Here is a 57,671-nt window from a genome sequence, read left to right on the forward strand (position 1 = left end):
CCGTTGAAAATGGCACACAACTGTTAGATTTCTGCAATCAGTTACAGATGCCAATATCAGGAGTTGTTTTAGAAAATGAAAAATCAATCAGACCCATTGAAACTATTGATTTTGAATTACAACGCATCTGGAACACTATGTTAGAATGCATGTATTTAGGATGTCATACTGAAGGAAGTTTACCTGGAGGGCTCAATGTAAGAAGACGTGCTTTTGACATGCATAAAAATTTAATTGGCGATACATCCTATTTAGATCCTACCGAGTGGATTCAATCTATAAGAAATACCGAAGTAAAGTTTAGACAAATTATAAAATGGGTTAGTTGTTTTGCACTTGCCGTTAACGAAGTCAACGCAGCATTAGGACGTGTGGTGACAGCACCTACTAATGGAAGTGCTGGTGTTATTCCAGCAGTTTTAATGTATTATTTAGTTATTGAAAATCATGATGGAAATTTTGACGATATCAAACGCTTCTTATTAGTTGCTGGGGAAATAGGAAGTATCTTTAAAAAAGGAGCGACTATTTCTGCCGCAATGGGTGGCTGTCAAGCGGAAATTGGTGTATCATCAGCGATGGCAGCTGCTGCACTTTGTGAACTACAAGGAGGTACTCCTGAACAAGTCTTGATTGCAGCTGAAATAGCCATGGAACATCATTTAGGGATGACCTGCGACCCTATTGGAGGTTTGGTTCAAATTCCGTGTATTGAGCGCAATGCTATGGGAGCTATAAAAGCAATTAATGCCTCGGAATTGGCATTAGACACTGATCCTAAAAACGTAAAAGTCCCTTTGGATAAGGTTGTTCAAACCATGTGGGAAACGGCCAAAGACATGAATACCAAGTATAAGGAAACTAGTGAAGGCGGTTTAGCTGTAGGTGTACATTTAAGTGATTGCTAATTTATAAATAATAAACGTACCCAAGAGAAAATAACACACTACCTACGCGACTCTTTCCAAATGTTTCGTCCTTTTGCAAGGGTATAAATCCATAAGTACCCCTAACCTCAAATAATATTTCAGATTTATTGGTAACTTGTTTGGTAACACCCAAACCTAATACACCTCCAAAATTCACATCATTTAAACTATCTTTTACATCAGTTTTTGCATCAAACGATGTCTCTGGAAATAATGCTATTTCTCTATCTTCATCAAAATAAATTTGACTGCTCCCACTAGTAACTTGTGTAGCTTTCATTAAAAATCCAATGTAGGGTCCAGCATTAGCAAAAAAACGCCAATCATTACCATATGTATATGTATATTTAAGTAGTAGCGGAATTTCAAAATATTGCAATTCATTACGATTTTTAAAATCAGCATAAAATACGGTACCTGGAGGAATTTGCTCTGCTATATCAGGTGGTAGATTACTCTCTAATGCTGAAGGTGGAATGGGTTGATATTCATTTCTTTCGCCTCCTTTTTTAGCATAATTAAATTCAATTTGTGCCGAAATCGCTTTAGTGATTTCATAATTGAAGAAAATACCACCTTCAAAAGAAGCAAATGACTTAAAATTTTCAGTATAAATATTATCAGATTTGTCAGATAAAGAAGGTAAGCTTAATCCCCCTTTTACACCTATTCTCATTTGACTTTGTAGAGTGTCTGACTGAATTACATCTTGAGCAAATAACGCTAATGAAAAACAAACACAGGATGCCGTTATAATTCTTTTAATCATATTTTAGATAGTTAGTTAGATAACCAAATATCAAATTATTTTAAGCATTAAACAAATAAAATCAATCTTGACAACCTGTTCGCCTTCTCGTATCTATTAAATAGATTATTTTCCAGATTCCATTATCATGAAATAATTGAAATGAATTGACACCACAATGACTAAACTCTCCATTAAACCAAAATTCATAAGGTGTCCAAACATTCGCCATGTTACCGTCTACCTGAACTTTATATTCCAATATCTTTTCTTCCCATTTTTGATCTTCAGTTCTATTTGCTACTGCGCTAATTAATTTTCCAGGTTCATCTGTCACCAAAACATCTTTACCTTCTTTTGTTTTAAAAACTGTTTGCATTAAAACCTTGTCCATCATTACAGACTTCATAAGTGTTGTGTCGCCTTTATGAAAGCCTTCAAAAAAAGTTTTAATTGTTTGCTCTGCTTGTTGTTCAGCAGACTCTTGACCAAAAATAGTTGTGGATAATAACACGGTTAGATAGAATAAAAATCGTTGCATAATTAGTTTAGTTTTAAACGAATATAATATTAGATGGTCTTATTTTCAATCCTATAAAGAAAAGTTTAACACTATATATCTAATTTAGTATTTTTACAAACTAGAAATTTTAAAACAACACTATGTCAGTTGCTAAAAAGGGATACAAAAGAATTACAGTAAAAACATTGGTAGATATGAAAGCTAATGGCGAAAAAATATCCATGCTTACCGCTTATGATTATACAATGGCAAAAATTGTTGATGGTGCTGGTATTGATGTTATTCTTGTTGGTGATTCGGCTAGTAACGTTATGGCTGGTCATGAAACCACATTGCCAATTACTCTAGATCATATGATTTATCATGCTTCTTCTGTAGTCAGAGCCATAGATCGTTCATTAGTCGTGGTTGATTTACCTTTTGGAAGCTATCAAAGTGATCCTAAAGAAGCATTGCGTTCTGCTATAAGAATTATGAAAGAAAGTGGTGGTCATGCTGTAAAACTTGAAGGTGGTAAGGAAGTTAAAGAATCAATTAAAAGAATACTCAATGCAGGTATTCCTGTAATGGGGCATTTGGGGCTTACACCACAATCAATCTATAAATTTGGAACCTATACGGTAAGAGCCAAAGAGGAACAAGAAGCAGAAAAACTAAAAGAGGACGCCTTGATGCTTGAAAAAGCTGGTTGTTTTGCTATAGTTTTAGAGAAAATCCCTGCAAAATTGGCTAAAGAAGTCGCTGAAAGTGTAAGTATTCCTGTAATTGGAATTGGTGCAGGAAATGGTGTTGATGGTCAGGTATTAGTACTTCATGACATGATTGGGATGACCCATGAATTTAATCCGCGTTTTTTACGAAGATATATGAATTTGTATGAAGATATGACGCAAGCTATTTCTCAATATGTTGACGATGTGAAATCACTTGATTTCCCGAGTGATAAAGAACAGTATTAGTGGTTAGAAATAAAATATCTTGAGTTCAAAAATCGTATCTAATAAAAATAATCTGCAAGTTCTTTACGAAGACAATCACATTATTATTGTCAATAAACGTGCTGGTGATATAGTTCAAGGCGATAAAACTGGTGACAAACCTTTAAGTGAGGTAGTAAAAAGTTTCATAAAAGAGAAATACAACAAACCTGGTAACGTTTATTTAGGTGTTGTACATCGGTTAGATAGGCCAACTACAGGCATCGTCTTGTTTGCAAAAACTAGCAAGGCGTTACCAAGATTAAATAAATTATTTGCAGAAAAAAAAGCAAATAAAACCTATTGGGCTCTTGTTAAAAATATTCCTGATAAAACAGAAAGCACGTTGATTCATTGGTTAAAAAAGAATCCTAAAAACAATAAATCTTCAGCTTTTATAAAAGAAACCGAAGGCTCAAAAAAAGCTATTCTTCACTATAAAACGATTAAACAATTGGATAATTATTTTTTATTAGAGATTGCGCTTGAAACAGGAAGACATCATCAAATCAGAGCGCAACTATCAAGTATTGGTTGTCCTATAAAAGGCGATTTAAAATATGGTTTTGACAGAAGCAATAAAGATGGTAGTATTAGCCTACACGCTAGACGTTTAGATTTTACACATCCAGTCTCTAAAGAACCTATTTCCATTACTGCACCTCTCCCTGATGATCCTGTATGGAATGCTTGTCTATAACACCAAGGTTTTAGGTTTTCTGTAAGGATAAATAACTTCCAACTCCGTGCCTTTACCTATTTCTGATTCTAATTTATAAGTAGCATTTATTAAATTGGCTCGATTTCGCATATTCATCAGTCCAGCACCTTTTTCTATTTGCTCAATATCAAAACCTTTACCATTATCTTTAGCATGCAGAATAAGTTTATCATCCATATATTCAATAGTTACCGAAAAGTTTTTTGCTGAAGCATATTTAACGGTATTTGAAATAAATTCCTGAAAAATCCTAAATAAAATAATGCTGTCTTTTTGATTTTCAAATAATGCTTTATCTCCTTTATCTGTTAATGTAGCATTCAATATTTTTAACCTATTTAATCTGTCGATTTCGTTTTGTATAGATTCATGAAAACCTTTATTAGCTATAACATCACTATTTAACGATTTTGATAGCGCACGAACTTCTCTCAAACTATCTTTTACAACATCCCTGGTTTCTGAAAATTGCTCTTTTATCGTTTCGTCAACAGCCGTTGTCATAATACTTAATTGCATATTAGCAACTGACAATAGTTGGCCGATATTGTCATGTAATTCTTGACCAATGTTCTTTAGAGTTTGTTCTTGAATTTCAATTTGTGTATTTGAAATTTCCTCTTCAAAAACCTGTTGTTGCTTTATTTTATCTAAAAGAAGTTTGTTTTTTCTTTTTTGAAACACTACAAAAAAAACAATAACTATTGTAGTAATTATTACTAATGTAAATATCATGTAGATTAACAAGTAACGTTCAGATTTGGTTGTAACTTGTAAACTACTAATTAAAACTATTAAGTAATTTAAACTATTCATATTCAGGTTTTGATACTACTAACGCAATTGCAAAGCCAAGATACATAAAGATATTTGCTGCTAATTTTATTGTCCATTTAATTGCTACGTAATCCCAATCTTGTTTAGTATTATAAACTTCAAAAAAGCCCAAGGGTGTTGTTACCAACCACCAAATAAATATAATAGCCGAAACATAAAAATAAATTGAACTATAAAAGTCAAACAATTTTTCAGAGTTTAAAAGTTCGTACAGATAAAATATGGAGCTTAACAAAATGATACTCAAGCTTAAAATATTAATATAAGTTTCTCTTTTTATAAAAAAGCTATCAAACCTAAATATTATGGTTAAAATAATGACTAATATGTATAAGTATCTGGCATAAAATATTATTCTTTTAAAAAAAATAGATTTATATCTCTTACTTAAAAACCATGAGTAAAACAAGGTTGCAGCACTGGTCCAGCTAATAGTGAACCACCAGTAATTCTTTTCTAGAATAGTACCTTCAATTAAATAAAACAATTCAAGGTCTTTTAGATATCTTGGATAACTACCAACGATTTCAAGGAAAACAATCCAAACTAAAAACCATATGAAATATTTAACAGGCGTATTTTTATATTTACTATATAATAACACCCCTGTTAAAGCAGCAATAAGCTCAAATGATTTCGTTAATATAGAATAATAATTTTCTAAAAATTCCTTCACAAATCACATTATTGTGGATAATTTGCAGAAGGAGGATCACCTAATCCACCATCATTCATACCATCACCTCCTGGTATGTCACCACCACCTACACGTTTAAAGTTAAAGAATGAGCTACTACCTTCAGAAAAAGACTCACTACCTGTTGGTACCATAAATACAGTTGTATAACCTGCACCTAATTTAGGATCGTCCGGATAGGCTGCCATATAAATACGAATACCGTCCATATTATAACCTAAAGCCGTAGATTGGCTATCAGCATATTTTATATAATTCTCAACATCAGTTAACGAAAACCAAACCGATCGGTTATCTCCGCCTTTTCGAGTAACTATGGAATCACTAACTAATTTGTATCTAGAATTATAAGTAGTGTCTAAAATTTTTGCTTGTTCAGGTGATATTAGACCTTTAGGTTTTATAATAGGAGCTTCAACCATATCTTCTGTTGCCCCACAATTTGGACAAAAATAATAAGTTGCAAATGCTCCCAGCAAAGCTCCCAAAATAAGAATTGATAATTTTTTCATGTGTACTTGGTTTAGTTAATATTTGTTTTAAAGTTAGTAAAAAAATCAGCCTAGCCAACCTTCTCTATCTAAACTTCTGTATTGTATAGCTTCACTAATGTGGGAGCCATTAATGTTTTCCGATACTTCTAAATCAGCAATAGTTCGTGCTACTTTTAAAATTCTATCATAGGCTCTCGCTGATAAATTTAATCGTTCCATAGCCGTTTTTAAAAGCTGTAATGATGCATCGTCTAACTGACAATGCGTTCGTATTTGCTTTGTATTCATTTGTGCATTATAATGTACTTTATCAGAATCCTCAAACCGTTTAGTCTGAATTTCACGGGCAGCTGTAACCCGTTTTCTGATATCAACAGATGATTCAGCTTTTCTATCATCAGAAAGTTTTTCAAAAGGTACAGGTGTAACTTCAATATGAATATCAATTCTATCTAATAACGGCCCAGATATCTTACTTAAATAACGCTGCATTTCTGCTGGTGATGATGTTACTGGCGCATTTGGATCATTAAAATAACCTCCTGGACTTGGATTCATACTGGCAACCAGCATAAACGACGATGGATATGTAACTGTGAACTTTGCCCTAGAAATTGTTACCTCTCTATCTTCTAATGGTTGACGCATAACTTCCAAAACTTCCCTTTTAAATTCAGGCAATTCATCTAAAAACAAAACACCATTATGCGACAATGAAATTTCTCCTGGTTGCGGATAACTACCTCCTCCAACAAGTGCAACATTAGAAATGGTGTGATGTGGACTTCTAAAAGGGCGTTGTGACATAAGTCCTGTGTTTTCTTTGACACGACCAACAACTGAATGAATCTTGGTGGTTTCCAAGGCTTCACTTAAAGTCATAGGTGGTAAAATACTCGGTAAGCGTTTAGCTAGCATAGTTTTTCCTGCTCCAGGTGGTCCAATAAGTATAATGTTATGACCTCCTGCCGCAGCAATTTCCATGCAGCGTTTAATTCCTTCTTGTCCTTTGACATCAGAAAAATCAAACTCGGGGAAATTAAGCTGCTTTTCAAATTCTTCTCGCGTATTGATGATGGTTTGTTCCAATGGTATTCCTTCATCAAAGTATTCAATAACTTGCTTGATATTATCTACACCGTAAACTTGCAAATCATTCACAATAGCAGCCTCTTTTGCATTTTGCTTGGGTAGAATAAACCCTTTAAAACCCTCTTCTCTTGCTTTTATGGCTATAGGCAAAGCCCCTTTTATAGGCTGTAAGGTACCGTCTAATGACAACTCACCCATTATGATATAGTTGTCTAAACTATCTGCCTGAATTTGACTGGATGCAGCTAAAATACCAACTGCCAATGTTAAATCATAAGCACTGCCTTCCTTTCTTAAATCGGCAGGAGACATATTTATGATTAGTTTTTTACCTGGTATTTTATAGCCATTATTTTGAAGTGCTGCAGCAATGCGAAAATTACTTTCTTTAATAGCGTTGTCTGGTAACCCAACCAAGTGATAACCAATACCCTTATCTACATTAACTTCAACGGTTACAGTTGAAGCCTCTACACCAAAGACAGCACTGGCAAAAACTTTTTTAAGCATCTAGAAATTTGTTTAGATTAAATGTAAGAAAAAATTTCAACTATTTTCAAGAACAAACTCCAAAGCTCGTTTCTCATTATAATAAGATTTTCCATACAAATGAAAACCCACATGGCCACCATACTTGGGCATTTCTAAAAACAATTGAGCATTTTGTTTGGCTTCTTTTACTGGGTAACATTCTGGAGACAAAAACGAATCGTTTAACGCATTTAAAATTAAAGTTGGGGTTTTAATAGTTGGCAAGAATTGGAGACTACTGCATTGACTGTAATAATCTAGAGCATCCTTAAAACCATGTGCTTTTGAGGTATATACATCATCAAAATCTTTTAAAGTTTTAATACTTTTTATAGCTTCTACAGATAATTTATCGGCATGAAGTTTTTGCTTTCTACGCAATCTTCTTACCAAGTAATTTTTAAAATTTTGATGATAAGCAAAATTTTTAACTTTATGTAATTCTTGGCATGAACCATATAAATCACAAGGAACAGAAACAGCAATACCTGCTTTTATTTCATTTGGTATATTATGTCGTTCCCCTAAATATTTTAGTAACATATTGCCTCCTAAACTAAAACCGTTAATACTGATTTCAGAGTATGTTGTTGTCTTTAAAATATGATTAATAACAGCCTCTAAATCTTCTGTAGCTCCGGAATGGTAAGATCGATATTGAAAATTATCCTCGCCACTACAACCTCTAAAATTGACACAAACAGCATCAAATTTATTGTTATTAAAAAGTTTTGCTACACCTGTTATGTAAGGTCTTTGGCCATTCCCTTCTAAACCATGGAGAATGATAATAAGTTTGTCAGATTTTTGTTCTGTATAACTCCAGTCTAAATCTAAAAAATCATCGTCAGGAAGTATTATCCGTTCTCGTGTCTGTTCAATACCATTCACACGACGAATTAGGCCTGAATATATGGTTGACACATGCCCATTTCTAAAAAAATAAGGTGCTTTGTAGGTTGATTCTATAATTGGCATATCACTTTACTTCCAATGTTGTGAATTTAAAAGTTCTACCATCAAACAACCCTTTATCACTTAACTTCAATGAAGGAATAACCAATAATGCCATAAAACTCAAAGTCATGTAAGGAGCATGTAAAGTACTACCAAGTTGTTTAGCCACTTTATCCAATTTTGCATATTGCTTACCAATAGTTTCAGCATCTTGGTCACTCATAATACCTGCAACGGGAAGTGGTACTATGTGTTCATCAGATTCAGAAACCGCACAGATACCACCTTTATTTTCAATAATGAGATTCACTGCCTTACAAATCATTTCATCAGAAATACCAACTGCTATAATATTGTGAGAATCATGCCCTACGGAACTGGCAATAGCACCTTCTTTTAATCCGAAATTCTTAATAAATGCCAATGCTGGTTTGTTATTGTTATAACGGTTGATAACGGACATTTTTAAAATATCTTTTTCAACATTGGAAACCAAATTGCCGTTTTCAATTGTAGCAGTTTCTATCAGTTCGTTCGTAACCAACTGACCTTCCAGAGCTTCAATGACTCGAATTTTTTTAACAGATGATCCAATTTTAAAATTCGTTTCATCTTTCTTTTCTGTGTTGAAATTGTTAAGAATCTGAAATGGTGCAGAAGGTATTTTAGATTCTCCTTTATCAAACACCAATTCACCATTAATATAAGTTTGTAATGTTTTAAATTGTTTTAAATCTTCAACAACAATACAGTCTGCATAATCTCCTACTTTTAATAAACCCACATCAAGATTGTAATGTTTTACTGGGTTTGCACAAGCAGCTTGCAACACCTTAAAAACATTAATTCCTTTTGCTACTGCTCTTGCACACAATTGGTTAATATGTCCTTCTAGTAAATCGTCTGGATGTTTATCATCACTGCAAAACATCATGTTTTCAAAATGTTCAGGCAATAAATCAATAAGTGCTTCAAAATTTTTGGCAGCACTACCTTCTCGAATCAAGATTTTCATGCCTTTTTGAAGCTTTTCTAAACCCTCTTCATAGGTAAAACACTCATGATCGGTTGAAATACCTGCAGCAATATATTTCGTTATGTCTTCTCCTCTAACACCCGGCGCATGCCCATCAACAGGTTTGTTGTAGTGTTTAGCCCAAGCTATTTTTTTTAAAACTTCGTCGTCGTTAAATAATACGCCTGGGTAATTCATCATTTCGGCTAAATACTTAATGTCAGGATTAGCCATGAGTTGTTTGATATCATCCGAATCAACCACTGCTCCCGCAGATTCAAAACTAGTCGCTGGTACACAGGAAGGTGCTCCGAAATTGAATTTTAATGGTGTTTGCTTACCATTTTCAATCATAAAATTCACCCCTTCAACACCCAACACATTAGCAATTTCATGTGGATCAGAAACTGTCGCAACCGTACCATGCTTTACGGCTATTCTAGCAAATTCACTCGGTACCAACATGGAGCTTTCAATGTGAATATGAGCATCTACAAATCCAGGAAGAATATAATGCTTGATATTGTGATGCTTTTCTTCTATTTTAGAAATTACACCATTAGAAAAAGTAATTTCTCCAGAGAAAATTCTTCTTCTTGGTATATCAACTATTTGACCTTGTAATTTCAAATTTTATTCCTCAAATCGTTCTAGTCCTTTTACTAACCACTCATAATACTCATCGGCATTTGGTGTATATGCTGTTGTGTGATTTAAAAGTTGCATATCGTGATTGAGCAAAACATAATATGGTTGTGAGTTATTCTTAAAGTTTAGAGTTTGCAAAGTTGCCCATTTATCGCCTATAGTTTTAATACTCTTAAGGCTACCATTAGCTTTTTTAAACTGAAACTGCTCATCTTTTGGAAGTTCTTCCCTATCATCAACATAAAGCGAAATAATTATATAATCTTCGTTTAGAACATCATAAACTTTATCTTGACTCCAAACTTGTTCTTCCATTTTACGACAATTAACACAAGCCCAACCTGTAAAATCTAACATGATAGGTTTGTTTTCAGCCTTGGCTGCTTCCAATCCTGATTCCAAATCTTTGTAACAGTTTAACGCCAAAGGACATTCGGAATCTTTTTCATACAAGCTGTAAAACATTGGAGGCGGAAAACCACTTAATAACTCCAAATTCGCATATTTGGTATTGGTTAAACCCGGTAATAAATAGATAACAAAGGCAAATACTAGAATGATAAAACTCCATTTGCTAAAACTAATTTTTTGAAATGGACCATCATGTGGAAATTTAATTTTACCTAATAAATACAGTAATAATCCAATTCCAATTATTATCCAAAGTCCAATAAATACTTCACGTTTCAATAATCCCCAATGTTCAACTAAATCTGCATTTGATAGGAATTTTAAAGCTAGAGCTAATTCAATAAAACCTAAAACAACTTTTACTGTATTTAACCAGCCACCAGATTTTGGTAAGGAATTTAGCCATTTTGGGAACATAGCAAACAATGTAAAGGGTAAGGCTAGTGCTAACCCAAAACCACTCATACCCAAAGTTAATTGTGTTGCACCACCATCACTAGACAATGAGCTTCCTAAAAGTGTTCCTAATATAGGTCCCGTACATGAAAACGACACAATTGCCAAGGTTAAAGCCATAAAAAACACACCTATCCAACCACCAATTTTGTTGGCTTTAGAATCTAAAGCGTTACTCCATGATGCAGGCAAAGTCAATTCGTAATACCCGAAAAATGAAAACGCGAAGGCGATAAAGATGACGAAGAAAATAATGTTCAACGTGACATTAGTGGAAACATTATTTAGGATTTCAGGATCTAAAGAATCTAAAACATGAAATGGCAAACTCAATAAAAAGTAAATTAGAAAAATAAAGAACCCATATAGCATGGCATTCGCCAATCCCTTTTTACCATCTCCTGAACTTTTAGTAAAAAAGGAAACAGTCAAGGGAATCATAGGAAACACACATGGTGTTAACAAAGCAATCAATCCACCTAAAAAGCCCAGTAAGAAAATCGTGAAATTACTTTTCTCTTTAACCTCTTCTGCTTCAAAATTATCCCAACCTGTTACATTTAAGTTTAATGCTCTGGATAAGGCCTTACTTTTATCATCAACTTCAACAGGAACAATTAAATCACTAGTGTTACCATCTAAAGGCGTGTAAAACGTAACTCTATTTGGAGGTAAACATCTAGTTTCATCACAAACCATGAAATAAACTTCAGCAGGTATAGTTTTTAAATTACTATCTGTTAATTTGATTTTTTGTACAAATCTAGCTTTATTAGAAAAATACTTAATATTCATATCAAAAACAGGATCAAAAACAGCCTTTGTGTCAGGCTCTGATGTTTTTCCAATGAGCTCATACCCTACTTTTTTATTAAAGGTAAACTCTGTGGCAATTGGACCATCATCACGTTCTAAATATTGTGAATACAAGTGCCATCCTTGTTCAATGGTTGCGATATACTCAACTTCATATTCATCATCTGTGAGCTTTTTAACATTAGACATCCATTTAACAGGTTCAAAAATTTCAGAATTTGAATTACGCTTTGGTAATTCAATATTAAAAATCTGACTATCAAAAATGCAACGCTCATCATCACATGCTTGAAAATCAACCTCACTTTTAATAACCGAAACTTCTGGATTTAATAATTCTATTTTTTGAGTAAATGTGGCACTACCATCAAAAAAGGTCAAGTCCATTTCAAAAACTTTATCAAACTTTGTAATGCTTTCACTCTCTTGTGTTTTACCAATAAGTTTAAAATCTTGTATTTGTGCGACAGAATCATATACAAACTCGGTTGGAATAGCACCTCCTTCAGGCAGATTCTGGGAATATAAATGCCAATGGTCATCAATAATAGCTTGATAGATAATATTGTATTCTGTATCAGAAATTTTCTCGGCTTCTGCAGTCCACTTTACCGGTTGTAATTGAGCTGAAATTGTGTTAAAAAATAATAAAGCGATACACAGTGTAAATAAATGCTTCATGAGGTTAGTTCTAATTTTAGTATCGTAGTTGTTTTGTCAGTTACTTTAAATCTATTGTCCATCCGGCTATTTAGAATCCAAATGATTTTATCATCATCAGACACCAATAATAGTGCCTGTTCTTTTTCAGGTAATGACCATTTTTCGTCCTTAAAAAATTTACTTAATTTCTTTTTTCCTGTCATTCCAAAGGGATAAAAATAGTCGCCTTTTTCCCATTTTCTTACGGTTAAGGGATATTTTAACAAATCTTTATCAACATATATCGACGAACGGTCTATTGTTGAGAAATTGGTTACAGTTTTAAATATCATATTGCCTATTGGCAATACTATTTCATAATCATGCTCTGTAACTTTAATGTTTTCGTGATCAGATTCATTATATAAACTTGTAATTATTAAATAATTTCTGTTTTTTATTAATCGATGTGTTTTGGATAATACAACTTTTCCAGATTGACTCGATAAAAGCTTATATACGTCATCCCATTCAGTAAAGCCAAAATCCTTTAACAACTCATATAAATATGCTTTAGGGCTCGAAAGTTTAAGTATTTTTTTTATGTCCACTAAAATATTGTCACCTTCAATTGCAACAACCTTTTTTTGAATACGTGTTATAGCATCCGCAATGATATTTTGTGAATCCTGTAAATGATTTTGAGTTTTGTCAAAACTCTGCAATAATTGCGGATTGAGTTCCTTTAATATTGGAATGACATCATGTCGCAGTTTGTTTCTAAAATATTTAGTTGATGCATTACTACTGTCCTCTCGCCAAACAAGATTATTACTTTCGGCATATTCTAGAATCATTTCACGCGAAAAAGGTAATAATGGACGTACAATATGATCATTTGTTTCAGGAATGCCTGTTAAGCCTTCCAAACCTGTTCCTCGTGTAAGGTTTATCAAAAAGGTTTCCAAGTTATCATCGGCGTGATGGGCTGTTAAAACGTAATCAAAATGCAGTTGGGTTGCCAATTCCAAAAACCATTGATAACGTAACTCACGAGCCGCCATTTGAATAGATAACTTGTTTTCATTAGCATAATTTTCAGTATCAAAGCTTTCAACAAAAACTTCTAAATTTAAATCTTCAGCCAAATTCAACACAAAATCTTCATCGGCATCACTTTCTTTGCCTCTTAAATTAAAATTACAATGAGCCAGACTGATTTGAAGTTTCAATTGATGACAAAGTTGTGTAAGTACCACACTATCCAATCCGCCAGAAATAGCAATCAACAATTTGCTTTTTTTTAGAAAAGGAAGGTTTTTATTAATATGATCTTGAAACTGTTTTAACATGCTTAAATTTTGTATAAGATGACGATGTTTTTAATCTATACTATCTATGTCCATTCTTATTTAATTGAATTAATGTGTCAAGATATTCTTTTTTTACGTCTGAACTTTTTTTTATTAATACTCCTTTGTATGTGTAACTACTTTTCAAATAATATGGCTCTGATGTTAAAGCATATTCATCTTTACTTGTTTTTTTTAATTTAACTAAAAAAGATACAGTATCAATCCCTTTAGGGTCTTTTTCCAAACCAATTATAATAAAAGAAGAATCTGATTTCCAATGCAAATTTGCAAAGAGCAAGGAACCATCGGAATACTCTTCTATTTGATATTTATTTAGTCTATATATTTTCCCAATGGGTACTCCGTCTTCCTGTAACTCGAAAGTTCCTACTTTTAATTTATTGTTTTGTGAGCAACCAGTTATTAATAGCAGTATTATTAAATATTTTATCATTCTCTATATTGGTTGTTATACGTTTTAAAACTACAATAATAGGTTATTTCAATTTTTAATATATACTATTTTAAAAAACATAAAACAAACTTACAATTTAAACCTCTTTATTTTAATTTGTGAATACCGTTACTTCAGCCTAGTGCCTCATACCTTTTTGAACTAATTTTCTAAAACGTCACGCATTGCTCTTGCTTTTACCAAGCACTCTTCATACTCCTTAAGCGGATCACTTTTGGCGGTTATTGCACTCCCAACAGAATAACTGACGTACTGATTAGTTTCATTGTACAAAATACTTCTAATTACCACATTAAAATCAAAATCACCAGTAGGCGAAAAGTAACCAACAGCTCCAGAATAAACACCTCGTTTAGTTTCCTCAAGATCTTCTATAATTTGCATAGCCGAAACTTTTGGTGCACCAGTCATGCTTCCCATAGGGAAAGTTGATTGAATCACATCAACAGGATTTGTACCTTCTTCAACCATTGAAGTTACAGTTGAAATCATTTGATGCACTTGCGGAAAGGTATATACTTTACACAATTCTGTAACCTTTACACTGCCTTTAACAGCCGTTTTAGACAAATCATTTCGAACCAAATCTACAATCATAATATTTTCAGAACGTTCTTTATGGTCAATTGATAGATTATCACGCAGTCGATTATCCTCTTCAATATTTTTAGATCGTTTGGCTGTTCCTTTTATAGGCTGGGAAATAACTTTGCTTCCTACTTTTTTCAAATAGCGTTCGGGAGAGGCAGACAATAAATACTTATCATGTAGTTTAATAAAAGTGGCGAAAGGTGGTTTTGAAATGGCATTCAGATTTAGATAGGCCAATAACGGATTGATTGATGAGGATTCAGCGTAAAATTCTTGACAAAAATTAGCTTCATAAATATCACCTCGATGAATATGAGCTAGCATTTCAGCTAACTTTTTAAAATAATCATCCTTATGAATTCGTAATTTTATTTTTATTGGTTCAATCTCATAATTTTCAACATTTAAAGGTGTTTTTTTAATAGCATTTATATCATCATCCAATTCATCATCTACGCAATTTAAATAATGAATTTCCAATACATTACCATTAATAAAAAAGAGCTTTTTAGGTTGAAAAAAATACAAGTCAGGAAACTGCAAGCCGTCAAAATTATTAGATTCTAACGCTTCAATATCATTTTTTAAATCATAAGAAAGATAACCAAAAATCCAATCTTTTGTTGTGCTTTGGTAGTCTTTTAACTTTGAAAATCCATCATGAAAATCTGTTTGAATACTGGTAAAAGCATCAACGGCAAGAACAGCATCAAAACTTGAATAATCCTCGGAATAATTATTGGAATCCATCCATGTAACTTCAGAAAACTGCTGACTCCAATTCAACAATTTTTGTTTATATTGTTCTACATTTTTAAGCTGTAGTTTTCTGAAAGTTCGCAAATTATTTTGTTTTATAATTTTCAAATTTATTAAGAAACTATGTAACTTGAATACTTTTATATAATTATCTACATCAAATTACTCATCCATTTATGCCTTACAAATACTCCAGTAAAACAAAGAGCAGCCTGCTAGTATGCCTTTTACTTTTTTTTATTGCTTTTGGTTTTTCACAAGATCGATCCAGTTATAATTTACTTTGGAAAATAGAAGGTAAAAATCTAACAAAACCTTCTTACCTATTTGGTACAATGCATGTTGATGATATTAGGGCGTTTAAATTTAGTGATGCCGTAATGCCAGCTATTGAAGAAACAGAAATGTTTGCCTTGGAAGTAAATCCAGACTCGCTTGTAATTGCTATGACGAACAAGGTAATAGATAGAGACCCAAAAGATGTTTTTAAAGACGTATTATCTGACGAAGAATATCAACTTTTAGTTGACCGTTTTGAAGAAATAAACACCTACTCGTTTGAAGATTCAGAATTAAGAGATCCCAATACCATTTTAGCATTATTGATGCCAGAGACAGAAAAAGATGATGACCAATCCACTTTTGTTGATTTATATCTATACAATCAGGCTAGAACTATGCAAAAATCAATAACTGGTCTTGAGGATATGTACGAGCAACTTAACTATTTTGAAAATTTACCGCCAGAATATCAACGCTTATATATTTTAGATCAATTGGAAGATGACGTTGAAACTCTAAATAACGACCTGGAAAAATTGACTAAAATTTATTACACAGGTAATATTCAAGCTATTGATTCAATGATTCAAACCTACCATGGATATGATTTAGAATTAATATCGCGTAATCAAGTTATGGTTAATAGTATTATGAAAATCACCCAAGATAATAGTCTGTTTTCTGCAGTTGGAGCGGCTCATTTGCCTGGAGAGAATGGTATCATAGCACTGTTGCAAAAAGAAGGTTATGATGTGACACCAGTTGAAGCAACTTTTAAAGGTATTGCTGATACATATGTTGTAGACGAATCAAAAATGCTGTGGTACATTTTCAAAGATGAGGAATTAGGATACAGTATAGAAGTGCCAAACAAGCCCAATTATAGTGAAGACTTCCCTGGTTTTACAATTCATATGTATCAGGGTCTTAATGATAACAACCTGTATTTATTTAGCGGAATTAATGTTTCTTTCTATGATGACGACATGGATTTCAAAGCTTTAATTGAAAACTTCGTTAACACACTTACTGAAAGCTATGAAGGGGAATTAAGAAGCCTAACTGAAGTAGATATTTCAGATGGCATTAAATACATTGCAAAAATTGACATGCCAGATAATAACCTTATGCAATTACACGTATTAGTTAAAGATAAGATGTTGTATTACCAAGGTGTTCAATCGGAGGATGATGATATTGAAAATAACAAATCTGTGATTAGATTTTTCAACTCATTAAAAACCAGCAAACCAAAAGCCATAGAGAATAAAGCTTGGATACATCATCATGATAATGTTGGCGCTTTTTCAATTGAATTACCTGACGAACCAAAGAACGTGTCACGAGAGCAGCCAAATCCATATGAAACTGATAGTGAACCATATATTCTTAATATGTTTATGGTAACTGATTATGCCAATGACAACAATTATATAGTACGTTACAATGATCATCCTACAGGATATTATATGGAAGATATCCAAGTTGGTTTTGATGAAATCAAAAAAAGCTTTGAAACTAAAGCCATCATTCTTAACAACGAGAAAACTATTTACCTTAACGGTTATGAAGGTAGAGAGTATGAATTGCTGTTACAAGAAAAATATCATACCATCTGTAGAGTATATTATAGAGGTAATCGCATGTATTTACTTATGCTTCAAAAGTTGAACGAAACTGAAAAGGCTGATCCCGAAAGCCCCTTTTTAGCTAGTTTTAAGTTTGAAGATTATGAAAACCCCAGCACTTTAACCGCATTAAAACCGAAAGACAGCAATTTTGAAGTACAGTTTTTTGAAAAAAATAGACTGATTATTGATACCGTTGACTATGATGATTCTCATATAAAAAACTCTCACGATTATTATACAAAAAATCCAAAATCTGGAGGTGTCTATCAATTTGGATATAGTGATTTACAGGATTATTTTAAAATAAAATCATATGCCGAATTCTACGAATTAAACAAGAATCATCTCCTAGGATGGAATGACAGCCTTGTTAAGCAAGACACTGTAAAAGTTGCAAATGGCACTGGCCTTGATTTTTACATTTTGAATAAAAATAACAACCTAAAAACCAGATACCGAATTTGGCTACAAGACAAGCAATTCTTTATGGTTTCTGCTTTTGTTGCCGAAGAAGAACTAAATAATGATGTTACCAATCGTATTTTTAATTCTTTTGAAGTCAAGAAACAAAACCCTAAACCCTTTGATGTATTTTCATCAAAATCAGAACAGATTTTCAAGGATTTAAAATCTAAAGACAGTATTATTTACAAAAGAGCTTTTGGAGCACTAACTTATTACGATTTTGAAGAATCTGATATCGAAAGCATTCATAAAGCCTTGTCCACATCATATTCTGATAGCTTAAAAAATAATCAAATAAAAAAGAGTTTAGTTACTATATTATCTAATTTAAATAATGAAAGCACCTTGAAGGTACTGCAAAATGAATATGAGAAATCAACTACATCTGATGCATTAAAAACCTCAATTCTTGTAGCCATTCCTGATTTAGCAAATACAGAGGCTATTGCAGTTTACACTGATTTATTATTCAAAAAACCTCCTAAAGATAGTGATAGCTACAATTGGGGCACGTTATCACCTTTTAAGGATTCACTGGCTTACGCCAACTCGCATTATAGCAAACTATTATCACTTCTAGACCATACTAAATTCCGTCGTGACATTCTTAATATTTCCACTGGAATACTCAAGGATTCTACTCTAAACAATCAAGTTGTGAAAGACAGATTTGATTCAATAACCAAATGGACTATGACCGATTTGGCTACTTATATCAAAAATAGCGAAACCGAAGATTATGATTACACCTACAATTCACTTATGTATGCTTACACTGGTTTATTTCATGAAACACAGGATGATAAGCAAGTAATCAAAGATTTTACCCAAGAAATCATTTCAAAAGATTCGAATGAATGGATGATTTCTGAAGCTATTGAAATTCGTATTAAACATAATTTTCATTTAGAAGACACTTTAATCAACAACTATTTAAAGAATAAAAATCATAGGCTTGATATTATTAGAGCTTTTCACGACGCTAATAAGCTGCATGAAATACCTGAAAATTATTTAGATGAAGCATCACTTTCAGAAATTATTTTATACAATTATACCAGTGACGATTACGACGTTGATAACATCACCAATCTTGGTATTGTGACGCACGAAAATAAGGATTATTATATTTTCTCATTCAACCATATCGTTGAAGAAGGAGAATCATCAGAAAATTATATCGGCATTGTAGGACCTATGTCGCCTATTTCGCAAGATTCGCCATTGAATTTTCCAGATGCCTATAGCAATTGGGACTCAATTGAGGATGATTGGCAGTCCCAAGGCCTTAAATTAATTCCAGATTTAATTGAATATGGTTATTAATTCGCATTAATAAACATATTTTTGCATCATGGAACAGCCAACAACTTTTCAAGATTTAAAGCTCAACACACCTCTATACAATGCGTTAGATGATTTAGGTTTTGTACAGCCTACACCTATACAAGAACAAGCATTTAATATTGTTGCTTCTGGTAAAGATGTTGTTGGTATTGCTCAAACAGGAACAGGTAAAACCTTTGCCTATATGCTACCTGTGCTACGAAATTTAAAATTCTCAAAGCAAGACAACCCACGTGTTTTAGTATTAGTTCCTACAAGAGAATTGGTAGTTCAAGTTGTGGAGGAAATTGAAAAATTGGCTAAATATATTAACGTACGTGTGCTTGGAGTTTATGGTGGCGTTAATATTAATACCCAAAAACAAGCAGTTGCACAAGGTTTAGATATTGTTGTCGCTACACCAGGACGCTTATATGATCTAGCTGTTAGCCGTGTATTGCAATTAAAATCCATTCAAAAGCTCATAATAGATGAAGTTGATGTCATGCTTGATTTAGGTTTTAGACACCAATTAATTAATATTTTTGATATACTACCTGAACGCAGACAAAACATTATGTTTTCGGCTACTATGACAGAAGATGTGGATGACTTAATTAATGATTTTTTTATCGCGCCTCAACGGGTTTCAATTGCGGTTTCTGGAACACCATTGGAGAATATAGCACAAACAAAATATGCCGTACCTAATTTTTACACAAAGTTAAATTTACTTAAACATCTACTTCAAGAGTCTGAAACCTATAACAGGGTTTTGGTTTTTGTAGCATACAAAAAAATGGCAGATCGCCTTTTTGATGCTTTGGAAGAATACTTTCCCAATGAAACCTGTGTAATACATTCTAACAAAACTCAAAACTACCGCTTGAGAAGTATTGAACAATTTCAAGAAGGTGAACACCGTATTTTGGTAGCGACGGATGTTATGGCACGCGGATTGGACATTAATGATATTTCACATGTTATCAATTTTGATACGCCTAATTTTCCTGAAAACTACATGCATCGCATTGGTAGGACAGGTCGTGCCGAACGTGAAGGTAATGCCTTGTTGTTTTACACTGACAATGAAATGGAGTCCATGCAAAAAATCGAAGAATTAATGCAAATGACTATCCCAAAATTACCAATTCCTGATGACGTTATTATCTCAACAGAACTTCTTGAAGAAGAACGACCACAAATAAAAGAGCGCAACAATCCCTTGAAACGTAAAGATGACGATGAAGTTGGACCTGCTTTTCATGAGAAAAAAGAGAAAAACCAGAAGGAAAATTTAGGTGGTTCTTATAAATTTAAGATTGCCAAAAAGTATAAAAAGCCTAAAACTAGAGGCGATAAAAACTACAATAAGCGTAATAAACGGAAATAGTGCTTATTCAGCTATTTTCTGTAGCATACCCTTAAAAATCAATCCATGAAAAGGCCATACGCTATACCAATACAAACGTCCATAAATTCCTAAAGGTCTAAAAGTAGCTGTTTGTATTATTTTATTGTCTTTAACCTTAAATTCCAACCAAGCCTCACCAGGTAATTTCATTTCAGCTAAAAGCAATAAGCGTCCCTCTTCCTTATTTGCATACAATACGCGCCAAAAATCAAGAGCATCACCCACATGCAATGTGTTGATATTAGTGCGACCACGCCTTAACCCAACTCCACCTACCATTTTGTCTAAATATCCCCTAATTTGCCACAACCAATTTCCAAAGTACCATCCTGTTTGTCCTCCTATACTCCATATTTTATTAATTGTTGCTTCACGATTATTGAAGTCCATTTCACGTTTATCAATAAAACAACCATAGGTTGGCACTTGAATGAAATGTGAAATCTTATTATTCATGCCACTACTTACATATGCATCTTTCCAACTAGAAACAATTTCATTGTTTTCAATTTTACTAAAGGCACGTTTCAGACACTCTGTATATCCAAGCGGCATTAAATTCAGTAGTTTGTTTAAATCATCATTTCTACAAATAACTTCAACTTTCATGCTGTCAACCAAAGCAACAGCCAACCTATATGACGTAGATGTTACAAAATACAACCAATATGATGATAATCTCGGTGTCATCACTGGTACAGTATAAATAAAACGCTTTAAACCTCTAACCCTTCCAAACTCTAAAAGCATTTCCTTATAGGTTAAAATATCTGGGCCTCCAATGTCATAATTGTTATTATAAGTAGCTTTATGAAACAGTGTTTTAGATAGAAATTGAATGACATCAGAGATTCCAATGGGTTGGCAACGTGTATTCAACCATTTAGGCGTTATCATAATGGGTAGTTTTTCTACCAAATCCCTAATTATTTCAAATGAAGCACTCCCTGATCCAATAATGATTCCTGCTCGTAGTGCAGTGAAATTAAATTTACCACTGCTTAATATATCCTCTACTTTTTTTCGTGAGGTTAAATGTTTTGACAGTTCATCTTCATTGATGATTCCCGTTAAATAAATAACGTGATCAATGTTTGTTTTTGAAACCGCCTGCATAAAATTATTCGCTGAATCGGCTTCCAGTTTTTCATAATCAGCCGAAGATGACATAGAATGCACTAAATAGAATGCACCATCAATATCATTTGGAACATTGGCTAATGTCTCTTTTTTTAGCAAATCCAATTGAATAACGGATATTTGCTTTCTTAAATATTCTGGTGGACTAAACCTACTTTCATCACGCACACAACAAACTACTTCATAACCTAAATCACAAAGCACAGGTAATAAGCGTTTTCCAATGTATCCCGTTGCGCCAGTAAGAAGTACTTTCATTATTAAATTTTAAGAAGTGTAAAGATACGGCTTAAAAAAAAGACTTAAATAACTGCTTAAGAAAGAAAAAATCCCTCGCCTAGCGGCAAGGGATTCGCAAATAACCTCGTTTGTCTTCAAAACCTTCCTAACAATAACTTATTACCATACATAAGTTCGCTCTGAATGTCAACTTGATTATTCGCAGCTGCACTATTAATCAGTGTCTAATATCTTTAAATTTTATTAGACACCAAAATTTAAAAGCGCCTAAATAAAAAAGATTTAAACAATTCCATTAACATCATAATCAGACTATTAAAAATAAAAAAGCAACCACATTGGGTTGCTTTTTGAGCATTAAAGCATGTTACCTTATAGTAACTTTTTCAATTTTTCTATTCGTTCTTTATGATAATCACTATTACTTATTTCAAAGGCTATATTGACATTTTTCAATGCACTTGAATAGTCTTTTATCGATTCATAATAATCTGCCATAGAGTCATATACATTAGCACTTTCAGGATAATACTGTATAGCTTTTTCGAAGTACATTTTAGATTTATCGGGTTGCCCCATTTCCATATTCATATAACCAGACATATTTAAAAGATTTTCAGGATATGGTGCTACTGAATAACCAAAATGAGCTTTTAATTTCGCTTCTCGATTTTCAATAATTCTTACCAATTCACTAACTGATGTTTCTGGGTTATTAATAGCATCTGTATTTTCCATTTGGTACCACTGAAAAAGTGATATCAAACCATCTTTAATTGAAGGTTGCGGAATAGTTCCATGTAAATCGTTAGAATAGAATTGCCATTCGTAATTAAGTCCGATTGATTCGTTTTTATCAATAAATTGGGCTAATTCAATATTTGAACGTGCAAACAAAGTATATTCAGAAGAATCTTGCATGACGTTGTCTATAGTTATGCCAGAATCTTGCATGTGCAATTGTCCGCCTAAAGACATAAATAAGCCTTTTCCATTGAAATTCTTATCCAGAAAGTCTGATTTAGCTTGTTTCATAATTTTTTGATCATCCCAATCTAAACTAGGATCGATACTTATATAATTTACAAATAAATCTGGCTGATTTAGCATAGTATATATAGCAAATAATCCAGCATAAGAGTGCCCAATTAATGTTCTGTAATTGGTAACTGGGTATTTGCCCTCTATGTACGGAATGAGTTCGGTTTTTATAAAAGATAAGAAATGTTTTGCCTCACCATGTTCTTCATTATAAGGCATTCCGCGTCTTGATGTGATTTTTGAAGTCGTTAAATCTCTAGTTCTGTTTACAGCATTAGAAATACCTACGATAATCATTTCTGGCATAAAACCGCCACTATAAAAATCGTGAATATTAACAACTGTTGGCAGTAGTACATCGCCATCTAAAATATAAATAACAGGGTACTTTTCATTTGAATTTGCATTATAACTATATGGCAGTTGAACATAAATATCTCTAGATTCATTAAGGATATTAGAATAGACACTATCTTTTTTTCCTATTTGATACAAATAGTCCGACTGGGCGCAGATAGTTTGTTGTAAAACAAGGCCAATAATTACATAAAAAACTGTTCGCATTTTGATTTATTTGATTTTGTAGATTAGTCTTTTTGTAAGCCTCTTAAGATTAGAATACCTACTCGAGCAATAACAAAGGTTAACAAGCCATATACTGCCGTTAGTAAAGATACTTTTAATCCACCTGCAAAAATAGATGGGTCAGGATCACCCATAGCTTCAACAGAATCAAAGGCCGTAATTAATCCTATTACAGAAGCAAAAAAACCAATAACTAAACCCAGTAAACTACTGTCTATAGCTAGTGCTAACATTTTTTTTGATTGATGGATATTCGTTTTAGCACTTAAAAATCCTTTGATTAAAAATACAATAGATAAGATTAAGCAAATGGTTATTAACGACATCATTAACGGACCACCTTCATTAAATCTATCAATAAAAGGATTTAAGAGAATCGCAACTTTAGGAAACAAAACGTAAAAATTCATAGTTGATGTTTTTAAATTAGAGTATGGGTCAAATTTATACAAGTTAACGTGTTTACATTATTAAATGCGATGAACAACCAAATTAGTTCTTGTATTAACCTTTCTGTCGAAACAAGACTAAAATCCGTTATTCATCTACAATTTATAGTATCATATTAAAAACATCGTATTATTGTATTCAAAATATTTTGCGTGACAACCCAGAAAGTTATCTTGAAATTTATTACTCGAGCATTTTTACATGCTATATTTTGGTGTGCTGTACTGGTATTTTTTACCTATTTTTTTGGAGCAAACAGTAAAAATTTTAATGATACACTACAATTTTCACTCTTCTTAATGCCTATTACAATAGCTACCACCTATGTCTCTATTTATAAACTTATTCCAGATTACTTAATTAAGAAACGGTATTTGAGTTTTGGTGTCTATAGTTTGTACACACTTATTATTTCGGGATACCTGATAATGGTTTCTATTTTCTTTAGTTTGATATATCTCGCTAATTTTGAATACAAGGATATGAATCCGCTTACCAGAAACATGCTGTTTGTAGGAACTGGTGTTTATCTGGTAGTTATTATTGTTAGCGCTTTTAAATTGCTAAAATTGAATCTAAAAAACACAGAAAAAACAAAACAGTTAGAGACTAAAATCCTAGAAACCCAACTAAAGCTTAAAGAACAAGAGCTTAACTATTTAAAAATGCAAATACATCCGCATTTCTTATTTAATACCTTGAATACGCTATATGGTTTTGCTCTAAAAAAAGCCGACGAAACACCTGAAATGATTTTAAAGCTTTCAAACCTTTTAGATTATTTACTCTATCAGATCAACAAACCTTTTGTATTATTAACCGATGAAATAAACCATATAGAAGATTATATTGAGTTAGAAAAAATGCGTTTTAATAACACGCTTAATACTAGTTTTAAATATCACTCAATAAGCGAAACAACAAAAATTGCACCTATGCTCCTACTGCCTTTTGTTGAAAATAGCTTTAAACACGGAAGCCTCGTTGAAGGTGTTCTAACATTAGATATTACACTAACAACTCATGATGATACCATTGAGTTCAACATTACTAATAGTAGTTTGAGTGAAGCTTCTGATTTAGAAAATGGAATTGGACTACAAAACATTAAAAAGCGTTTAGATATATTGTATCATACTAATTACCAACTTGACATTTCACAAGATAATTCGTTATTTCATGTCAAACTTATTTTAAAAACCGAATAATTGTCAGTAAAAACAAACATTAATTGTCTTATTGTTGATGACGAAGCTATCGCTCGCGAAGTTATTGCCACACATCTTTCTAAAATTGATGCTATTACTGTTGTAGCTAGTTGTAGTCATGCTATGGAAGCCTTTAATATTATTAGTACGCATGACATCAACCTTGTTTTTTTAGATATTAATATGCCAGAAATTAGTGGAATTTCCTTTGCGAAATCTATCAATAAGGATATAAATATCATTTTCACAACAGCTTACCGTGATTATGCTGTGGAAGGTTTTGAGCTTCAAGCTGTAGATTATTTATTAAAACCCATTTCTTTTGATCGCTTACTAAAAGCCGTGAATACCTATTTTGATATCTATGCTACTTCAAACCAATCTGTTTTACCACAACCAGAAGCAAACCCATTTATGTTTGTTCGTGCGGATAGGCGCATGATTAAAGTTGATTTTGATTCAATAATTTACATTGAAAGTTACAGCGATTATATTAAAATACACTTACCAAATGAAACCATAGTGACACGAGAAACCATAACGGCAATTGAAGCCAAATTACCAGCAAAAGATTTTTTACGCATTCACCGTTCGTATATTGTTTCTATTGCCAATATTACCTCATTTACTAATGAGCATATTGTAATTAATGGACATGCTCTAACGATTAGTAGAAGTTATAAAAAAGAGGTTTTAGAGTTGTTGGAGAAGTATTAAGATGGAAAATATGGAATTCGCTTATCGGTCTTGTATATGAAAAGTAGCGGATTTCTGCTCACTAACTTTTCGGATTATAACTGACTATTAATTTATTCATTTTGTTTCGATTAAGCGATTAAACCGCTATTTTTTATATACGTTGTTAGGTGTAGAATTATATTGTTAAGTATTCAGCGTAATTTTATTTCTTAATCTTTGAAAAGGTTGCTCTATAATTAAATACATGAGAGCAGCTACTAGCAAAATTACAATTAACGAAACAATTCCATTTACTGTAATTATGGTAGAATCTGACAACGTCGTTTCTTTAAAATATGCTGCTGATTTTGGGAAGTACCAAAACATAAACATTTCATGAAACAAATAAGCAGAATAGGAAACTTGAGCAATTGGATAGAAAAACTTTAAAGATAAAAATGACTTGAATGGTCTAATTGCAAAACCTTTAAAGAATAAAGAAGCAAGAATTAAATAAGCTATAATATAACAAAACAGTTCACGGTGTAGTATTTCATACCAACTTCCAAAAGCAGGAGGTAAACTTTCAAAAATTGAATTTTCAGCAATAGTCCATTGACCTAAAGTAATGCTAGATATTATAATTAATACTTTAAAGGAAATAACGATTAATGTGTTATTAAGTTTTATGTACTTAAAAAAATAATTTTTTAAATTTTCACTTTTAAATACATACAGATATGCAGCAATAACACCAGAAAGTAAACCTCCATATCTTAAATGCGTATAAACGTAATAATCCCAGAACCAAGTTAAATGAGCATCATCTATAAATACGCCTTCAAAAGGGATTTTAAAATCATGAACAATTACAGAATTATGATATTTTAATGCAATTGGTATTATAGCTAGAACTACAAAAAATAAAGTTTTTCTTTTGAATAGTGGAAAAATAAAAGCAATTAAAAAAGGAATAATTATATAGAATTGCTCCTCAATAGCTAAAGACCAAGTCCATGGCATATAAGAGCCAGTAATGTAATTATTTATATATAATAAGTTGGCCCAAGATAAGTGCCAAGTATCAAGAACAGTTCCCTTTAGGAAATATATACCAATTATCATGGCAAATATGTAAACTGGAATCAATCTAAAAAAACGTCTTATGTAAAACTTTTTAAAATTAAGTTTCTCGTTCTTTTTAAATTCTTTAAATAGAATAGAACCGATTAAAAAACCACTTATAACAAAGAATAAATCTACTCCTAAATCTCCTCTTGAAATCCAGACCAAAAATTTGTTCTTAACAACTTCTTGACTAGTTTCTAAATACAAGTTAAGTTGAAATAACCACGAGTGAAATACAATTACCCATAGAATCGCTACTGCGCGAATACCATCAATTACTTTAAAGTTTTGTTTAGGGCGATTGAATAGATTGGATTTGCTCATCTTGGTTAGTGGTTGGTTATTTTACGCCTAACGACTTGATATGAAATCGTTTTAATGTTTTATATCCTATGATAAGCGAAGTTAGCTTTTTCAAAATTTATAATCAACAACATGCTTTTAAGAATTAAAAATAGTTATAAACAAAAAAAGCGAACCATTTGGTTCGCTTTTCAATATTTTGAGACACTTCGACAAGCTCAGTGTGAAAATGCTTTTGTTAAATATGCAATGCTCTATCTTCAGTAGCAGCTAAAGCGGCTTCCTTAATAGCTTCTGTAAATGTTGGGTGCGCATGAGACATTCTGGAAACATCTTCTGCAGAGGCTCTGTATTCCATAGCTACAACAGCTTCGGCAATCATATCGGCAGCACGCGCACCAATCATGTGAACACCTAAAATTTCATCGGTAGATTTATCTGCCAATATCTTTACAAAACCATCTAAATCCATGCTGGCTCTACTTCTACCTAAAGCACGCATTGGAAATTGACCAACTTTATAATCCACACCAGCCTCTTTTAATTCTTCTTCTGTTTTACCAACAGCAGCAACTTCTGGCCATGTGTAAACAACACCTGGAATTAAGTTATAATCAATATGTGGTTTTTGTCCTGCTATAGTTTCAGCTACAAAAACACCTTCTTCTTCAGCTTTATGCGCTAGCATGGCACCTTTTATCACATCGCCAATGGCGTAAATATTACTTGCTGATGTTTGTAAATGCTCATTAACTTCAACCTGACCTCTATCATTTAGCTTCACACCTGCTGCTTCAGCGTTCAGTCCATCAGTATAAGGACGACGCCCAACAGATACTAAACAGTAATCGCCTTTTATTTCAACTTCTTCACCTTTCTTGTTATCAGCTTTAACGATAACTTCATCACCTTTTCGCTCAACCGATTTTACTTTGTGAGAAACATTCATGGTGAATTTGGTTTTCTTAAAAACTTTATTCAATTCTTTTGATAAACCAGAATCCATGGTTGGAATGATACGATCCATATATTCAACCACAGTCACTTCAGCACCTAAACGTCTGTAAACCTGACCTAATTCTAAACCAATAACACCACCACCAATAACGATTAAATGCTTTGGAATTTCTTTAAGTTTTAAAGCTTCTGTTGAAGTTATAATACGCTCTTTATCAAGATTTATGAATGGCAAATTTGAAGGTTTACTTCCAGTTGCTATAATGATGTTTTTGGCTTCAATTTCTTCATCTTTTTCGCCTTTTATCAAGATATGCGTAGCGTCTTTAAACGAACCCATTCCTTGATAGACATCAATCTTGTTTTTCTTCATCAAAAAATCAATTCCGCCAGTAGTTTGATCTACAACTGACTGCTTACGTGCAATCATTTGCTTTAAATTCACCTTAACTTCACCAGGAATATCAATACCATGCTCTTCAAAATGCTTGACGGCATCTTCGTAATGGTGCGAAGAATCTAAAAGTGCTTTACTTGGAATACAACCTACATTTAGACAGGTTCCGCCTAACGTGGCATATTTCTCAATTAAAGCTGTTTTCATGCCTAATTGCGCACAACGAATAGCCGCAACATATCCTCCAGGTCCCGAGCCAATAATGGCTACATCATATGAATTCATATAAAAATAGTTATCAAGTTGATTAAAAAACGTTCCTGTTTTTACAGGAATGACAATTTACAATGGTGTTTACAAAAAATGTAAACCCTTTTTTGCGAGTACAAAAATACAAATGTTTTATGGGAAGACCATAAGAATTACACGTGAAGATAAGGTTAATTTTAATACTTAATTAATGAGCTTTTCCGCTTCCTGAATAACTCTTATCTTTTTCAATGTCCATTAAAATCCAATCCAATTCAGGATCCACGTCATTTATCCTATCCTGTTGTGTAGGAACAATAAACACATCTGGCCTTACACCATAACCATCAGGTTTTGTTTTGTAAGGCGCATCAATATGCATTAATCCAATACGTACTTTTATTAAACTATTTGGCAAGGTGTAGTACTTATAAATACCCGCAACGGTACCGTTGTAAGCCCCTCCCGTTTCTTCACCTACAAAAACAGCACGATTTGTAGCTTGTAAATTAGTTGATAAAATAGATGACGCTGAAAAAGAGTTTCCATTAATTAGCACATAAACCTTTCCTTGATAGTTGTTTTCTTTAGGCTCCTTTAACTTGCTATACTTAAATTTATAATAGATTTTATCATCAACTTTTTTAGTTTTTAATAGGTTATGCGTGACTATTAGAGGAGATAATAAAACTGAAACAACCTTTAACCCAAACGGACTGCCATTTGCCATAGCAAAAGCCATAAATGGCACACGACTATTAACCTCGCTTTCATTGATAAACTGAAAATCATCTTGAGCTAAATAGGCATATAAATAGGCTATCTCCGAAATACGCCCTCCTCCATTATCTCTTAAATCAATTACTAAATATGGCGTTTTTAAAGAATCGAGCTTCTCAAAACTTTCATCATAATACGTTTTGAATTTTCCATTGGTAAAGCTGCGTATTTTCATGTAAGCGACCTCATTATCCGAATCCAAGAAACTAAAGTTTCTTGTGTATTCCTTCCTTGATGGTATATAGCCTAATTTTTTATTTTGTCGGCGCTTTTCCTTTGCTGCTAACTTTTTGACGCGTTTTTCTGCTTTAGAAAGTTCAGCAGCAACCGTAGTGTCTTTTGGCTTATTGATGGAATCTGTCTTTTTGTTTTTGTCAACCAATCGTAATACTTTGGTAAATACTGAATCTTTGAGTTTAAAGGTCATTGGTAAACTATCCAGAAACCCTTTGTCTCTGTAATACATCCTAGTAAATCCTTTACTCATAGCTCTATCATAAAGCGTGGTATTATAACCATCAGAAGCAATTTGCGTTTTATATTTTTTAATTAAATCATTTGGGTCCTCGTTGCCAATTTTTAAAACTTGACTTCCAATTAATGTAGAATCTTTTCTTGCGCCTTCAACCCAGAGTGTATTATCTAAATATTCAAAATCTAACTTATAAAACTCGAATTCCTTTTTTTGTAATGCTTTGCGTTCTTTCTTGGTGAATTTTTCTTTTGGTGGCACTACTGATATATGACCTTGTCGTACTTCCTTAATTACAGGAGCAATTTTTTCATAAAACTCTTGACTCGTTATTGGTTTCATTATGGTAGTCTTTAAACTGTCAAATTTAAAATCTAAAACCTCCTTTGAAGTGTATTGATAGAGATGCGGATGATGTTTTTGCAACTGCTTATATACAGCATCAACATCAGCTTTTAATGATTCAATACTGTGCAAACTAGTTACTTGCTGATTATATTTATCAACTGACTTACAAGAAGCAAATAACAATACTAAAAATATTACAAAGGTGTACCGCATAGGTTTAGTCCAGAAAATTTAGAATACGAATAAACTCTAATTTTATGAAATATTAAAATGCAACATCTTAAAAGTTTAATAAATTACGCTGGAAAGCCTAACATATCACCCATCCCAACCGTAAATAGCCAACAGCCATAAATAGCATGTTCAATACTCACTAAAAATGTAGATTTTGATGTTTTGTAGGTGATTGCAAAAAGAATACCACCAATAAAAGTTAATACTAAAACTAGTGTGTTTCTAAAAAAGATATGCGCCAATGAAAAAACTATAGCATTGATAAAAATTAATATGGCTTCAGATTTGAAAAGCACTTGATAACGCTTGAAGAAAAAAGTCCGATAAATTAATTCTTGTGGATATACTGAAAACAACGTGTAAACAATTAAAATACCCAGCCATAAAAGTGGTTTGTTTATTACAACTGCAAAGAGGTTTTCTCTATCAACCAAAAACACATAAGGTACTGTGAGTGTTGTAATTATTAAAAATTTAACAGCTGTTTCTTTTAAAAATTTACTCCAATTTAAATTGGAACGTATGCCAAAATGAAGCTTTTCTATTTTAAGAAGTACAATTACAATGTAAACAAAACCGATTACACCCAATATTATTTTAATTGCAATATAGTAATCAAGCACCAAGGATATTGGAAAAACAATAAACAAAGTAAAAAACTCTGCTAATCTGTAATTTAATGACTGCATTTAAGATACGTTTATAGCTGTGGTGTGTTTAACTTCATTGATAACGAACATACTGTGCGTACTACCAATATGACTAATTGATGTTAACTTATTAACCATAAATTCTCTGAAATCCTCCATGTCTGATACCATCACTTTCAATAAATAATCATAATCACCGCTTACATGATAACATTCCAAAACCTCGTCCAAATTGGTTACTTCGCGTTCAAATTTTACAACATAATCTTGAGAATGTTGGACTAATTTTATATGGCAGAATGCTACAAAATTTTTGTCAACTTTTTCCTTATTCAACAAAGCCACATATCGATCAATAACACCTTCACGTTCGAGCTTTCTAATACGCTCGTAAACAGCGGTAACTGATAGGTTCAGCTTATTAGATAATTCTTTATTGGTTTGTTTGGAGTCTGCTTGTAAATAACTCAAAAGCTGCAGATCAATAGTATCAAATAACATGAATGAAAAATTTTCGCTTGAATTACAAATTTAAGACATTTTAATTACAATAATTAGCCTATTCATGAGGTATATAGTTTTTTTATCTAATTAATTACACATGTATTGATAATTAATCTAATTATTCGGATTTTTACAACATTATAAACTAAAACATTATCATTATGGCATTCAAACCAGCAAACAACATACAAGATTTACAATATTTTGGAGAATTTGGAGGTGTTAATCCATCCATTTCCGATTCATCAACCTATACGTTTTTATCAGCAAAAACGATGTTTGACACCTTTGAAGGCAATGCTGATGGTTGCTATTTATATTCACGTCACTCCTCACCTTCCAATTTGTATTTAGGTGAAGCACTTGCTGCTATGGAAGGTACCGAAACAGCTAATGTAACGGCTTCAGGAATGGGAGCCATTACACCAGTTATTATGCAACTTTGTGACGCTGGTGACCATGTTGTTTCAAGCAGAACAATTTATGGTGGAACTTATGCCTTTCTTAAAAATTTCACACCTCGATTTAATATAGAAACTAGTTTTGTAGATATTACAAAATTAGATGTTGTAGAAGCTGCAATTAAACCAAATACTAAAATTCTTTATTGCGAATCTGTAAGTAACCCTTTGCTAGAAGTTGCAGATATAGCAGGATTAGCAAAACTGGCTAAAAAACACAATCTCAAATTGGTTGTTGACAATACGTTCTCGCCATTATCTATTTCACCGGCTAAATTAGGAGCTGATGTGGTAATACATAGTTTAACAAAATTCATTAATGGTAGCAGTGACACTGTTGCTGGTGTAGTTTGTGGAACTCAAGAATTTATAAACGACTTAAGAAATGTGAACGATGGTGCTTGTATGTTATTAGGTTCTACAATGGACAGTTTACGTTCTGCTTCGGTTTTAAAGAACTTGCGAACTTTACATATTAGAATGCAACAGCATAGTCACAATGCGAGCTATTTAGCCAGCAAATTTGAAGCTGATGGCTTGAAAACGGTTTATCCTGGATTAGCATCTCATCCATCGCATGAATTATTTAAAAGTATGATGAATGACAAATATGGTTTTGGCGGTATGCTGACTATTGACGTAGGATCTATTGATAAGGCCAATGCACTAATGGAAATGATGCAACATAAAAATCTTGGTTATTTAGCTGTAAGCCTTGGTTTTTACAAAACTTTATTTTCGGCTCCAGGAAGTTCTACCTCCTCTGAAATACCTGAAGATGAGCAAAAGGAAATGGGATTAAGTGATGGTTTGATTCGTTTTTCAATTGGTTTAGATGCTGATATTGAAAGAACTTATAACGTGATGCGAAGTTGTATGGAAGAACTATCAATTTTAGATAAAAGAAAACAAACAGAATTAGCATAAAAGAATTGAAGTAGCGCTTTATTTAATTATTAGGCGCTATTTTTTTCCTTTCATTCTTTCCCATAACTCCTTTACAGCTTGAGATACATTTTCATCATCTCTCACAAAAGGCTTCATATTCAAAGCACCATCATCGTCAAAAAGTATAAAACTAAATACTGATGAATTTGGATTGTTCTTATCTGATAACGGATACCGTAAATCATTATATTGATACCTATTGTCGCCAATTCTATAAATACTAAAGTAATCATTACTAAACCAGGCCAGTTTATTGAGTCGTTTAAAATCTTCTGAAGTTATATCTCTTACTTTAGGAATTTCAAACCAATCAGAAAAGCGATCACCTTCATCTAACAATGAATAATAACCAACACGATAAGTTGTTTCTGATTCTAATACACCATACCAGAGTATATTATTAAATATGGTTGGTTGTGTAAAATATCTCTGATAGCTGATATTTTCTTCTTTTAATGACGTCTGAAAAACAGAATCAATATATATTTTGTTCCCTAATGTAAAAAGCATGTAAGCCGAACTAATACCAAGTCCGAGTTGTAGCCATAGTTTTCTAGAAGAATTGTTTCGTTTAAAAAACATCATAACGATTAAACAAAGTAAAAACGGTACTGTATAAATAGGGTCAACTACTGCTATATTATTAAATGCAACTCGGTAATTACTAAAAGGTGCGAATAATTGTGTACCATATGGTGTAAAGGCATCTAAAATTGGATGCGTAAACAATGATAGAAAAAAGAGCCATATCCAATCTTTTACGTTAGTGGTATATTTTCTTTTTCCTGAATCATACATTTTAAAGAATAGCAAACCAAACAGAAAAGCTCCCATAATTGAAAACAAAATAGAATGCATAAAGCCTCTATGAAACAGCATAGCATCTATTTCATTTCCATAAAGCCAACTTCCAACGAAAACATCTAAATCAGGAATAGTACCACCAATAGCACCAAAAAGCAAGGCCTTGTTGCCAATTTTTTTACCAAGTGCTGCTTCGCCACATGCAGCTCCCAATACAATTTGAGTGAGTGAATCCATATGGATACAAACATACCAACAAAAGGATTAATTAAGATAAAAATCCTTAATCTTTATTCAAGAACCGTTTGATTTCATCAATCTGATGCTGTTGCTTTTCTAATTTTTCTTTTAGCAAATCATTTTCTTTTTTTAATTCTATGATGTACAAATAGGCTTCTTCAATTTTTTCTAGGTTTGTTACTGTCATCTCTCCAACATCTATGGTCATTCCATTATCTTTAACTTCTTGATATGATTTAACATTTGGCAAATGACCATTTTCTTTTATAAAAGTTTCAACTTCAGCTAGAGTTTTAAACGTATAATCAGCATTCAGTTCAGAATATCCTTTAAAGTAGGATTCAAAAACATAATCTGGATAGGTAGTCGTATCCGATTCGAAATTGACAGCTCGAGCCGTTCCATAAACTCGTAAAGGATAACCTCCAGCAAGATCTATCTCTACGCGCTCTTGAGTAGAAGATTTAAAGATGAAACTATCTGTAGCATCCTCATACTCCAATCCCCAGGCAGGAAAAGCTGGTGAATGCGACAACACCATTCTATCTACATTTCCAGCACCTTGAAACATATACATCATAGAGCTTGGTGTACCATTGGTGTTTGGAAATATAATACTGGTTTGATCACTTGTAAAACTAATATCGTCAGCAGCAGTAGCAACATCTAAAGTATTCCCTGTTCGTGACCAATATGAAACGGATGGGTTGTTAACCCAGCTTACATTTCCAATACCATCTGTTTGCATGATTTGTCCGTTTGTACCTCTTGCAGCAGGTAAAATATAATTGTTTCCTGTTGTGGTTCCAATTGATACATTTCCTAAAAAGTAACCTGCATAACTTCCTGCTTTTAACACATTGGAATAAACACCATAGTGCGTACCGCCTGCTGAATTTGCAATAGTATTGAAAGACCCGTATTTAGTACCACTTCCACTACCACTTATTTGAGAGTAAACGCCATATTTATTACCATTACCATTATTTGAAATAGTTGAATACATCCCATAATGAGATCCATCACCTTGACTATAAATCTCATTAAATAAACCATATTGAGGGTTTGAAGCACCATTATTAAAAAAATAATTTTTCACACCATATTGAGGTCCATTTCCTGTTCCAGAAAAATTATTATCCAAGCTTATATGATCACCATTACCTGAATTAGAAATGTTTGCTCTAAAACCTGTTTGATCTCCAGTACCTGTTCCTGATAGGGAGATCACAGAGCCGTAGTGAACTCCAGAGCCACTTCCATTTAAAACAATAAATTCCCCCCAATGATTACTATTTCCTGAATTATCAATATAAATATAATCACCTATTTGAAATCCTGTACCTGTGCCTTGTAATCGAGTCCAATCTCCATAATGCGGACCACTTCCCGTACCTGACAAGACATTATAAGAGCCATAATGATCACCATTACCAGTATTATTTATATAATTATATGCACCTATTTGATTCCCAGTACCAGCACCTTCTAATCGTACCCAGTTCCCAAAGTGTGAGCCCGATCCTGTTCCGGTCAAGGCACTGTAAGATCCAAAATGATTGGCATTACCACTATTATCTATTTCATTGTAAACACCATATTGTCTTCCTGTCCCAGAGCCGCCTAAAGTATTGTATAATCCATAATGAATTCCAGAACCAACTCCTTCTAAATCAACATACCCTCCGTAATGTATAGCATTGCCAGTATTTATGATGTTTACATAGTTGCCATATTGCTCTCCAGTACCAGCACCTTGTAGTCTTGTCCAATTTCCGTAATGCAAACCACTGCCCGTATTATCAATAAAATTAATAGTTCCATATTGAATTCCCGATCCAATACCAGATAGAAAATTATATGAACCATAATGATTTTCAGATCCTGAATTATTAATTAGATTATAAATTCCGTACTGCCTGCCATTTCCTGATCCTGAAAGAGAATTATAAGTACCATAATGAAAATCATTTCCATTATTAGTCACTCTATTTCTTACGCCATATTGCTCTCCAGAACCTGAACCACTAATTAGATTATCAACACCATAATGATTACCACTTCCAGTATTAGTAATTGCGGTGTAAACTCCTGTTTGACCACCATTTCCAGATCCTGCTAATTGTGCATAAAGTCCACCATGATCATTCGTCCCATTTCCAATTAAACCAGTCCGAAAACCATAATGTCTACCATTTCCTGTATTAGAGATGATAGAATAATAACCACTTCTACCAATATCATCAGTTCCTTCTAAAGTGAGAAAAGCTCCGAATTCAGATGTACCACTCAATATTTCTAACGGATAGTCTGCTGTATTTTTACCAATGGCTAAATGGCCCATTGTAAATAGGTCATCATTAATATCATCTGGTGCTGTTGTGGTACCCTCTTCATAGAAATCATGGTCGTCTCCTTGACTTTGTTGAATAGGCGTCCATTGCGTTCCGTTAAAGAAGTAAAACCCAACACCATTTCCGCCTGTGGTACCAGCGTTTGTATTCCAAACTAACAAACCGGTTGCAGGTGAAGCAACTGGCGCTGTTGTATTTGTAACATCGGTTAAATTAACTCTGGGAACAAGTACTCCTTTGTCTGAAGCCGTAATATCTAAAATTGATGAAGCATCTGGATTAGTCGTCCCTATTCCAACTTGAGCCACAATATTGATAGTAAAACAGTAATAACAGAATAGAAATAGGACTTTGAATTTCATTTTAGTTGGTTTATATAATGACCATGCTCAAAATTGCACTTTTATTATATAACCATACCTAACCCTATGGGTTAGTTTTAAAAATACAAATGTCAACTAATTGATTTCAAGGTATTTAAAACAGTAGTCAATGGAATATTATAAAAATTTCATTCCCTACTAACTAATGATTAAGCTTGTTTGTTTTTAAATAATTGATAAGTAGATTAGACCGGAAATTCATAAAAAACATACTCCACTTGAGTAGATTAATTATATGGATTTAAGCATATACTTGAATGCTTCTTTTCTATTGTTAACACCTAACTTGCTGTAGGCATTTCTTAAATGAAATTTAATAGTACTCACCGACACAAATAATTCACCTGCAATCTCTGAATTTGTTTTCCCTGCTATACAAAGTTTAAGTGCTTCAAACTCTCTGTCTGTTAAAGGTGTTTCCAGTTTTTGGTTCAATTCTTGCATTTTTAAATCAACCGATAATTCAGCTGGACTACTATGCAATTCTATAAATCGCTTTTGAAGAGCCTCTACCTGTAATGACTGTGCAATACGCTCTGCTTTTTCTTTTTTATGCTTCGAAACGAAAAATATGATAATTATTAAAATAACTGCAAAACCGCTAACGGCAATTATTAATTGTTTATTTCTAGCCTTTTCCAAATAGGCTTTATTCAACTGACTTTCAAAAGTTAATTTTTGTATTTCTTTTTCTTTTTTTGCCGTTTCATATTGAGTTTCAAGAGCAGCAACTCGTGCTTTCACTTCAACACTGCTTAATGAATCAGCTAACTTAATATAAGCGTTTCTAAAGTTTAATGCTTCATTTGGTTTTCCTTTTTTCAAAGCTATTTGATATAATAAATCATAGGCTTGCTGTTCACTATTTGAAAAACCATTTTTTTTGGCAACAAACAGGGCTTTTTGGGCATAATCTGTAGACCTATTAAGCATATCCTGTTCAAGTTTCACGCTAGACATAGCGAGTAATGTAGTAATGTATTCTTCTTGTTCACCGAGAGTTTTGGCATATTTGTGAGCTTCTTGATAATGAACAAAAGCACTATCTAAATTTTGTTTTTTCTTAAACACCTTACCCAAATTACTTTCAGCATAAACCAACATGGTTGTATTATTTAGATTCTTGAAAAAAGTCCGGGCTTTATTTAGGTGTTCTATACCATTATCCAATTGGTTCATATCATTATAAACCATTGCAAGCCGTAAGTGATTGAGTGCAATATCGGTTGTGTCATTTATAGTTTGAGAGAGTGTTAAGCATTTTTTAGTATTTTCCAACGCTTTGTCCATTTGTCCTAACTGATAGTAAACACCACCTAAATTACCATAGGTTTTACTCAACACATCATTAAGTCGCTTATCATTTTTCCCTTCAGCTAGTCTCATCACTTCTTGATAAGCAGATAAAGAAGATTCATATTCTGCCTTACCCATGTAAACCAATCCACGAGTATTATTGATCATTGCCAATAAAAAATTAGATGGAATTTGATTGGCTATTTTTTCAGATTTGTCAAGATAATAAAAAGATGAATCAGCATGGTTAATTTGACCATAGGCAATACCCAAATTCAAATAAAAATGCCCTTTTAACGAGTCATTTACTTGCTCGACAACGACTTGATGTTTCAGTAAATCTTGAATACCCTCTCTAGGGTTTTCTGTAGTCATAAACTGTTCTATGGCATCACTTACTTTGCGCTCGTTTGTCTGACAATACATGAAAGCTGGAAAAATTAAAGCAATAAATAACTTGATACTATTGTTTGAAATTTTTAGCTTATAAATCATTGTTAATTATGGTTTTAACTCTCAATGTTTAAATATACCAAAATGATTTAATTCTTTCAGAGAATTGAAAAAGGTTTAAATAATAAGTTTAAAAGAATATTCAAAAAAAAACCTCTTCTGTCATTTTTGCATAGATTGTTATAAAATTGTAACATTACAAATCAAAAAACCAAACTAACAGCATTAATTAATGGAAAGTCAAGATATCAAACCCAGAAAACCGCAAGATGAAAATATTGTAACAAACAAAGAATTGAATATATGGGAAGCATTAATTCCTGTTTTGGCATTGGTTGGGATGCTTGCCTTTAACGTATTGATCTATGGTGATGATGCTTTGAGCGGCAGTAATCAATTTATATTACTATTGGGAGCAGCAGTAGCTGCAATTGTTGGGTTTTATAATAAAGTTACATTTAACCAAATGCTTGATGAAGTTGCCGAAAATGTTAAATCGACGACTGGTGCCATATTAATACTTTTGATGGTAGGCGCCTTGGCAGGAACATGGCTAATAAGTGGTATAATTCCCGCAATGATATATTATGGTTTGCAAATCTTAAATCCAACAATATTTTTAGCAGCTTGTGTTATAATATGTGCTATAATATCAATAGCTACTGGTAGCTCTTGGACGACTTCTGCAACGGTTGGTATAGCGCTAATTGGTATTGGAGAAGCTCTTGGAGTTTCTTTAGGAATGACAGCAGGAGCCGTATTGTCTGGGGCTTATTTTGGGGATAAAATGTCTCCGTTAAGTGATACCACAAATTTAGCTCCTGCTATGGCTGGAGCAGAATTGTTTGACCATATAAAATATATGGCACTTACAACAGTTCCTACAATCACAATTACACTTATAGTTTTTATCTTTTTAGGGTTTATGCAAGATTCATCTGGTGTTACCGACACATCTTTATTACTTAATGATATTAACAACACTTTTAACATTAATGGTTGGCTGTTTTTAGCTCCAGTAGCAGTTATTATATTAATTATAAAAAAAACACCACCGTTAATTGCGCTTCTTGTAGGAACACTTTTAGGTGGGATTTTCGCATTAGTATTCCAGCCCAACATTGTTGCCCAAATCACTGGAGCTGACTCATTAACTTTAACATCAGCTTACAAAGGCATAATGAATGCTATTACAGTAAAAACTACAATTATTACAGAAAATGAAACTCTACAAGAGTTATTTTCGGCATCTGGCAAAGGCATGTATGGAATGTTAACCACTATCTGGCTTATCATTTGCGCTATGGTTTTTGGCGGTGTTATGGATGCTATTGGTGCGCTATCACGAATTAGCGCTGCTTTATTAAGTTTAGCATCATCTACCTTTGGTTTATTTGCTAGTACTGTTGCCAGCTGTTTAGCTTTAAACGTAACAGCTTCAGATCAATATCTAGCAATTGTAGTTCCTGGAAAAATGTTTAAGAAAGCTTATGAAGAAAAAGGTCTAGCACCAGAAAATTTAAGTAGAACATTAGAAGATTCAGGAACAGTAACTTCAGTACTTGTGCCTTGGAATACTTGTGGAGCATATCAAAGCGGTGTTCTTGGCGTTCCAGTTATCGATTATTTCTTCTTCGCTATATTCAACTGGTTAAGCCCGTTTATGACTTTGTTATTTGCCGCTTTCAATATTAAAATAAAGCAGTTAAGAGGTAAATTGGCATAAACTATCGCTTTATAAATTTTTAAAATATTAATGCATTGTCAAGGTATGAGTAATATGTATCTTTGCAGCTGAAAATTAATTTTTAACACAAAAAAGTAAATTAAAAAATGGCTGTATTAGTAGGAAAAAAAGCACCTCAATTTAATGCACAAGCAGTGGTCAATGGTGGCGAATTTGTTTCAGATTTTTCATTAGAACAATTCATTGGAAAAAAGCACGTCGTATTATTCTTTTACCCAAAAGATTTTACGTTTGTATGCCCAACTGAACTACATGCTTTTCAAGAAAAATTAGCAGAATTTGAATCTAAAAATACTGCCGTAATTGGTGTTTCTACAGACACTGAACAATCACATTGGGGTTGGTTACAATTAGATAAAAATAATGGAGGTATTAAAGGTGTAAAATATCCTTTAGTAGCAGATACCAATAAAACTATTTCTAAAAACTATGATGTTTTAGCTGGTGACTATTATTATGATGAAAATGATATGTTACAAGCTGATGGTGAATTAATCGCTTACAGAGGTTTATTCCTAATTGACAAAGAAGGTATTGTACGTCATCAAATTGTTAACGATCTACCATTAGGTAGAAATGTTGATGAAGCGTTACGTATGGTTGATGCTCTACAATTCGTAGAAGAAAATGGTGAGGTTTGTCCTGCAAACTGGAACAAAGGTAAAGAAGGTATGAATGCCACTCACGAAGGTGTTGCTGAATTTTTAGAAAAGCATGTTAACTAAATTATTGATTAGTTCAATAAATAAAAAAGTCTGCTCAACAGAGCAGACTTTTTTATTACTCTACTTTCTATTTTAAATCAAAGCGATCTAAATTCATCACTTTGGTCCATGCAGCTATAAAATCCTTAACGAATTTTTCTTGCCCATCACTAGAACCATAAACTTCACAAACTGCTCTTAGTTCCGTGTTTGATCCAAAAATCAAATCGGCTCTAGTTCCAGAAAATTTCATAGCACCAGTCTTACGGTCGCGACCAATAAATTCTTTTTCTTCAGAATTTACAGCCTTCCAAGTGATTGAAAAATCTAATAGGTTTGTAAAAAAATCATTAGTCAAACTGCCAACGGTATTTGTAAAAACACCATGTTTAGAACCGTCATAATTAGCTCCTAAAACACGTAAACCACCAACAAGCACAGTCATTTCAGGGATGGAAAGTGTAAGCAAATTGGCTCTATCAACAAGTAAATCTTCTGCTGCAACTTTCAAATCCGATCGCATATAATTTCTAAATCCATCTGCTAGCGGCTCTAAATAACCAAATGATTCTAAATCTGTTTGTTCTTGAGAAGCATCACCTCTACCTTGCTCAAAAGGCACAGTGACCTCAAATCCAGCATTTTTTGCTGCTTGTTCAACACCTAAATTCCCACCTAACACAATTAAGTCTGCTATAGATACAGAGCCATCAAACGCATCTTGAATATTTTCATAAACCTGAAGTACTTGTTTCAGTTCAGCTGGGTTATTAACTTCCCAATTTCGCATTGGCTCCAAACGAATTCGTCCACCATTGGCACCACCTCTCATATCCGAGCCTCTGTAAGTTGATGCCGAAGCCCATGCAGTTCTTACGAGTTGAGAAACTGTCAATTCAGAAGATGCAATCAAACGTTTTAAGGTCGCTATATCTGAATCATTTAGTTTGTAATCAACTTTTGGAATTGGGTCCTGCCATAATAATTCTTCTTTAGGAACTTCTGGCCCTAAATATCGATCAATAGGTCCCATATCCCTATGAGTTAATTTGTACCAAGCACGAGCAAAAGCATCTTCAAAAGCCTTGTGATCTTTATGAAAGCGTTTTGATATTTCTAAATACGTTGGATCCATTTTAAGAGCCATATCAGCCGTTGACATCATTAATGCTTGCTTACCATTTGGATCACCTGCTTTGGGAGCCATTCTAGCGTTTGATTCTGCCGTTGGTGTCCATTGATGTGCTCCAGCTGGACTTTTGGTTAATTCCCAATCATAATTTAAGAGCACGTCAAAATAATCATGATCCCACTGAATAGGATTTGGTGTCCAGGCGCCTTCAAGACCACTCGTAATAGTGTCATCCAACACACCAGTTCCAAAAGTATTCTTCCAACCTGTACTCATTTCTTCAATAGTCGCACCATGAGGTTCAACACCAACATATTTATCAGGATCAGCAGCTCCATGTGCTTTACCAAAGGTATGACCACCAGCAACTAAAGCAACAGTTTCTTCATCATTCATTGCCATTCGACCAAATGTTATTTTTATATCATGTGCCGATTTTAAAGGGTCAGGGTTTCCATTTGGACCTTCTGGATTAACGTAAATCAATCCCATATGAACAGCTCCTAAATGACCTTCCAAATCACCATCACTAGTATCATAACGTTCGTCATTTCCAAGCCACTGATTTTCAGAACCCCAATATATATCTTCTTCAGGTTGCCAGACATCTTCACGTCCGCCAGCAAAACCAAACGTTTTTAACCCCATAGATTCTATGGCACAATTACCTGCTAAAATCATTAAATCTGCCCAAGATATTTTGTTTCCATATTTCTTTTTTACAGGCCATAATAATAATCTAGCTTTATCCAAATTCCCATTATCAGGCCAACTATTTAAAGGTGCAAAACGTTGAGATCCAGAAGCAGCTCCTCCTCTTCCATCACCTACCCTATAGGTTCCTGCACTGTGCCACGCCATACGAATCATAAAAGGGCCATAGTGTCCATAATCAGCTGGCCACCAGTCCTGTGAATCTGTCATTAAATCTATTACATCTTGTTTAAGTTCATCATAATTTATACTATTGAATGCTTCAGCATAATTAAATTCAGCACCTAATGGGTTTGACCTAGCATCATTTTGACGTAGAATATTTAATTTCAATTCATTGGGCCACCAATCTCTATTTCGTGTACCTCCACCAGCACCCTTTTTTTGTGTACCACTAGCAAAAGGACACTTACCAGCACTAGACTCATTGATATCCCAAACATTGCCGTTTTGATTATTGTTACTTTCCATGTTGTTATTTACTTTAAATTATTTTTTTTAAAATTACCATTTTAAACACCATCATCAAAATTGATTGTACCTATATTTAAATAGAAAATGCTTATTTAATTAAAAGTCTATAAATTATTAAAAGGTAAGTAAAATCAGTATTTTTACTTATTCATTAAAAAAAGATATTATGGCAAATATAACTTTGGGTGGAACACCCGTTGAAACTTTAGGTTCTTTACCAAAAATTGGAGAAAAAGCCCCAAGTTTTAAATTAACTGTTAGTGATTTATCAACACAAGAATTATCTGATTTTGAAGGACACAAGGTTGTTCTAAACATATTCCCAAGTGTAGATACTGGTACATGTGCACAATCTGTGCGAACTTTTAATAAAGAAGCATCAGAATTAAATAACACAAAAGTGTTGTGTATTTCAAGAGATCTACCCTTTGCTCAAGCACGTTTTTGTGGTGCAGAAGGCATTGAGAACCTTGTCATGTTATCAGATTTTAAAACTGGTAGTTTTGGTAAGGATTATAATTTAGAATTTAAAAATGGAGCTTTTGAAGGACTTCACTCTCGTTGTGTAATTGTTTTGGATGAAAATGGCACAATTAAATATACTGAACAAGTCCAGGAAACTGCTGATGAACCAAATTACAAGGCTGCTTTGGAGGCGCTTTTAGATGAATAAAAAGGAACCCTTTCTTGTCAACCGAATTAAAAGTATTCGCTACGCATTTAAAGGCGCATGGATTTTAATAACCACAGAAAAGAGTATTAAAATCCAGATTGTTATAAGTCTTTTAATGACTGTAGCTGGATTTTATTTTGAACTTTCATTGACTGAATGGGCCATCCAATGTTTAACCATTGGTGCTATTTTGGCTATTGAAGGAATCAATACTGTTATTGAGGAAATCGCAGATTTTATTCACCCTGATTATCACCCTAAAATAGGTTTGATAAAAGACATTTCAGCAGGTGCGGTATTTATTATCGCAATCACAGCAGTTACGGTTGGTATGATAATATATTTTCCAAAGATTTTTTAAATACTATTTGCTTTAGGATAAACGTTTGTAATTTGTATTTTTGAAAAATATAATACCTCGTGAATGACGAAGAAAAAATCTAAATCTAAAAAAGAATCTAAAACAAAATTTAAAGCCCCAAGTTTTAAACTATCCAATCAGCAAAAGTTAGTTTTTGGTAGTTTTCTTATTATTTTGGGATTACTCTTATTTATTGCGTTTGTTTCTTTTTTCTTCACAGGAAAAGCGGATCAAAGTACACTTTCCGAATTTACTTCCAGAGGTGTCCAAACAGAGAACTGGCTAAATAAAACAGGTGCTTGGTTAAGTGATTTTTTTATACTTCGTGGGTTTGGTGTCGCCTCTTTTATTTTTGCAGGTTTAATTTTTACATCGGGAATTTACGTACTTACCAATACCAATAAATCCAGATTGCGCAAGCATTGGTTTTGGGGAACATTAATTGTAGTTTGGTTTTCTGTTTTATTTGGATTCTTCTCTGAAAAACTGGACATTCTGGGTGGAACAATTGGTTATGAAATCAATTTTTTCCTTCAGGAATATTTAGGCAAAATTGGAACAATCTTACTATTGATATTTGCTCTTATCACCTATTTAGCCATACGCTTTAAAATGACGGCAGAAACATTTAAAAACGTGTTTGCTTCGGCTAAAAAAGATCTTAAAGAAAGTCTTGGTGAAACTGCTGAAACCAATAATAATGAACCTGTAATATCTCTTGATAATGACTTATCAGCGGAAGCTGAAGACATAAAAACTGCCTTTGATTTAACAAATGACAAACCAGAAGCCACAGAGATCACAGCACCCCAAACACCGAAGAAAACTGAAAAACCAACCAATAATGATGAGGATGAAGTAAAGATTGAAGTTGAGCATGTAGAAGAAGAGCTATCAGAAACTGACAATCTTGCCAACAAACTTGTTGAAGACTTTGGACAATTTGATCCTACGCTTGAATTAAGTAATTATCAATTTCCTTCTTTAGAACTTCTAAAAAAGTATGAAACTGAAGGTATAACTATCAACCAAGAGGAATTAGAAGAAAATAAAAATAGAATTGTAGAAACACTCAATAATTATAAAATTGGGATTTCAAATATAAAAGCCACAATTGGTCCAACTGTTACTCTCTATGAAATTATCCCTGAAGCAGGAGTCAGAATTTCTAAAATTAAAAACCTAGAAGATGATATTGCCTTATCGCTTTCAGCATTAGGAATAAGAATTATTGCACCTATACCTGGTAAAGGAACAATTGGTATTGAAGTCCCAAATAAGAATTCGACCATTGTTTCTATGCGATCGGTTATTGCCTCTCAAAAATTTCAAAAAGCTGAAATGCAATTACCAATTGCCCTAGGTAAAACTATCAGCAACGAAACCTTTGTTGTTGATTTGGCTAAAATGCCACACTTATTAATGGCTGGAGCAACTGGTCAAGGTAAGTCCGTTGGTTTGAATGCCGTTTTAACATCTTTACTTTATAAAAAGCACCCAGCAGAAGTAAAATTTGTTTTGGTTGACCCAAAAAAGGTAGAATTAACACTTTTTAATAAAATTGAACGTCACTATCTCGCCAAACTACCAGATAGTGAAGATGCCATAATTACTGACAACACAAAAGTAATTAATACTTTAAATTCGTTGTGTATTGAAATGGACAACCGATATGAGTTGTTAAAAAATGCTTTATGTAGAAATATTGCAGAATACAATGCAAAGTTTAAGGCCAGAAAGTTAAATCCTAATGATGGTCATCAATTTCTTCCATACATCATATTGGTTGTTGATGAGTTTGCCGATTTAATCATGACAGCTGGAAAGGAAGTAGAAACACCTATAGCTCGTTTAGCGCAATTAGCACGAGCCATAGGAATCCACTTGATTATAGCAACTCAAAGACCTTCGGTAAATGTGATTACTGGTATTATAAAAGCGAATTTCCCTGCCAGAATAGCGTTTAGAGTAACTTCAAAAATTGATTCTCGAACCATTTTAGACGGATCTGGTGCCGATCAACTTATAGGTCGTGGTGATATGCTTTACACTCAAGGTAATGATATGATTCGAATTCAATGTGCCTTTGTTGATACGCCAGAAGTTGAAAAAATAACAGATTTTATTGGCTCACAAAAAGCTTATCCAGATGCTTATCAGCTACCAGAATATGTTGGTGAAGAAAGTGGCACAAGTCTTGATATAGATATTAACGACCGTGACGCGCTTTTTAGAGAAGCAGCTGAAATAATAGTGACAGCGCAACAAGGTTCAGCCTCATTGTTACAACGTAAACTAAAATTAGGTTATAATCGTGCTGGAAGATTAATTGATCAATTGGAAGCTGCTGGTATTGTTGGTGGCTTTGAAGGCAGTAAAGCACGTCAAGTTTTGGTTCCAGATCTAGCTGCGCTCGACCAACTACTGGCAAACGAAGGACAATAAAAAAATAACAACGATGAAAAAAATAATTACACTTTTATTAATGCTAACATGCAGCATTACTTTTGCTCAAGATAATGAAGCCAAGACATTGCTTAAAAAGGTATCAGATAAAGTAAAAAGCTATGACAACATAGCTATAGATTTTAAATATGTTTTGCAAAATATTGCTGAAAATGTAAACCAAGAAACACGTGGTGATGTTGTTATTCAAGGTGATAAGTATAAGCTAAACATTTTAGGTGTTACACGGATTTTTGATGGAAAAACATTATACAGCATAAGTCCAGAAGATGAAGAGGTAACAATTTCAAGTGATAATTCAGAAGACGAAAACAGCATCACACCTAGCAAAATGCTTTCGTTTTATGAAGATGGTTACACTTACAAAATGGACATTGTTCAAAACGTGAAAGGAAGAAAAATTCAATACGTCAAATTAACTCCTATTGATTCAAACTCCGAAATAAAGCATATACTTTTAGGGATAGATGCCAACACCAACCATATCTATAATCTAATAGAAATTGGCAAAAATGGTATTCAAACCACCTTAACTGTTAATTCTTTTAAAACAAACGAACCATTATCAAAAACCTTATTTACCTTTGATGAGAGTAAGTATAAAGATTACTACATCAATAAATTGGATTAGGTAAATTGAAAATATTAGATAGATACATACTAACCACTTATCTAAAAACTTTTATCAGCGTGTTTGTCATTCTCATGCTGATTTTTGTATTACAGACCATTTGGCTTTATATCAAAGAATTAGCTGGAAAAGATTTAGATATCGTTGTAGTCGGAAAGTTTTTATTCTACTTCTCTCCTAAACTTATACCTCTAGTACTTCCGCTAACCATTCTTTTAGCTTCAATTATGGTTTTTGGAAATTTTGCTGAAAACTATGAATTTGCAGCCATGAAGTCAACAGGCATTTCATTACAAAGGTCTATGGCAGGTTTAAGTATTTTTATAGTCTTGCTAGCCATTACTACTTTCTTTTTTGCAAATAATGTCATTCCTTGGGGTGAATATAATTCCTATAATCTACGTAAAAACATTCAGCAACTAAAACCAGCTATGGTTATTGCTGAAGGGCAATTCAATCAAATTGGCGATGAATACAACTTGAAAGTAGCCAAAAAAAGTGGCGATAGAGGTCAATTCTTGGATCAAGTCATTATTCATAAAAAAACAGGGAAACGAACACCTGGAAACCATACAACAATAGTTTCTAAAACTGGGGAACTTATAGGTGATGAAGATTCCAATATCTTAAAGTTCATTCTACACGATGGCTATTTTTATGATGACTCACCTCCTAGTGACCCCAAAGACAGGTCAAAATATCCAATGACAAGAAGCTACTTTGAAAAATATACCATCAACATTGATTTATCTGAACTAAACAACAAAGATCTTGATGAAAAGAACATTACTGATAAGTATAACATGCTTAACATTTCAGATCTAAATTACAGCATTGATTCCCTAAAAACATCATTAGATAAAGATTATAATGATTTTGCTAGCAGCCTATATAATCGCACAAACTTACCGGTTCTTAATACAGGTGTGAATGCAAAACAAAACACCGTATATAAAGGCGAAATTTTAGATCTTTTTTCAAATAAAAAGAAAGTTCAGTTATTGGATATGGCAATGAATTCTACAAAAAGTTCTAATCAAATAGTAGAAATCAAAGACAAGTACTTCCAGGAAAGAAATATTTGGCTTAATAAACATATTATTGCGCTACATGAAAAATTAGCATTAGGTTTTGCATGTATAATTTTATTTTTTGTTGGTGCACCTCTAGGCGCATTAATAAGAAAAGGTGGTATTGGTTTACCAATGGTAATAGCTATTCTATTGTTTTTAACCTATCATTTTATAGGGATTTTCGCTAAAAACAGTGCAAAAGATGGTAGTCTAAACCCTGTAATTGCATCGTGGTTTTCAACAGTAATTATGTTACCTCTAGGCTATTATTTAACCAAAAGAGCTACAGCTGATAGAGGCTTATTTGAATTTGACCATGTTTTTGAACCGTTAAAAAAATTATTTAGTACAAAAAACAAAAAACAAACAGATAGCGACATTGACATAGTACAAACATCAGAAGCTAGCTTGAAATTTACTTCATTTTACAAAAACTATAAAGCTATAAGTAATATTGCTGTGATATTTTATTTTATAGCGACAATTACACTGATTTTGTTTTTTGTATTCAAGAACAATAAATTACCAGATTTTGCAGAAATGAGCATTCAATTAAGTGTTATTTCTTGGATTGTTTATATTGTTTATTTCTTTCAAGAGCGTACAACAATTTCGAAAATTTTTGAATTGGTAAAATCAAGACTCTACATAAATGGTATCCTATCTAATATTTTAGCTTTGTTGTTTTATCCAGTTGTTCACTACGTAAGGCGAAACAAATTCAAAGAAGTCCTACCAAAAAGTATAAAATAAGCAATATCTTTGCAAAACTAATTTGTTATGATATGCTTAACACCACTGAAGAAGCTGTGAAAATTAAATTAAATACCATAGAAGAAGCCATTAATGACATTAGAAATGGCAAAGTCATTATTGTCGTTGATGATGAGAACCGTGAAAATGAAGGCGATTTTTTGGCAGCTGCCGAAAAAATTACACCGGAGACCATTAATTTTATGGCCATGCATGGTAGAGGGTTAATCTGCGCTCCGCTAACCGAAAATCGATGTAGAGAATTAGACTTACATATGATGGTTAATAATAACACGGATCCTATGGAAACCGCTTTTACGGTGTCGGTTGATTTACGTGGTAATGGTGTTACAACAGGAATTTCAGCTAGCGATCGTTCTAAAACCATTCATGCCCTTATAAATCCAAGTACCAAGCCATTTGAATTGGCTAGACCTGGTCATATTTTTCCACTTGTTGCCAAGCAAGGAGGTGTATTACGTAGAACTGGACATACCGAAGCTGCTATTGATTTCGCTCGATTAGCTGGACTAAAACCTGCAGGCGTCATTGTTGAAATTATGAATGAAGATGGGTCAATGGCTCGCTTGCCACAACTCATAAAAGTAGCAGAAAAGTTTGATTTGAAAATTGTTTCAATTGAAGACTTGGTGGCTTACCGCATGCAACATGATTCTCTTATTGAAAAGAAAGAAGACTTTGATATTGAAACGCGTTTTGGGCAATTTAGATTACGTGCTTATCACCAAACAACTAATAAACAGATTCATATTGCCTTAACCAAAGGTACATGGACTAACCAAGAACCTGTGCTAACTAGAGTTAATGCCACATTGGTTAATCATGACATTTTAGGAACTTTAACCAATAATGCCGATAAAAAGTTAGACGACATGTTTAATGTTATTAATGAAGCTGGAAAAGGCGCCATTATTTTCATCAATCAACAATCACAGTCGATGAATTTACTAAAACGTCTTACTGCCTTAAAAGAATCTCAAACACCTGGTGAAATTGTTAAAGCTCCTCGTATCGAAATGGATAGCAAAGACTTTGGGATTGGTGCACAAATTTTACATGATTTAGATATACACAAACTGCGATTAATTTCAAATAGCGAGCAGACCAAACGTGTTGGTATGATTGGCTATGGTTTAGAAATTGTGGAGTATGTCAATTACTAATCTAGTATTTCAAAAACCTTAAATAAACCTTTGCTTTTAGAATTTGGGACTTCAGATATAAAAGCATATTTACCCGGTTTTAAATCGGCATAAAAATAACCGGTCCGCCCTGCTGGCATATCATTGACTCCTCCTAAAAACGTGACACCACTTGGAACAGGTGTTATTAACCCTTTAGGATCTGCCCAATTCATCCAAGCTTCTAGCGCTTCTTCACTTGCATGGCCTTCAAGCTTAACCAAATTTATATCATGCCAAATAAAATTTTCATGAGGTTTTTGATCTTTAACAAATACCGAGAATATCTGCTTGCCTTTTGTAATGGCTTTATCATAGCTAATTCCCTCTTCACCAGATAATGTGATATTAATTGTTGGTTCAGGCGGTTCGTTTCCACTATCCTCCTCAAGGACAATAATAGGTTTAGCCATACCCATCATGGTATGAAATTTTCCGTTTGGCATTTTCACATAACATTCCATTATGTAATAACCAGGATCTAATTTAACCGTAGTCGTTGCCGTATGTTTTGGTGCAATTAGGCCAGATCCTCCCGAAAAAACTATTTTTCCAAACCATTCTGGCAGTTTACCAAAAGCAGCAAACCCTTCTTCAGATTTCCCCTCATTAATTAAATCCATACCTTCTTCAAAAACTGGTGCTACATCAGTAAGCGTGTTTTCAACAGTTTTACCTTCTGGATATTTATCTAATAAAAAGAAATGGGTTTCATTTGATAAATTTCTGTATTTAAAGGTGTTCCATCCTGATGGAATCGTATCCACACTTTGAAATTCCATACTACGTGTAACAATTTCAATAACGTTTGAAGGTTCTTGAATGTTTTTTTCAACTTCTACTATTTCCTCTGAAGCTGGTTCCGTTTTCTTATTATCATTTTTACAAGCAAGTACTAAAAATAGAATTAGAATGGGTAATAAAATTTTTGATTTCATTTACTAAAATAATTAATTGGTTAACAATCTAAATTAAGCTTAATTAACTATTTTTCAAAATATTATGAATCACTTTATACATCCTATTGGCTCGCTCTTGAACCTCTTCATCAGTCCAGGACAATTTAATTAAACATGAAATATTACGGCCAATGTAATGGTTTGATTGCTCAAAAGTCTGTGACTTGAGATATTCCAATCCTTCTTTGACTTTCGTAGAAAGTGGATATAGAGTTTTAAGTGTTTTGAGGTGCTCCCACTTTCTAATGTAATGCCAATTGTTGTCATAGTAGTTCCAACAGGCATCAATGCCGTTTTCTTTAAAAGCCTGAATGACCTTTCTAGAGGTTTCTAAATCTGGTAAAAAGAAACTTAAGAACGAATAGCTTTCTTCACCACCTTCTGGAACAGTCCTAAAAGTAACTTGAGGAATATGAGATAACGCTTCTCTAATTATGCTGTAATTTTTCTTCTGAATAGCAACAAATTCGTCCAACCGTCTCAATTGTGCTAAACCAACAGCTGCATGTAATTCTGAAATTCTAAAATTATAACCCAAAAACGGATGGGTTTCTGCCCCTCGATCATTACCTACATGGTCATGTCCATGATCAGAATATTGGTCAGCATGACGATAAAAGGCTTCATTATTTGTTAATACAGCACCTCCTTCACCTGCAGTGATAATCTTAACAAAATCTAAAGACAAACAACCTAAATCACCAATACTTCCTAATGGTTTACCATTGTAAGTTGCACCTGTTGCTTGAGATGAATCTTCAATAAGAATTAAACTATGTTTCTTACAAATGTCTTGCAAGGCATCTAAATTGGCCATACTACCGCACATATGTACTGGCATAATAGCCTTTGTTTTATTGGTTATTGCATCTTCAACTGCTTTGGGGTCTAATGTTAGTGTATCGTCAATATCTACCAGAATGGGAATGGCTCCCAACATCATAATGGCTTCAAAACTTGCCACGAAGGTAAAAGTCGGCATTATAACTTCATCACCTGCTCCAATTCCTGCTGTAGCCAAAGCAACAGATACTGCCGCTGTTCCGCTAGACACCAATTGCGCATGGTTGACTTGCAATTTGTCTTGAAGTGCTTTCTCTAACTCTTTAGCTTTCCAATGGCCATTACGCATACCATCAAAGCCATAGCGCATCAAAACACCATTATCTAATACGTCTTGCAATTCTTTGCGTTCCGAATCTCCAAATAATTCAAATCCAGGCATAGTTTATTTTATAAAGTAATTATAGAATCTTTTAATTGCTTTCTAACTTTTTTAAAATCGGCAAACATGTCATCTTTAGCACGATAACCAATTGGTAACAACAAAACCGATTTCAAACCGCGTGTTTTTAACCCTAAAATCTCATCATATTTTTCTGGATTAAATCCTTCCATAGGACAAGAATCAATACCTTCCAATGCACAAATTGTCAATATATTTCCCATGGCTAAATAGGCCTGATTAGTTGCCCATTCTTCAATAAGTTCTTGCGGTTTCTTTTCGAAATCTGAAATTAAGAAATCTTGAAAAGGCTTTAAAACAGATTTTGGTGTTTTTCTTATATCATGAACACGATTGAAGTATTCAACCACGAAGTCTTCGTCAATTACACGTTCAATACAAAACACTAAAACATGAGAAGCTTCAGCAATTTGCTTCTGATTCATGGTATCTGGAATCAGTTTGGACTGCAATTCTTTATCACTAAACACAACTAATTTTATAGGTTGCAAACCGTATGACGTGGCTGTTAAATTAAAGGCTTCCTTTATAACTTGTAGTTTTTCCTCACTAATTAGCCTGCTAGGATTAAAAGCTTTGGTAGCATAACGCCATTGTAAATGTCCAATAACATCCATGAATCTTAATTTAGAATAGCAAAAATAGTAATACTGTTTTGGTTCAACTAACGGATTAGAAATTTTGTATAAAAATTTCAGTCTTTTATTTGAAAGAAACGAAAAAGGGTTCTATATTTGCATCCGCATTTAGGGAATACCTAATGAGGCACTCAAGGAGAAATGGCAGAGTGGTCGAATGCGGCAGTCTTGAAAACTGTTGAGGGTCACACCTCCGGGGGTTCGAATCCCTCTTTCTCCGCAAAAAACCAGAACATTTAGTTCTGGTTTTTTTTGTTTAAAATTCTAATTATAAATTAGTTAACGATTCAAATGATAATCATGCACTTCATCGAGTTATTTTGATAGCCCTATATATTGATAGTACATTTATTTTCCCAATTCCTATGAGTAAATAACATAAACATCAAATACTACAATTACTTGATTTTTGATGTTTTTACTGCTATGGGTAACAATATAATCAACCAATAACTATAATTTAAGTGGGATTTAAGAGTCGATTCTTGTTTTTTACTCTTACTTTGCTATCATGTACAAGTATACGTGGGCAATGTTCCCCTGATGTAACGCCTCCTACTATTAATTGTCCTAGTGATATTATTGTTGGATGTCCACAAGAAGTTCCTTCACTAACTCCAACGACTTCCGATTTTTGCGGAGCCATTTCTTTACAAACTTATACATTGTCTGGTGCTACTACAGCTGTTAGTGCTACAACTGGAATTAATGATGCTAGTTCCGAGGACTTTTTGGCAGGTACTACAACCGTTACCTATTATATTGAAGATGCTTCTGGTAATTCTGCTACTTGTAGTTTTGATGTTACTGTTAATGATTATACTGATCCAATTATTGTCTGCGAAGATGCTGTTGTTACGGTAAATGATCCTGGCGATTGTACTGCTGTAGTTAATATGTATGCTATTGGTGTTTATCCTTCAGCTTTCGACTCTTGTTCTGGGTTATTCATTGTTCCGACTGGTATTCCAGCTGGTGGTGCTTTTCCTGTAGGAACCACTACGGTAACTTGGACTGTTACTGATAGGGCTGGTAATTCTGCTTCCTGTACTCAAGATGTGACTGTTACTGATGAAGAAGATCCTAATATTAACTGTCCATCAGATGTTATTGCTAATACTGATCCCGGACAATGTAATGCGACAATTACGATTCCTTTGGCAGTGCCAATGGACAATTGTTCTATCGTATCTATTACAAACGATTATAATTCTGGAGGAGCAGATGCCAGTGATACCTATCCAATTGGAACTACTACTGTAACTTATACAGCTATAGATTCTGCTGGTAAGACAGCAACATGTTCTTTTGATGTTACTGTAGTGAACTCACAAGATCCAGTTATCACATTAAATGGAAGTAACCCACAAACTTTTGAAGCCTGTAGTAGTTATACTGAATTAGGAGCTACTGCCATAGATAATTGCTTTGGTGACATTTCCAGCAGTTTGGTTATAGATACATCATCTTTAGATATGAACATGGTTGGCACTTACAATGTCACCTATACAATCACCAATGCCAATGGTGGACAAACACAAGTTATTAGGACAGTTACTATAGTTGATACTACAGCTCCATCTCTAACTTTTGTAGGTCCAAATCCGCTAACTGTTGCAGATTGTTCTACATATACAGAATTGGGAGCTACGGCTATTGACCCATGTTTTGGAGATATTTCGGCTAGTGTGGTCATCGATAATTCTGTTGTTGATACTAGTACCATTGGAAGTTATACAGTTACTTACAATGTCACCGATGCGAGTGGTAATTCAGCAGCACAAATCATTAGAACAGTTCATGTTGCTGATGTTAGTGGTCCAATTATAACCCTAAATGGTGCTGACCCTCAAATTATTGAAGCCTGTGACGTCTATACAGATTTAGGTGCTACGGCTATTGACCCATGTTTTGGTACAGATTACACCGCTAATATTATTAATGATAACTCAACACTTGATACAAGTACTCCAGGAACCTATATAGTTACTTACAATGTTATGGATGCTGAAGGCAATGCTGGTTTAGAAGTTATTCGTAACATAACCGTAGTAGATACCACTGGTCCCCTTATAACTCTTATTGGTGACGACCCACAAATACTAGAGGCCTGTACACCTTATACAGAGTTAGGTGCTACAGCCATAGACCCATGTATTGGTACTGACTATACTAGTGATATTATTATTGATGCTTCAACAGTTGACACAAGTATTGTTGGCTCATATAGTGTGACCTATAATGTTATGGATGCTGAAGGGAATGCTGCAATAGAGGTAGTCAGAACTGTAACTGTTGTTGATACTACCTCACCAACCATTACCTGTCCCGCAGATATTGTGGTGGATAATGATGCTGGACTGTGTTCAGCTTTAGTAAACTATTCGGTAACAGCAAATGATAATTGTTCTGGAGAAACCATAACCCAAACGGATGCAACAGGATTATCATCAGGTGATGCCTTTCCAATTGGAACGACTGTGTTAGAGTATACGGTTACAGACCCTTTTGGAAACACCGATACGTGTTCGTTTTCAGTAACGGTCAATGATGTGGAATCTCCAAATATTGTGTGCCAAGATTTTAGTTTGGGGCTAGATCCTTCAACTGGTATGGCTACATTGTTAGCAAGTGATATAGATAATGGGTCGACTGACAATTGCAGTTTCACCTTATCGCTTTCTCAAGATGTGTTTGACTGTAGCCATATAGGTAGTAATACAGTAACCCTTACAGCTACAGATGATGATGGAAATATTAGTAGTTGTAGTGCTACTGTTACTATAACGGATTTGGCTGACAATGCCACCGTTAGTATTGCTACACCAAATACAACCATTTGCCAAAACCAAGAGGTTACTTTTACAGCTACACCTACTAATGGTGGAACTACACCTATATACCAATGGCAAATAAATGGTATTGATGTAATGGGTGAAACAGGTGATACTTTTACTACCAATGTTTTAAATGATGGTGATGAAATAACAGTTATTATGACTTCATCGGCTTCTGTATGCGCTCAACCCATTACCAGCAACATAGTTATAATAACGGTAAATGAATATAATGCACCTGCCGATGCTGGTGCTGATGTTACTAATACCGTTTGTGTTGACACAACCATTACCTTGAATGGTAGTGCAGTAAATGGTGTGAATGCTATTGGAACTTGGACTGTGACCTCTGGGCAAACCAGTGGTTTTTCATTTTCGGATGCCAATAGTCCAACATCTAATTTTACTGGTGATATTGGCGAAACTTATACTTTAACTTGGAGTATTGACAACCCAGAACCATGTATTGATACTAGTGATAGCATAACAGTTACTATGATTGGTTGTAATGCATTAGATTTTGACGGTGTGGATGATAACATCACCTTTAGAGATAACTACAACTTAGGCAATGCGTTTACTATTGAAGTTTGGGTGAAGTCTGATACTCAAAATTCAAATATTCAAACTATTTTTTCAAAGCGTGAAGCTACCAACTTGGTTGATGGTTACGACTTAAGATTGGTGAATAATGTGGTGTCATTCCATTGGAATAATGGGCAATCGGTATCATCTGGTAGTATTCAGATTACCAATAATCGCTGGTATCACATTGCCGTGACTTATGATGGAATTGATTATAGTCTTTACATTGATGGTATTTTTATCAATAGCACGTCTGATTCTAATGAACCTATTGACAACACAGTTGATTGTATTGCAGGTGCTATGGATCAAACTATTAATGCCCCCTATTTACCAAATAACTATTTTGATGGCGGTTTGGATGAACTCCGCATTTGGGAT

44 protein-coding genes and 1 tRNA gene (2 of these 45 cut by a window edge) are annotated in these 57,671 nt (G+C 33.5%); 18 read left to right on the forward strand and 27 right to left on the reverse strand.

The annotated features are described in order from the left end of the window. A protein-coding gene (locus C1S72_RS01605; protein ID WP_104733931.1) for an L-serine ammonia-lyase crosses the window boundary here: on the forward strand, positions 1–908 show its 3' portion. The gene continues 517 nt to the left of window position 1, outside the view; the window shows 908 of its 1,425 coding nt (coding positions 518–1,425); the start codon falls outside the window, past its left edge; its stop codon occupies positions 906–908. A gap of 1 nt (position 909) precedes the next feature. Here the strand turns inward: C1S72_RS01605 and C1S72_RS01610 are convergent, their stop codons facing one another. Together C1S72_RS01610 and C1S72_RS01615 are read right to left on the reverse strand one after the other, a co-directional pair. Further along, complete coding sequence (locus C1S72_RS01610; protein WP_104733932.1) at positions 910–1,698, reverse strand: porin family protein; 789 nt, start codon at positions 1,696–1,698, stop codon at positions 910–912. Positions 1,699–1,759: 61 nt separating this feature from the next. Continuing rightward, complete coding sequence (locus tag C1S72_RS01615) at positions 1,760–2,218, reverse strand: nuclear transport factor 2 family protein (RefSeq protein WP_104733933.1); 459 nt, start codon at positions 2,216–2,218, stop codon at positions 1,760–1,762. A 122-nt stretch (positions 2,219–2,340) separates the two neighbouring features. Between C1S72_RS01615 and panB the strand changes: the two genes are divergently transcribed. Continuing rightward, positions 2,341–3,159: a 3-methyl-2-oxobutanoate hydroxymethyltransferase gene (gene panB, locus C1S72_RS01620; protein WP_104733934.1), complete on the forward strand. Its 819-nt coding sequence runs from the start codon at positions 2,341–2,343 to the stop codon at positions 3,157–3,159. 19 nt (positions 3,160–3,178) lie between these two features. Next, positions 3,179–3,877 carry an RluA family pseudouridine synthase gene (locus C1S72_RS01625; RefSeq protein ID WP_104733935.1) on the forward strand — a complete coding sequence of 233 codons (699 nt, stop codon included), beginning with the start codon at positions 3,179–3,181 and terminating at the stop codon, positions 3,875–3,877. Here the strand turns inward: C1S72_RS01625 and C1S72_RS01630 are convergent. From C1S72_RS01630 to C1S72_RS01675, 10 genes are all read right to left on the reverse strand, one after another. Next, positions 3,872–4,714, reverse strand: coding sequence for a sensor histidine kinase (locus C1S72_RS01630; protein WP_230401558.1), 843 nt, complete (start codon positions 4,712–4,714; stop codon positions 3,872–3,874). The two genes, C1S72_RS01625 and C1S72_RS01630, sit on opposite strands and share 6 nt — an antisense overlap. Then, complete coding sequence (locus tag C1S72_RS01635; RefSeq protein ID WP_104733936.1) at positions 4,707–5,411, reverse strand: hypothetical protein; 705 nt, start codon at positions 5,409–5,411, stop codon at positions 4,707–4,709. The genes C1S72_RS01630 and C1S72_RS01635 overlap by 8 nt, the downstream gene beginning before the upstream one ends. Before the next feature lie 8 nt (positions 5,412–5,419). After that, the gene (locus C1S72_RS01640; RefSeq protein ID WP_104733937.1) at positions 5,420–5,944 is read right to left on the reverse strand and encodes a hypothetical protein; all 525 of its coding nucleotides are present in this window, start codon (positions 5,942–5,944) and stop codon (positions 5,420–5,422) included. Between the two features lie 45 nt (positions 5,945–5,989). Next, positions 5,990–7,528: a YifB family Mg chelatase-like AAA ATPase gene (locus C1S72_RS01645; RefSeq protein ID WP_104733938.1), complete on the reverse strand. Its 1,539-nt coding sequence runs from the start codon at positions 7,526–7,528 to the stop codon at positions 5,990–5,992. A gap of 36 nt (positions 7,529–7,564) precedes the next feature. Continuing rightward, entirely contained in the window at positions 7,565–8,527 is a 963-nt protein-coding gene (locus C1S72_RS01650) for a YheT family hydrolase (protein WP_104733939.1), read from the reverse strand. 1 nt (position 8,528) lies between these two features. Then, complete coding sequence (ade, locus tag C1S72_RS01655) at positions 8,529–10,151, reverse strand: adenine deaminase (protein WP_104733940.1); 1,623 nt, start codon at positions 10,149–10,151, stop codon at positions 8,529–8,531. Between the two features lie 3 nt (positions 10,152–10,154). Then, entirely contained in the window at positions 10,155–12,533 is a 2,379-nt protein-coding gene (locus tag C1S72_RS01660) for a protein-disulfide reductase DsbD family protein (RefSeq protein WP_104733941.1), read from the reverse strand. Beyond that, a complete protein-coding gene (tilS, locus tag C1S72_RS01665; RefSeq protein WP_104733942.1) occupies positions 12,530–13,846 on the reverse strand; it encodes a tRNA lysidine(34) synthetase TilS in 1,317 nt (438 codons plus the stop codon). The genes C1S72_RS01660 and tilS overlap by 4 nt, the downstream gene beginning before the upstream one ends. A gap of 40 nt (positions 13,847–13,886) precedes the next feature. Next, positions 13,887–14,303 (reverse strand): hypothetical protein, encoded by a 417-nt coding sequence (locus C1S72_RS01670; protein ID WP_104733943.1) that lies wholly within the window; start codon positions 14,301–14,303, stop codon positions 13,887–13,889. 162 nt (positions 14,304–14,465) lie between these two features. Beyond that, positions 14,466–15,758, reverse strand: a complete 1,293-nt coding sequence (locus C1S72_RS01675) for an anthranilate synthase component I family protein (protein WP_230401559.1) — start codon at positions 15,756–15,758, stop codon at positions 14,466–14,468. A gap of 92 nt (positions 15,759–15,850) precedes the next feature. Here C1S72_RS01675 and C1S72_RS01680 point away from each other — a divergent pair, with 92 nt between their 5' ends. Both C1S72_RS01680 and C1S72_RS01685 read left to right on the forward strand, forming a co-directional pair. Further along, positions 15,851–19,378, forward strand: a complete 3,528-nt coding sequence (locus C1S72_RS01680) for a TraB/GumN family protein (RefSeq protein WP_104733944.1) — start codon at positions 15,851–15,853, stop codon at positions 19,376–19,378. Between the two features lie 28 nt (positions 19,379–19,406). Then, positions 19,407–20,771: a DEAD/DEAH box helicase gene (locus tag C1S72_RS01685; protein WP_104733945.1), complete on the forward strand. Its 1,365-nt coding sequence runs from the start codon at positions 19,407–19,409 to the stop codon at positions 20,769–20,771. Between the two features lie 3 nt (positions 20,772–20,774). On the opposite strand, the gene C1S72_RS01690 is transcribed toward C1S72_RS01685, so the two are convergent. The 3 genes from C1S72_RS01690 to C1S72_RS01700 form a co-directional block, all read right to left on the reverse strand. Beyond that, entirely contained in the window at positions 20,775–22,190 is a 1,416-nt protein-coding gene (locus C1S72_RS01690; protein ID WP_104733946.1) for an SDR family oxidoreductase, read from the reverse strand. Between the two features lie 354 nt (positions 22,191–22,544). Continuing rightward, positions 22,545–23,777: an alpha/beta hydrolase-fold protein gene (locus C1S72_RS01695; protein ID WP_104733947.1), complete on the reverse strand. Its 1,233-nt coding sequence runs from the start codon at positions 23,775–23,777 to the stop codon at positions 22,545–22,547. Between the two features lie 23 nt (positions 23,778–23,800). Then, on the reverse strand, positions 23,801–24,208 hold the full coding sequence (locus C1S72_RS01700) for a MotA/TolQ/ExbB proton channel family protein (protein ID WP_104733948.1): 408 nt from the start codon (positions 24,206–24,208) through the stop codon (positions 23,801–23,803). Between the two features lie 339 nt (positions 24,209–24,547). On the opposite strand from C1S72_RS01700, the gene C1S72_RS01705 reads away from it, so the two are divergent. Together C1S72_RS01705 and C1S72_RS01710 are read left to right on the forward strand one after the other, a co-directional pair. Continuing rightward, positions 24,548–25,456 carry a sensor histidine kinase gene (locus C1S72_RS01705; RefSeq protein ID WP_230401560.1) on the forward strand — a complete coding sequence of 303 codons (909 nt, stop codon included), beginning with the start codon at positions 24,548–24,550 and terminating at the stop codon, positions 25,454–25,456. After that, positions 25,457–26,173 (forward strand): LytR/AlgR family response regulator transcription factor, encoded by a 717-nt coding sequence (locus C1S72_RS01710; RefSeq protein ID WP_205527076.1) that lies wholly within the window; start codon positions 25,457–25,459, stop codon positions 26,171–26,173. It abuts the gene before it with no gap. Positions 26,174–26,338: 165 nt separating this feature from the next. On the opposite strand, the gene C1S72_RS01715 is transcribed toward C1S72_RS01710, so the two are convergent. The 5 genes from C1S72_RS01715 to C1S72_RS01735 form a co-directional block, all read right to left on the reverse strand. Next, entirely contained in the window at positions 26,339–27,586 is a 1,248-nt protein-coding gene (locus C1S72_RS01715; RefSeq protein WP_104733950.1) for an acyltransferase family protein, read from the reverse strand. A gap of 217 nt (positions 27,587–27,803) precedes the next feature. Then, positions 27,804–29,204, reverse strand: a complete 1,401-nt coding sequence (gene lpdA / locus C1S72_RS01720; RefSeq protein WP_104733951.1) for a dihydrolipoyl dehydrogenase — start codon at positions 29,202–29,204, stop codon at positions 27,804–27,806. Between the two features lie 172 nt (positions 29,205–29,376). Beyond that, positions 29,377–30,981: a S41 family peptidase gene (locus C1S72_RS01725; protein WP_104733952.1), complete on the reverse strand. Its 1,605-nt coding sequence runs from the start codon at positions 30,979–30,981 to the stop codon at positions 29,377–29,379. Between the two features lie 83 nt (positions 30,982–31,064). After that, the gene (locus C1S72_RS01730) at positions 31,065–31,691 is read right to left on the reverse strand and encodes a CPBP family intramembrane glutamic endopeptidase (protein ID WP_104733953.1); all 627 of its coding nucleotides are present in this window, start codon (positions 31,689–31,691) and stop codon (positions 31,065–31,067) included. Next, positions 31,692–32,153, reverse strand: coding sequence for an Lrp/AsnC family transcriptional regulator (locus C1S72_RS01735; protein ID WP_104733954.1), 462 nt, complete (start codon positions 32,151–32,153; stop codon positions 31,692–31,694). A 164-nt stretch (positions 32,154–32,317) separates the two neighbouring features. On the opposite strand from C1S72_RS01735, the gene C1S72_RS01740 reads away from it, so the two are divergent. After that, the gene (locus tag C1S72_RS01740; protein WP_104733955.1) at positions 32,318–33,544 is read left to right on the forward strand and encodes an aminotransferase class I/II-fold pyridoxal phosphate-dependent enzyme; all 1,227 of its coding nucleotides are present in this window, start codon (positions 32,318–32,320) and stop codon (positions 33,542–33,544) included. Positions 33,545–33,580: 36 nt separating this feature from the next. Here C1S72_RS01740 and C1S72_RS01745 read toward each other — a convergent pair whose 3' ends face one another. From C1S72_RS01745 to C1S72_RS01755, 3 genes are all read right to left on the reverse strand, one after another. Continuing rightward, positions 33,581–34,606, reverse strand: a complete 1,026-nt coding sequence (locus C1S72_RS01745; protein WP_104733956.1) for a metal-dependent hydrolase — start codon at positions 34,604–34,606, stop codon at positions 33,581–33,583. A gap of 46 nt (positions 34,607–34,652) precedes the next feature. Next, positions 34,653–37,325 carry an autotransporter outer membrane beta-barrel domain-containing protein gene (locus tag C1S72_RS01750; RefSeq protein WP_162919899.1) on the reverse strand — a complete coding sequence of 891 codons (2,673 nt, stop codon included), beginning with the start codon at positions 37,323–37,325 and terminating at the stop codon, positions 34,653–34,655. A 252-nt stretch (positions 37,326–37,577) separates the two neighbouring features. Beyond that, complete coding sequence (locus C1S72_RS01755; RefSeq protein WP_104733958.1) at positions 37,578–39,137, reverse strand: LuxR C-terminal-related transcriptional regulator; 1,560 nt, start codon at positions 39,135–39,137, stop codon at positions 37,578–37,580. 190 nt (positions 39,138–39,327) lie between these two features. Here C1S72_RS01755 and nhaC point away from each other — a divergent pair, with 190 nt between their 5' ends. Beyond that, a complete protein-coding gene (gene nhaC, locus C1S72_RS01760; protein WP_104733959.1) occupies positions 39,328–40,821 on the forward strand; it encodes a Na+/H+ antiporter NhaC in 1,494 nt (497 codons plus the stop codon). Between the two features lie 107 nt (positions 40,822–40,928). After that, a complete protein-coding gene (locus C1S72_RS01765; RefSeq protein WP_104733960.1) occupies positions 40,929–41,567 on the forward strand; it encodes a peroxiredoxin in 639 nt (212 codons plus the stop codon). Positions 41,568–41,634: 67 nt separating this feature from the next. Here the strand turns inward: C1S72_RS01765 and katG are convergent, their stop codons facing one another. Then, complete coding sequence (katG, locus tag C1S72_RS01770) at positions 41,635–43,863, reverse strand: catalase/peroxidase HPI (RefSeq protein ID WP_104733961.1); 2,229 nt, start codon at positions 43,861–43,863, stop codon at positions 41,635–41,637. A gap of 169 nt (positions 43,864–44,032) precedes the next feature. Between katG and tpx the strand changes: the two genes are divergently transcribed. From tpx to ribB, 6 genes are all read left to right on the forward strand, one after another. Then, positions 44,033–44,539, forward strand: coding sequence for a thiol peroxidase (gene tpx, locus C1S72_RS01775; protein WP_104733962.1), 507 nt, complete (start codon positions 44,033–44,035; stop codon positions 44,537–44,539). After that, positions 44,532–44,900, forward strand: a complete 369-nt coding sequence (locus tag C1S72_RS01780; protein ID WP_104733963.1) for a diacylglycerol kinase family protein — start codon at positions 44,532–44,534, stop codon at positions 44,898–44,900. Before tpx ends, C1S72_RS01780 begins: the two co-directional genes overlap by 8 nt. Before the next feature lie 63 nt (positions 44,901–44,963). Beyond that, positions 44,964–47,345, forward strand: a complete 2,382-nt coding sequence (locus C1S72_RS01785) for an FtsK/SpoIIIE family DNA translocase (protein ID WP_104733964.1) — start codon at positions 44,964–44,966, stop codon at positions 47,343–47,345. 13 nt (positions 47,346–47,358) lie between these two features. Further along, a complete protein-coding gene (locus tag C1S72_RS01790; RefSeq protein WP_104733965.1) occupies positions 47,359–47,997 on the forward strand; it encodes a LolA family protein in 639 nt (212 codons plus the stop codon). A gap of 5 nt (positions 47,998–48,002) precedes the next feature. Next, positions 48,003–49,823, forward strand: coding sequence for an LptF/LptG family permease (locus tag C1S72_RS01795; RefSeq protein WP_104733966.1), 1,821 nt, complete (start codon positions 48,003–48,005; stop codon positions 49,821–49,823). A 32-nt stretch (positions 49,824–49,855) separates the two neighbouring features. Continuing rightward, positions 49,856–51,007 carry a 3,4-dihydroxy-2-butanone-4-phosphate synthase gene (ribB, locus tag C1S72_RS01800; protein WP_104733967.1) on the forward strand — a complete coding sequence of 384 codons (1,152 nt, stop codon included), beginning with the start codon at positions 49,856–49,858 and terminating at the stop codon, positions 51,005–51,007. On the opposite strand, the gene C1S72_RS01805 is transcribed toward ribB, so the two are convergent. The 3 genes from C1S72_RS01805 to C1S72_RS01815 are packed head-to-tail and all read right to left on the reverse strand — an operon-like array spanning position 51,004 to position 53,847. Beyond that, entirely contained in the window at positions 51,004–51,963 is a 960-nt protein-coding gene (locus tag C1S72_RS01805) for a hypothetical protein (RefSeq protein ID WP_104733968.1), read from the reverse strand. The genes ribB and C1S72_RS01805 overlap by 4 nt on opposite strands. Before the next feature lie 43 nt (positions 51,964–52,006). Beyond that, complete coding sequence (locus C1S72_RS01810; protein WP_104733969.1) at positions 52,007–53,209, reverse strand: DegT/DnrJ/EryC1/StrS family aminotransferase; 1,203 nt, start codon at positions 53,207–53,209, stop codon at positions 52,007–52,009. An 8-nt stretch (positions 53,210–53,217) separates the two neighbouring features. Further along, positions 53,218–53,847 (reverse strand): NAD(P)H-dependent oxidoreductase, encoded by a 630-nt coding sequence (locus C1S72_RS01815; RefSeq protein WP_104733970.1) that lies wholly within the window; start codon positions 53,845–53,847, stop codon positions 53,218–53,220. Between the two features lie 156 nt (positions 53,848–54,003). Here C1S72_RS01815 and C1S72_RS01820 point away from each other — a divergent pair. Both C1S72_RS01820 and C1S72_RS01825 read left to right on the forward strand, forming a co-directional pair. After that, positions 54,004–54,088 (forward strand) — tRNA-Ser (locus C1S72_RS01820). Positions 54,089–54,332: 244 nt separating this feature from the next. Then, positions 54,333–57,671, forward strand: the 5' portion of a protein-coding gene (locus tag C1S72_RS01825; protein ID WP_104733971.1) for an immunoglobulin-like domain-containing protein. 2,073 nt of this gene lie beyond the right edge of the window; only the first 3,339 of its 5,412 coding nucleotides appear in the window; the start codon lies at positions 54,333–54,335; the stop codon falls past the right edge of the window.

The organism is Hanstruepera ponticola (genome assembly GCF_002940745.1).
GTDB classification, from domain to species: Bacteria; Bacteroidota; Bacteroidia; order Flavobacteriales; family Flavobacteriaceae; genus Hanstruepera; species Hanstruepera ponticola.

Coding starts and splice junctions, on each gene's coding strand:
- C1S72_RS01640 (WP_104733937.1), bottom strand. CDS start 5,944: ATGAAAAAATTATCAATTCTTATTTTGGGAGCTTTGCTGGGAGCATTT.
- C1S72_RS01810 (WP_104733969.1), bottom strand. CDS start 53,209: ATGCCTGGATTTGAATTATTTGGAGATTCGGAACGCAAAGAATTGCAA.
- C1S72_RS01790 (WP_104733965.1), top strand. CDS start 47,359: ATGAAAAAAATAATTACACTTTTATTAATGCTAACATGCAGCATTACT.
- C1S72_RS01705 (WP_230401560.1), top strand. CDS start 24,548: ATGCCTATTACAATAGCTACCACCTATGTCTCTATTTATAAACTTATT.
- C1S72_RS01700 (WP_104733948.1), bottom strand. CDS start 24,208: ATGAATTTTTACGTTTTGTTTCCTAAAGTTGCGATTCTCTTAAATCCT.
- C1S72_RS01805 (WP_104733968.1), bottom strand. CDS start 51,963: ATGAAATCAAAAATTTTATTACCCATTCTAATTCTATTTTTAGTACTT.
- C1S72_RS01735 (WP_104733954.1), bottom strand. CDS start 32,153: ATGTTATTTGATACTATTGATCTGCAGCTTTTGAGTTATTTACAAGCA.
- C1S72_RS01630 (WP_230401558.1), bottom strand. CDS start 4,714: ATGAATAGTTTAAATTACTTAATAGTTTTAATTAGTAGTTTACAAGTT.
- C1S72_RS01740 (WP_104733955.1), top strand. CDS start 32,318: ATGGCATTCAAACCAGCAAACAACATACAAGATTTACAATATTTTGGA.
- C1S72_RS01765 (WP_104733960.1), top strand. CDS start 40,929: ATGGCTGTATTAGTAGGAAAAAAAGCACCTCAATTTAATGCACAAGCA.
- C1S72_RS01730 (WP_104733953.1), bottom strand. CDS start 31,691: ATGCAGTCATTAAATTACAGATTAGCAGAGTTTTTTACTTTGTTTATT.
- C1S72_RS01725 (WP_104733952.1), bottom strand. CDS start 30,981: ATGCGGTACACCTTTGTAATATTTTTAGTATTGTTATTTGCTTCTTGT.
- C1S72_RS01785 (WP_104733964.1), top strand. CDS start 44,964: ATGACGAAGAAAAAATCTAAATCTAAAAAAGAATCTAAAACAAAATTT.
- C1S72_RS01610 (WP_104733932.1), bottom strand. CDS start 1,698: ATGATTAAAAGAATTATAACGGCATCCTGTGTTTGTTTTTCATTAGCG.
- C1S72_RS01680 (WP_104733944.1), top strand. CDS start 15,851: ATGCCTTACAAATACTCCAGTAAAACAAAGAGCAGCCTGCTAGTATGC.
- C1S72_RS01755 (WP_104733958.1), bottom strand. CDS start 39,137: ATGATTTATAAGCTAAAAATTTCAAACAATAGTATCAAGTTATTTATT.
- katG (WP_104733961.1), bottom strand. CDS start 43,863: ATGGAAAGTAACAATAATCAAAACGGCAATGTTTGGGATATCAATGAG.
- C1S72_RS01685 (WP_104733945.1), top strand. CDS start 19,407: ATGGAACAGCCAACAACTTTTCAAGATTTAAAGCTCAACACACCTCTA.
- C1S72_RS01660 (WP_104733941.1), bottom strand. CDS start 12,533: ATGAAGCATTTATTTACACTGTGTATCGCTTTATTATTTTTTAACACA.
- lpdA (WP_104733951.1), bottom strand. CDS start 29,204: ATGAATTCATATGATGTAGCCATTATTGGCTCGGGACCTGGAGGATAT.
- tilS (WP_104733942.1), bottom strand. CDS start 13,846: ATGTTAAAACAGTTTCAAGATCATATTAATAAAAACCTTCCTTTTCTA.
- C1S72_RS01745 (WP_104733956.1), bottom strand. CDS start 34,606: ATGGATTCACTCACTCAAATTGTATTGGGAGCTGCATGTGGCGAAGCA.
- C1S72_RS01780 (WP_104733963.1), top strand. CDS start 44,532: ATGAATAAAAAGGAACCCTTTCTTGTCAACCGAATTAAAAGTATTCGC.
- tpx (WP_104733962.1), top strand. CDS start 44,033: ATGGCAAATATAACTTTGGGTGGAACACCCGTTGAAACTTTAGGTTCT.
- ribB (WP_104733967.1), top strand. CDS start 49,856: ATGCTTAACACCACTGAAGAAGCTGTGAAAATTAAATTAAATACCATA.
- C1S72_RS01715 (WP_104733950.1), bottom strand. CDS start 27,586: ATGAGCAAATCCAATCTATTCAATCGCCCTAAACAAAACTTTAAAGTA.
- C1S72_RS01815 (WP_104733970.1), bottom strand. CDS start 53,847: ATGGATGTTATTGGACATTTACAATGGCGTTATGCTACCAAAGCTTTT.
- nhaC (WP_104733959.1), top strand. CDS start 39,328: ATGGAAAGTCAAGATATCAAACCCAGAAAACCGCAAGATGAAAATATT.
- panB (WP_104733934.1), top strand. CDS start 2,341: ATGTCAGTTGCTAAAAAGGGATACAAAAGAATTACAGTAAAAACATTG.
- C1S72_RS01615 (WP_104733933.1), bottom strand. CDS start 2,218: ATGCAACGATTTTTATTCTATCTAACCGTGTTATTATCCACAACTATT.
- C1S72_RS01690 (WP_104733946.1), bottom strand. CDS start 22,190: ATGAAAGTACTTCTTACTGGCGCAACGGGATACATTGGAAAACGCTTA.
- C1S72_RS01670 (WP_104733943.1), bottom strand. CDS start 14,303: ATGATAAAATATTTAATAATACTGCTATTAATAACTGGTTGCTCACAA.
- C1S72_RS01650 (WP_104733939.1), bottom strand. CDS start 8,527: ATGCCAATTATAGAATCAACCTACAAAGCACCTTATTTTTTTAGAAAT.
- C1S72_RS01645 (WP_104733938.1), bottom strand. CDS start 7,528: ATGCTTAAAAAAGTTTTTGCCAGTGCTGTCTTTGGTGTAGAGGCTTCA.
- C1S72_RS01695 (WP_104733947.1), bottom strand. CDS start 23,777: ATGCGAACAGTTTTTTATGTAATTATTGGCCTTGTTTTACAACAAACT.
- C1S72_RS01750 (WP_162919899.1), bottom strand. CDS start 37,325: ATGAAATTCAAAGTCCTATTTCTATTCTGTTATTACTGTTTTACTATC.